Consider the following 57,671-nt stretch of genomic DNA (forward strand, 5'->3'; position numbering starts at 1 on the left):
AGTAATAAAAAAAGTGTATAACAATGCTCACCCTAGAAGCAACAAAAAATGATAAGGTATGAAAGTATTCACGCAATCGGTAAATTTTAATGCAGATAGTCAATTAATAACGTTTGTAGAAACTAAGGTTTTAACATTGTCAAAATTTCATGATAAGATAGTTGATGCAGAAGTGTTTTTAAAAGTTCAAAACACAAGTGATAAAGAAAATAAAATAACAGAAATAAAAATTAATATACCTGGTAGCGAGTTGATTGTGAAAAGAGAAACGAAAACTTTTGAAGAAGGAGTGAATGCCGCAGTTGATAATTTAAAGAGACAATTAAAAAGATCAAAAGAGAAGTTAAGAGATTCTATGATTTCGTAAAACGAAAAAAAAACAAAAAAACTTAAAAAAAGTTTTGGAAATTGAAAAAACTTTATACATTTGCAAACCGTTAGAAATAGCGTGTTGTTTTTAAACAACGAAAGCCGATGTAGCTCAGCTGGCTAGAGCAGCTGATTTGTAATCAGCAGGTCGTGGGTTCGAGTCCCTCCATTGGCTCAGTAAATTAAATTGCATTTGTAATTTAAAAGTTCATTAAAATAGTAAATTATCGGGGAGATACTCAAGCGGCCAACGAGGACGGACTGTAACTCCGTTGACTATGTCTTCGCAGGTTCGAATCCTGCTCTCCCCACAATTTACAATTTGCGAAAGTAGCTCAGTTGGTAGAGCGTCAGCCTTCCAAGCTGAATGTCGCCGGTTCGAACCCGGTCTTTCGCTCTAAAATATCAACAAGCCGGTGTAGCTCAGTTGGTAGAGCGCATCCTTGGTAGGGATGAGGTCGTGGGTTCAAATCCCATCGCTGGCTCATTTTTTATGTATTATTAGACACTAAATATATTTAAACTAAGAATTAAAATTAATAATTATGGCAAAAGGAACTTTTGACCGTTCGAAACCACACTTAAACATTGGTACTATCGGACACGTAGATCACGGTAAAACAACTTTAACTGCGGCTATTACTAAAGTATTAGCTGATGCAGGATTCTCTGAGGCTAGATCTTTTGATCAGATTGATAATGCTCCGGAAGAAAAAGAAAGAGGTATTACAATTAACACTTCTCACGTAGAGTACCAAACTGAAAAGCGTCACTATGCACACGTAGATTGTCCAGGTCACGCCGATTATGTTAAGAACATGGTAACGGGTGCTGCTCAAATGGATGGTGCTATTTTAGTTGTTGCTGCAACAGATGGACCAATGCCACAGACTAGAGAGCATATCTTGTTAGGTCGTCAGGTAGGGATTCCTCGTATCGTTGTTTTCTTAAACAAAGTTGATATGGTTGATGATGAAGAGCTTTTAGAATTAGTTGATATGGAAGTTAGAGAATTATTATCTTTCTATGAATATGATGGAGATAATGGTCCTGTAGTTTCAGGTTCTGCTTTAGGAGCTTTAAATGGTGAGCAAAAATGGGTTGATACTGTTCTTGAATTGATGAGAGAAGTTGATGCTTGGATTGAAGAGCCATTAAGAGAGGTTGATAAAGATTTCTTAATGCCTGTTGAAGATGTATTCTCTATTACAGGTCGTGGTACAGTTGCAACTGGTCGTATTGAGACTGGTATTGCAAACACTGGAGATGTTGTAGATATTATCGGTATGGGAGCTGAAAAAATGACTTCTACTATTACTGGTATTGAAATGTTCCGTCAAATCTTAGATAGAGGTGAGGCTGGAGATAATGCAGGTATCTTATTAAGAGGTATTGCTAAAGAAGATATTAAAAGAGGTATGGTAATCTGTAAGCCAGGTTCTGTAACACCACACGCTAAATTTAAAGCAGAAGTTTATGTTTTAAAGAAGGAAGAAGGTGGTCGTCATACTCCATTCCATAACAATTACCGTCCACAATTCTATGTAAGAACTACGGATGTTACAGGTACAATTAACTTACCTGATGGTGTTGAAATGGTAATGCCAGGAGATAACTTAACAATTACTGTAGATTTAATCCAGCCAATCGCATTAAACGTTGGTTTACGTTTCGCTATCCGTGAAGGTGGTAGAACTGTAGGTGCAGGTCAGGTAACTGAATTATTAGATTAATATTTTATATATTGATTTATTAAGTATAAATTTAAAAGGGTGTCCCGATTTTATCGGGATGCCTTTATAAATGAAATAATAAACGGGTTTAGCTCAGTTGGTAGAGCACTGGTCTCCAAAACCAGGTGTCGGGAGTTCGAGTCTCTCAATCCGTGCAAAAACATACAATTAGAATGAAGTTTATACAATATATTAAAGATTCTTTTGATGAACTAAGTAATCACATGACTTGGATCTCTAAAGAAGATGCGCAAAAGACAACAGTAACAGTAGCAGTGTTCACTATTTTGTTCGCTTTAGCTGTAGCAGGTATAGACTATGTTTTTCAAACAGGTTTGGATAACTTTTTCACAATGTTTAAATCTAATTAGAGATGGCGACTGATTCAGTAATGAAATGGTATGTTGTTAGGGCCATTGGTGGACAAGAGAATAAGGTAAAAGCTTACATAGAGACAGAAATCTCTAGGGTAGGCTTATCTGATTATGTAAGCCAAGTAATAGTACCTACAGAGAAAGTTGTACAAGTACGTAATGGTAAGAAAATAAATAGAGAAAGAGTTTATTTTCCTGGTTACATTATGGTTGAAGCTAATTTATCCGGTGAAGTACCTCACGTTATTAAAGCAATTACAGGTGTAATTGGTTTTTTAGGTGAAACTAAAGGAGGTGAACCTGTACCTATGCGTAAATCTGAAGTGAACAGAATGTTAGGTAAAGTAGATGAATTATCTGTAAGAGATGAGAATGTTGCAATTCCATTTAATATCGGAGAAACAATAAAAGTAGTTGATGGGCCATTTAATGGTTTTGATGGTACTATTGAAAAAGTAAATGAAGAAAAGCGTAAGCTTGAGGTAATGGTTAAAATATTCGGAAGAAAAACACCATTAGAATTAAGTTATATGCAAGTAGAAAAGATATAATTGTTACACAAATATATATCGATTTATTTTTTGGCTTCCAACTTAAAATAAATCATTAAACATTTTTAAAATGGCAAAAGAAGTTAGTAAAGTAGTTAAGTTACAAGTAAGGGGAGGCGCAGCGAATCCATCGCCGCCGGTTGGACCCGCTTTAGGTGCTGCTGGTGTTAACATTATGGAGTTCTGTAAACAGTTTAATGCAAGAACGCAAGACAAACAAGGTAAAGTATTACCTGTTGTTATTACTGTTTTCAAAGACAAATCGTTTGATTTTGTTGTAAAAACTCCTCCTGCAGCAGTTCAGTTACTAGAAGCGGCCAAAATTAAAAAGGGTTCAGGTGAACCAAACAGAAAGAAAGTAGCATCAGTTACTTGGGATCAAATTAAAACAATTGCAGAAGACAAGATGGTAGATTTAAATGCCTTTGAAGTTTCTTCAGCAATGCGTATGATTGCAGGTACAGCACGTTCTATGGGATTAACAGTAAAAGGTGATGCACCAGCATAAACTTTATAAAAAGTAGTAAAATGGCAAAATTAACAAAAAAGCAAAAAGAAGCTTACGCAAAAGTAGATAGCTCTAAATCTTATGATTTAGCAGCAGCTTCAGCTCTAGTCAAAGACATTACTAATGTAAAGTTTGATGCATCAGTAGATTTAGCAATTCGTTTAGGAGTAGATCCACGTAAAGCTAATCAAATGGTTCGTGGTGTTGTAACATTACCTCACGGAACAGGAAAAGATGTTAAAGTTTTAGCATTAGTAACTCCGGATAAAGAAGCAGAAGCTACAGCAGCAGGTGCAGATTATGTAGGGTTAGATGAATATCTTCAAAAGATTAAAGGTGGTTGGACAGACGTTGATGTTATCATCACGATGCCAAGTGTAATGGGGAAATTAGGTCCTTTAGGTAGAGTATTAGGTCCAAGAGGATTAATGCCGAACCCAAAGACTGGTACTGTTACTATGGATGTTGCAAAAGCCGTTCAAGATGTTAAAGCTGGTAAAATAGACTTTAAAGTAGATAAAACTGGTATTGTACATGCTGCAATTGGAAAAGTATCTTTTGATGCTAAGAAGATTGAAGAGAATGCAAACGAGTTAATACAAACAATTATTAAATTGAAACCTACAACAGCAAAAGGAACGTATGTAAAAAGCGTTTTCATGTCTAGTACGATGAGTCCTAGTATAGCTGTTGAAGTTAAAACTGTTTAATACGTTAAAACTTATAATTATGACTAGAGAAGAGAAATCACAAGTAATACAAGATTTAACAGCAGTATTAGCAGATACAAACACTTTATATTTAGCAGATATTTCGGATTAGATGCACAAACAACATCTAATTTAAGAAGAGCTTGTTTTAAAGCAGGAGTTCAGTTATCAGTTGTTAAAAATACATTACTTGCAAAAGCAATGGAAGCTTCAGATAAAGATTTTGGAGACTTACCAACAGTATTAAAAGGAAATACATCAATGATGATTTCTGAGGCTGCAAATGCACCTGCGAAATTAATCAAAGAATTTAGAAAGAAATCTAAAGATAGACCTTTATTAAAAGGTGCATTTGCAGAAGAATCTATTTATATTGGAGATGATCAATTAGATGCTTTAGTAGATATTAAATCTAGAGAAGAATTAATTGGAGAAATCATTGGATTATTACAATCTCCTGCTAAGAATGTTGTTTCAGCATTACAGTCAGGTGGTCAAACACTTTCAGGTATTATTAAGACATTATCTGAAAAATAATTACGCGCACAAATAAACTATAATAAACAAAATTTTTAAAAACAATTAAAATGGCAGAATTAAAAGATTTCGCAGAGCAATTAGTTAACTTAACAGTAAAAGAAGTTAATGAATTAGCTACTATTTTAAAAGATGAGTATGGTATCGAACCAGCTGCAGCAGCAGTAGCAGTAGCAGGACCAGCAGCAGGTGGAGCAGAAGCAGCTGATGAGCAAACTGAATTTGATGTTATTTTAACAGCAGCAGGAGGTTCTAAATTAGCAGTTGTTAAATTAGTTAAAGAATTAACTGGTTTAGGATTAAAAGAAGCTAAAGGTATCGTAGATAGCGCACCAGCAGCAGTAAAAGAAGGTGTATCTAAAGATGAGGCTGAAGGTCTTAAAGCATCTTTAGAAGAAGCTGGAGCTGAGGTAGAGCTTAAGTAAGCTATTACTCCCGACGTGTAAACGTAACGGGAAAACAAATTTAGGTTTAGGTACTAGGGACACTTGTCTCTAGACCTAAACCATTTTGTGTATATATTCGTTCTTTATTTTAATTCAGATTTTAATCAAAAAATATACTCTTTTGGCAACGAAAAACACTACTGAAAGAATCAACTTCGCAACTTCTCAAATGATTAAAGAATATCCAGATTTCTTGGATATTCAGGTAAAATCTTTCCAAGATTTTTTCCAACTTCAAACGAAAGCAGAAGAAAGAGGTGAAGAAGGTTTGTACAAAACCTTCATGGATAACTTTCCAATAACAGATACAAGAAATCAATTCGTATTAGAATTTCTAGACTACTTCGTAGATCCACCAAGATATTCTATTCAAGAATGTATCGAAAGAGGTCTTACGCACAGTGTGCCTTTAAAAGCACGTTTAAAACTTTACTGTACAGATCCAGAACACGAAGATTTCGAAACAATTGTACAAGATGTTTATCTTGGTACAATACCTTATATGACAAACTCTGGTACCTTTGTAATAAATGGAGCAGAGCGTGTGGTAGTTTCTCAGTTACATAGATCACCAGGTGTGTTCTTTGGACAATCTTTCCACGCAAATGGTACAAAATTATATTCTGCAAGAGTTATTCCTTTTAAGGGATCTTGGATAGAATTTGCTACCGATATCAATCAAGTAATGTATGCTTACATTGATAGAAAGAAAAAATTACCAGTAACAACATTATTCAGAGCCATAGGTTTTGAAAGAGATAAAGATATATTAGAAATTTTTGACCTTGCAGAAGAAGTAAAAGTTTCTAAAGCTGGATTAAAAAAAGTATTAGGTCGTAAATTGGCTGCTAGAGTTTTAAAAACTTGGCATGAAGATTTCGTAGATGAAGATACTGGTGAAGTAGTATCTATCGAAAGAAACGAAATTATTTTTGATCGTGATACAATTTTAGATAAAGAACATATAGACGAAATTATAGATGCAGGTGCTAAAACCGTTTTACTTCATAAAGAAGATAACGACATGGCAGATTATGCAATTATACATAATACGTTACAGAAAGATCCTACAAATTCTGAAAAAGAAGCAGTAGAACATATTTATAGACAATTACGTAATGCAGAACCGCCAGATGAGGAGACTGCAAGAGGTATTATAGATAAATTATTCTTTTCTGAACAAAGATATAATTTAGGTGAAGTAGGTCGTTTTAGAATGAACACCAAACTTCAGTTAAATGAGCCTATAGATCAAAAAGTATTAACTAAATTAGATATTATTACTATAATAAAATATTTAATTGAATTAATCAATTCTAAGGCAGAAGTAGATGATATTGATCACTTATCTAACAGACGTGTAAGAACCGTAGGAGAGCAATTAGCTGGTCAATTTGGTGTTGGTTTAGCTCGTATGGCAAGAACAATTCGTGAGCGTATGAATGTGCGTGATAACGAGGTGTTTACACCAATCGATTTAATTAATGCCAAGACTTTATCATCTGTAATTAATTCTTTCTTTGGTACAAACCAGTTATCTCAATTTATGGATCAAACGAATCCGTTAGCAGAGATTACACATAAGCGTAGATTATCTGCACTTGGTCCAGGTGGTTTATCAAGAGAAAGAGCAGGTTTTGAGGTTCGTGATGTTCATTATACACATTATGGACGTCTATGTCCTATTGAAACACCGGAAGGGCCAAATATTGGTTTAATTTCTTCACTTTCTGTATTTGCAAAAGTTAATAATTTAGGTTTTATCGAAACGCCTTATAGAAAAGTAGATAATGGTGTTGTTGCTAAAGAAGAGCCAACATATTTAAGTGCCGAAGAAGAAGAAGGTAAGAAAATTGCTCAATCTAATTTAGAACTTAAAGAAGATGGTAGTATTGTTTTAGATAGAGTTATTGCTCGTGAAGAAGGAGATTTCCCGGTTGTTACACCGGATGTAATTGACTATATGGATGTTGCTCCAAATCAAATTGCGTCAATTTCAGCATCTTTAATACCATTCTTAGAGCATGATGATGCGAACAGAGCCTTGATGGGATCTAACATGATGCGTCAAGCTGTACCATTGTTAAGACCAGAATCTCCAATTGTTGGTACTGGTTTAGAGCGTAGAGTTGCAAAAGATTCTCGTATTTTAATTAATGCAGAAGGAGCAGGTGAAGTAATTTATGTTGATGCTAATAAAATTACAATTAAGTATGATAGAACAGAAGAAGAAAAACTTGTTAGTTTTGATTCTGATGAAGTTTCTTACAACTTAATTAAGTTTAGAAAAACCAATCAAGGAACTAACATTAACCTAAAACCAATTGTAGAAAGAGGTGATAGAGTTGAAGAAGGACAAGTTCTTTGTGAAGGTTATGCAACACAAAAAGGAGAATTAGCTTTAGGTAGAAACATGAAAGTAGCCTTTATGCCTTGGAAAGGGTATAACTTTGAGGATGCAATCGTAATTTCAGAAAAAGTTGTTCGAGAAGATATATTTACATCTATTCATATTGATGAATATTCTTTAGATGTTAGAGATACAAAATTAGGTACCGAAGAGTTAACTAATGATATTCCTAACGTTTCTGAAGAAGCTACAAAAGATTTAGATGAAAACGGAATGATTAGAATAGGTGCAGAAGTTAATCCTGGTGATATCTTAATTGGTAAGATTACACCAAAAGGAGAATCTGACCCTACTCGTGAAGAAAAATTATTACGTGCTATTTTTGGTGATAAAGCAGGTGATGTTAAAGATGCATCATTAAAAGCTTCTCCATCATTAAGAGGTGTAGTAATTGATAAAAAATTATTTAGAAGAGCCTTAAAAGATAAAAATAAGAGAATTAGAGATAAAGAAGCGGTAGCTACTTTAGAGCAATCTTTTGTTTCTAAATTTGAAGGTTTAAAAGACGAATTAATCGAGAAATTATTTACTTTAATTAGTGGTAAAACTTCTCAAGGAGTATTTAATGATTTAGGAGAAGAAGTTTTACCAAAAGGTAAAAAATATACTCTTAAAATGTTAAACTCTGTTGATGATTATGTGCATTTAACTGGTTCTTGGACAACAGATAGCGACTTAAATAAATTAGTAGGTGAACTAGTTCACAACTACAAGATTAAAGTAAATGATTTACAAGGATCATTACGTCGTCAAAAGTTTACAATCTCAGTTGGAGATGAATTACCAGCAGGTATTTTAAAATTAGCTAAGGTTTACATTGCTAAGAAACGTAAGCTTAAAGTTGGTGATAAAATGGCAGGACGTCACGGTAACAAAGGTATTGTTGCACGTATAGTTAGAGCAGAAGATATGCCTTTCTTAGAAGACGGAACTCCAGTAGATATCGTATTAAATCCATTAGGTGTACCATCTCGTATGAATATTGGTCAAATTTATGAAACTGTTCTTGGTTGGGCAGGTCAAAAATTAAACACTAAATATGCAACACCTATTTTTGATGGAGCATCTTTAGAGCAAATTAACGGTATTACTGATGAAGCTGGCGTACCAAGATTTGGGCACACATATTTATATGATGGAGGAACAGGTAAACGTTTTGATCAACCAGCAACGGTTGGTATCATTTATATGATTAAATTAGGTCATATGATTGAAGATAAAATGCATGCTCGTTCTATAGGACCATACTCATTAATTACACAACAGCCATTAGGAGGTAAAGCTCAGTTTGGTGGTCAACGTTTTGGAGAGATGGAAGTTTGGGCCCTTGAAGCATATGGTGCATCAAGTATCTTAAGAGAAATCTTAACAGTAAAATCTGATGATGTTATGGGTAGAGCTAAAACATACGAAAGTATTGTGAAAGGTGAAACTATGCCAGAACCTGGTTTACCGAATCATTTAACGTATTAATGCACGAACTTAAAGGTTTAGGTTTAGACGTTAGATTAGAAGAATAACAAAAATTGATGTAAGAAGTAGGTTTTTTAATCTACTTCTTATAATCATTTATTTATAAGTCTCATTGAGGCCATTTTTACAATTTTAATTCGAATCCATCAACATGGCAAGAAAACAAGAGAAGTACACTGTAAAAAAGTTTAATAAAATCTCAATTGGTTTATCATCACCGAAGCTATTTTAGAAATTTCTAAAGGTGAAGTTTTAAAACCAGAAACAATAAATTACCGTACGCACAAACCAGAAAGAGATGGTTTATTTTGTGAGCGTATTTTTGGTCCTGTAAAGGATTATGAATGTGCTTGTGGAAAGTACAAAAGAATTCGCTACAAAGGTATCGTTTGTGATAGATGTGGTGTAGAAGTAACAGAAAAGAAAGTACGTAGAGATAGAGTAGGACACATTAATTTAGTGGTTCCTGTTGCTCATATTTGGTACTTTAGATCATTACCTAACAAAATGGGGTACCTTTTAGGTTTACCTTCTAAAAAGTTAGATATGATTATTTACTACGAGAGATACGTAGTAATTCAGCCAGGTATTGCTAAAAATGTAGAAGGAGAACCATTACAAAAAATGGATTTCTTAACAGAAGAAGAATACTTAGATATTGCTGATGAATTACCTCAAGATAATCAATATTTAGAAGATTCAGACCCAAACAAGTTTATAGCTAAAATGGGTGCTGAGTGTTTAATTGACTTATTGGCAAGAATCGATTTAGAGCAATTATCTTTCGATTTAAGACATAAAGCAAACACAGAAACTTCTAAACAACGTAAAACAGAAGCATTAAAGCGTTTAAATGTTGTTGAGGCATTTAGAGATTCTCAAAAAAATAGAGAAAATAATCCTGAGTGGATGATTATGAAGGCGGTTCCGGTAATTCCACCAGAATTAAGACCTTTAGTTCCATTAGATGGAGGTCGTTTTGCTACTTCAGATTTAAATGATTTATATAGAAGAGTTATTATTAGAAACAACCGTTTAAAGAGGTTAGTTGAAATTAAAGCTCCTGAAGTTATTTTACGTAATGAAAAACGTATGTTGCAAGAATCTGTAGATTCTCTATTTGATAACACACGTAAATCATCTGCAGTAAAAACAGAATCTAACAGACCTTTAAAATCTTTATCAGATTCATTAAAAGGTAAACAAGGACGTTTCCGTCAGAATTTATTAGGAAAGCGTGTTGATTACTCTGCACGTTCTGTAATTGTTGTTGGACCAGAAATGAAATTATCTGAATGTGGATTGCCAAAAGATATGGCAGCAGAACTTTACAAGCCTTTTGTAATTAGAAAATTAATTGAAAGAGGTATTGTTAAGACTGTAAAATCTGCAAAGAAAATTATAGATAGAAAAGAACCAGTTGTTTGGGATATTTTAGAAAATGTAATTAAAGGGCATCCAGTATTATTAAACAGGGCTCCTACCTTACACAGATTAGGTATTCAAGCTTTTCAACCAAAATTAATTGAAGGAAAAGCAATACAATTACATCCTTTAGCATGTTCTGCATTTAATGCCGATTTTGATGGGGATCAAATGGCTGTTCACTTACCATTAGGACCGAAGCTATTTTAGAAGCACAATTATTAATGTTGGCTTCTCATAATATCTTAAACCCTGCAAATGGTGCACCAGTAACTGTACCTTCTCAGGATATGGTTCTTGGTTTATATTATATGACAAAAGAAAGAGTTTCAACTCCAGAAGTGCCTATTAAAGGTGAAGGATTAACTTTTTATTCTCCGGAAGAAGTAACTATTGCTTTTAACGAAGAAAAAGTTGATTTAAATGCTGGTATTAAAGTAAGAACTCAAGATATAGATGAAAATGGAGAACAAGTAACTAGAATTATTAAAACTACTGTTGGTAGAGTTTTATTTAATGAAGTTGTTCCTCCGGTTGCAGGTTATATTAATGAAGTATTAACTAAGAAAAATTTACGTGGAATTATTGGTGGCATTTTAAAAGCTACTAATATTCCTACTACTGGAGAATTCTTAGATAATATTAAAAATATGGGATATAAATTTGCTTTCCAAGGTGGTTTATCATTCTCATTAGGAGATATCATTATTCCTGCAGAAAAGCAAGGAATGATCGATGCAGCAAACAAAGAAGTAGAAGCAATTGTAGGTAACTATAATATGGGTATGTTAACGCAGAAAGAGCGTTACAACCAGGTAATTGATATTTGGGGAAGAACAAATAACGATTTAACTGAGTTATCTATGAAACGTTTACGTGAAGATCAACAAGGTTTCAACTCGGTATACATGATGCTTGATTCTGGGGCAAGGGGTTCTAAAGAGCAGATTCGTCAGTTAACAGGTATGCGTGGATTAATGGCAAAACCTAAAAAATCTACTGCAGGAGGTGGAGAAATTATTGAAAATCCAATTCTTTCTAACTTTAAGGAAGGTTTATCAATTTTAGAATACTTCATTTCTACTCACGGTGCGCGTAAAGGTCTTGCCGATACAGCATTAAAAACAGCCGATGCGGGTTATTTAACACGTAGATTGGTAGATGTTTCTCAAGATGTTATTATCAACGAAGAAGATTGTGGTACATTAAGAGGTTTAGAAGTTGCTCCATTAAAGAAGAATGATGAGATTGTAGAATCTTTATCAGATAGAATTGAAGGACGTATTTCTTTAAACAACGTTTATCATCCAATAACAGAAGACTTACTTTTAGAAGCTAACCAACCTATTACTTATCAATTAGCAAAAGCAGTTGAAGAGTCTCGGTGTAGATAGTGTAGAAGTTAGATCTCCGTTATCTTGTGAATCTACAAAAGGTATTTGTGCAAAATGTTATGGTCAAAGTTTATCTACTCTTAACAAAGTTCAAATTGGTGAAGCAGTTGGTGTAATTGCAGCGCAATCTATTGGAGAACCAGGTACACAGTTAACGTTACGTACATTCCACGTTGGTGGGGTAGCAGGTAACATTTCTGAAGACAATAAGTTAATAGCTAAATTTGATGGTAATGTAACTATTGAAGATTTAAGAACTGTTGTTGGTAAAGATAGCGAAGGTAACGATGTTGACATTGTAATTTCTAGAACAGCAGAAATTAAAATTATAGATAAGAAAACAGGAATTACTCAAAGTACAAACATTATACCTTATGGATCTATCATCTTTGATAAAGAGAGAAAGACTATTAAGAAAGGTGATGTAATTGTACAATGGGATCCATTTAACGGTGTAATTGTTTCTGAATTTAGTGGACGAGTTAAGTTTGATAACTTAGAACAAGGTATTAATTACTCTGTTGAAGTTGATGAGCAAACTGGTTTCCAAGAAAAGGTAATGATCGATTCTAAGAACAAGAAAATTATCGCTTCATTGATTATTGAAGATGAAGATGGTAATGCTTTACGTTCTTATAGTTTACCAGTAGGTGCACATTTAATGATTGATGATGGACAGATGGTAGAATCTGGACATACGTTAGTTAAAATACCAAGAAAATCTGGTAAAGCAGGTGATATTACAGGAGGTTTACCTCGTGTAACAGAATTATTTGAAGCACGTAATCCTTCTAATCCATCAGTAGTATCAGAGATAGACGGTGTTGTTTCTTTCGGTAAAATTAAGCGTGGTAATAGAGAAATTATTGTTGAATCTAAAACTGGAGATATTAGTAAGTATTTAGTTAAACTTTCTAACCAAATTTTAGTTCAAGAAAATGACTTTATTAAAGCTGGTATGCCATTATCAGACGGAGCTACAACTCCTTCAGATATATTAAGAATTAAAGGACCATCTGCAGTTCAAGAATACTTAGTAAACGAAATTCAAGAAGTATATCGTTTACAAGGTGTAAAAATTAATGATAAGCATTTCGAAGTAGTTGTACGTCAAATGATGCGTAAAGTTAAGATTATTGATTCTGGAGATACTTTATTTTTAGAGAATCAATTAATTCACAAAATTGACTTTATCAAAGATAATGATGCAATTTACGGAATGAAAGTTGTTGAAAATGCTGGAGATTCTGAAAATTTAAGAGCGGGACAGATTATTTCTGCACGTCAATTAAGAGATGAGAATTCTTTATTAAGAAGAAACGATCAGAACTTAGTTGAAGCTAGAGATGCGAGACCAGCAACAGCAGAACAAGTTTTACAAGGTATTACAAGAGCATCTTTACAGACGAAATCATTTATTTCTGCAGCTTCTTTCCAGGAAACTACAAAAGTATTAAATGAAGCAGCTGTAAGCGGTAAAGTAGATACTTTAGAAGGATTGAAAGAAAATGTAATTGTAGGTAAGAGAATACCAGCAGGTACAGGTATGAGAGCTTATGAAAATATTCTAGTTGGTCCTAAAGACGAAATAGAACAAAGTTTCTAATAGTAGCTTTTATTAGTAATATATTTTAAAAGTTGAATTGTTTACTGTAACCTGTTTACATTATTCAATTCAACTTTTTTTATTATAAATTAATTGATATATAAACAAGATTATGGAAGAAAATCAAAATAAAGACGGACAATTAAATATAGAATTAGATCAAGAAATTGCAGAAGGTACATATTCTAATTTAGCTATAATTAATCATTCTGTTTCAGAGTTTATAGTAGATTTTATTAATATTATGCCTGGTGTACCAAAGGCCAAAGTAAAGTCTAGAATTATTTTAACTCCGCAACATGCAAAAAGACTTTCTAAAGCATTGGCAGAAAATGTTAGAAAGTTTGAACAACAAAACGGTGAAATTAAAGATTATGAACAACCACCAATTCCAATGAATTTTGGGCCAACTGGTGAAGCATAAAAAAAGCGAAACTTTTTAAAGTTTCGCTTTTTTATTATATTTTTCTTGTTTTGTTTAATAACCAAAAATCTGCTAATACTAGAGCAGTCATGGCTTCAACAATAGGTACAGCTCTTGGTACAACACAAGGATCATGACGCCCTTTACCAGTTATTTCTGTTACCTCATATTCAGAGTTTATAGTTTGTTGATTTGTCATTATTGTAGCAACAGGTTTAAAAGCTACTCTAAAGTAAATATCCATTCCGTTACTAATACCTCCTTGAATTCCTCCGGAAAGATTAGATTCAGTAGATCCATCAGCATTAAAAATGTCATTATGCTCAGATCCTTTCATTTTTGCACCACAAAAACCACTTCCAAACTCAAAACCTTTAACAGCATTAATAGATAACATTGCTTTGCCTAATTCTGCATGCAATTTATTAAATATAGGTTCACCTAAGCCAACAGGTATATTTTGTGCAACACATGTAATAGTACCGCCAATAGTATCTCCTGCTTTTCTTATTTCTTGAATTTTAGCAATCATTTTATCTGCAGAACTTTCATCCGGACATCTTACAATGTTGTTTTCTGTCTTAGAAAAATCTAAATCTTGATAAGGCTTATCAATAAAAATATCGCCTACAGAGGAAGTAAAAGCATTAATTTTCATTGATGCTATTAATTGTTTTGCTAAAGCGCCAGCAACAACCCAATTGGCAGTTTCTCTAGCAGAACTTCTACCACCACCTCTATAATCTCTACCTCCAAATTTTTTATCATACGTGTAATCTGCATGTGAAGGTCTATAAACATTGGTGTTATGATTGTAGTCTTTAGATTTTTGATTGGTATTTCTTATAATAAAACCAATAGAAGTACCTGTAGTTTTTTCTTCAAATATACCGGATAAAAACTCTACCGTATCTCGGTTCTTTACGTTGTGTTACAATTTTAGATTGACCAGGTTTACGTCTATTCAATTCATTTTGAATAGCTTCTAAATCAATTTTTAACCCAGCAGGAAAACCATCAATGACACCACCAATAGCGGTTCCGTGAGATTCACCGTAAGTGGTTACTTTTAATAATTTTCCAAAAGAATTAAATGCCATTTTTTTTGTATTTATTTACAAATATAATAAAGTGTTCTCGATGATATTATCTTTTGTAATATTTTAAATGATACCTATAATTTTTATTTTTTGGTGATAGTCTGAATATTAGTGTTATAGAGAATTAAAAATATTATTTTCAAATTTTTTTAAAAAAACTTCATTTTTGTTTTTCAGAATTAAAAAACCTTTCTATATTTGCATCCGCATTCAGGGGATACCTGATGAGACACTTGGAGAAATGGCAGAGTGGTCGAATGCGGCAGTCTTGAAAACTGTTGACTGTAACAGGTCCGGGGGTTCGAATCCCTCTTTCTCCGCCTAGAGATTTACAAATCTCACCAAAAGCCCACAAACATTATGTTTGTGGGTTTTGTACTTAATAGAATTTATTTTCTAACCTTACGTTTATTTTTTTTCAGCGGATATATTCTAATCAAATCTATTTATCAAATAAAAATATTCTTTATGACGATTTAATTTATCTAATTATTTTAAAAAATTAGTAGAAGTAATAGTGTTTTTTGTAAAATTGAATTTTAAGTAATGATTTTATTTATATAATTGAAAATTTTTAAAATACTGATATTCTGTTTTTTTATATTTTTTTCTAAAAAAATATTTTTTATGTGACTTTATAAAAGAAATTGTTTCTCAATAATATATATATATAAATAGTAGTTGCTTTCTATCAAATAAATTTGCATTTTACTTTAATTTATTATCATAAGTTATTTTTTTATATATATTTGCGTTCCTCCAATAAAAAAATATGCGCAATTTAATATTTAGCGAAATTAAAATTAGAGGAATTGAAACCGACTATTACCTTATTACTAACTAATAAAAAATCTTGTTGTTTAAAGACAGTTAATAAATATATTGTCTTTTAATCAAAGCAGAATACACCTTGTAATTATACAAGGTGTATTCTGCTTTTTGTTTTAAAATAATTAAATTAAATATGAGGAAAAATTACTTATCTACAAATTACACTTCTTATTCATATAATAAAGTGTCATTAATTTTTGCATTATTTGCTATTATATTATTTAGCAATAGTTCATATTCACAAACCTGTAACCTAAATGCTGGTAATAGTAAAACTATATGTGTTACAGATGGTTTATTTTTAACTAGTTCTTCTTTTGGTATTGCTCCTGGTGATACAGATCCTAAAGTAGTTAATCCAAGATGGACACAAGTTTCAGGACCAAGTGTAATTTTACAAACACCTAATTCAGCTTCTACGATTGTAGACGGATTAGTAGGTGGAGAAGTTTATGAGTTCAAACTAACAGGAGAATGTTTTGATGGTTCCGGTGATAACTCACAAAATGTAACGATTACTGTTAATGAAAATACTTTGGCAGAGGCTGGTGATAATATTAGCGGTTGTCCTGGTGTTTATTCGCTTTCTGCAAATGCACCTAACACAGCTATTGGTGAGGTTGGTGAGTGGACAATTAACGGAAATGACAATGCAGGTGTAACAATAGCAGATGTTAATTCTCCTACAACTACAATTACATTAAGTGATACAGAAGTTGGAGATACTACATTAAGATGGTCTATTACAAATCCAACTCAAACTAAAACTTGTCCTACAGACGACCTTGTAGTAATTACAAATCTAGGAGGTGATCCAGTTGTAGATGCTGGGCCGATTTAGAAGCATTTACAGATGTGCCGAATGTTATACAAATTTTCAAAGTGTAACAATGTCTGCATCTGTTGGTGGTTTAGGTAATGGACAACAAGGAACTTGGTCTTTTGTATCGGGTCCTGCATTACCAAACATCGTTGATTTAAATGACCCCAATACAGTTGTAAGCCAATTAACAGAAGGTTCTTATACTTTAAGATGGACGGTAAACGGTCCTTGTGCTACAGGAACAGATACAGTTACTATAAATGTGCCTGCAGCAACTCAACAAAACACGAGTTCAGATGCTGGTCCAGATCAAGTATATTGTACACCAGTAACATCTACTGTTCTAGAAGGTAATTTGCCTCTTTATGCAGGTGAAACTGGTTTATGGACTCAAATTGATAGTAACCCTCCTGTAACTTTTAGTGATAATACAAGTAATACAACTACAGTTTCGGAATGTCTGGTACAGCAGATTATAGATTTAGATGGACAATTACTGCACCTAATTTAGGAAATCCACTTTACGAATGTGATTCTTTTGATGATGTAAGTGTATTGTTTAGAAATGATCCAACTACAATTGATGTTAACGGAGCAACTAATACTATTGTACTTCCAACTACTCCGAGAGAATCCTATACCTTCTTCACCATATAATAGTGTAGATTTACCTTATGTTTTTTCAGGAGGAACTAGTACAACAGCTGCTTTAGTAAGTGGACCAGGTACAGTAGTGCCAGTTTATACATATTCTTCAGGAAATATAAATGTTTCTGGTTTAGATGACATTGGTACTTATGTAATACGTATTACAAGATTTGCTTCAGGAGAAGGTTTAACAGGTTGTGGTTCTGCATCAGAAGATATTACGATTATAGTTTCAGAAGCACCCGGAGCAAATCAAGATATGGCAGCAAATGCAGGTACAGACTCTGTTTTACCCTGTGGTGATGCTTCTACAAACTTAGCGGGTAACGATCCTACAGCAACACAACCAGGTGTAACAAATGTATACACAGGTTATTGGACTCAAATTGATGGGCCAGGTATTGCAGTGTTTGCGGATGAAACTTTATATAACACATTAGTTACAATGCCAGGTTCTGGAGTTTACAACTTTAGATGGCATATTGTTAGTGGTCCTCCTGGGTCAACACCTTCTACAGACGATACGCAAGTAACTGTGTCTGTTACACCAAATTCTCAAATAATTCCACCGCCAACAACAAGTAATCTTTGTGCTGGTGATTTTATATTAGAGGCTACACCATTAGCTTCGAATGAAGTTGGTGAATGGGTTCAGGTAGATGCTAATCCAGCAGTGGTTTTTTCTGATAAGAATAATATAAGAACATCGGTAAATTTAGCACCAAACACTACTTACCAAATTGAGTGGCAAGTAGCAACTACGGCTGCTACACCATGTACTTATGCTACATCAGTTACATTAGATGTAGATTCAGATGTTGCACCATCGGCTGCATTTGCAGGGGATGATGTATGTTTGGCAAGTGGTACAACAAGTGTAACTTTAAATGCGGACGCATCGAGTTTTAATGATACAAATCAAACAGTAGGTGAGTGGACAATTGTTAGTAAGCCAAATGGTGCACCGGACCCTACTACCACATACGGTATAAAAACTCCTGGGCAAGATGCAGTTGCAGCACAAGATGCTATACCTGCACAAGCTGCTGTTACATCACAAAACCCTGTTACATCACAAAATGCTGTTACGGCGCAAGATGCAGTTAGTGCTCAAGTAGCTATTGTGGCATCTCCTAATCCTCAAGACATTGCATATCAGCCAGCAGTTCCGGCACAGCCAGAAATTTTAGCGCAACCGAAGTTCTAGCACAACCGGCTGTAGCTTATCAAGCAGCAATCCCGTACCAACCTGCGGTAGCCTATCAACCTGCTCAAAACGGACAACCGGAAGTTTTAGCGCAACCAGAGGTTTTGGCACAACCAGAAATTTTAGCGCAACCAGCGGTAGCTTATCAACCAGCGGTAGCTTATCAAGCAGCAATTCCTGCTCAGGCAGAAGTTCCTGCTCAAACAAATGTAATTATTACTGCTGCGGATGCTCAAGATGCAATACCTGCACAAGTTGCTGTAGCGGCACAAGTTGCTGTAGCGGCACAAGATGCAGTAACAGCGCAAAATACGGTAACAGCACAAGATGCAGTAACAGCGCAGGCAGCTATACCAGATTATTATTATTCACAAACAGATGCAGACCCAAATGCAACTTATACAGGTTTACAAGCAGGTCAATATGTTTTTGAATGGAAAACCACAAACCCTTCTGCATGTACAACAGAATTTACAGATACGGTTTCTATTACTGTAGATCCTGGAGTAATTTATGATGCCGGAACAATTACTGATGTATGTGCAACGAGTCAACCAATATCTGTTACAATGAATGCAGATGATCCTGCTGTTCATGGTTTTACAGGTACTTGGGTTTTAAAGCAAGGGGATAATTCTTGGTCTGTAGACGATATAAATTCACCTACAGCAACTTTTTCTAATTTAAAACCAGGATATTCTTATGAATTTGAATGGAATGTAGATAAAGGTCTTTGTACTTATGATAATCCAGATTCAGTAAGTTTTGATGTGTATTTACAAGCAGAAGATGCAGCTTTAACAGGTGCGTCTTCAGATACTACGTGTGGTACTTCTTATGTATCATCTCAAGTAGATAACTCTACTACAGTTTATGGAGGTTTAGGATCGCAAGCTGTAGCAACCCCAGGAAACGGTGGTACTGGAATATGGTCTATAGTTTCAGGACCAAATAATCCTACAATAAACGCCACAAACCCAGATCTTACAGTTTCAGGAATGTCTACAGGTGTTTATGTTTTTAGATGGACAATTTCTTCGGATAATCCATTTTGTCCTCCGAGTGTTCCTTCTGTAGATTTTACGTTAACTGTAAATGAACCAGCAGATGCAGGTGCAGATATAGATTTATGCGATGCAACATCTGTTATCTTACAAGGAAATGAAACGTTATCCAATAACGGTACATGGACTTTTTTAAGCTCTACAGGTTCAGATAGTCCTAATCCTGTTTCAATTGGAAATGGATTAGCCACTGTTGATATTATTCCAGGTAATACATATCAATTTACATATACTACGCCTGGTGTAGCTTGTGGAGATACAGATACTGTAACTGTTACAAACAGTGCACCACCAGAAACACCTAATGCAGGTACAGATCAAGAGGTTTGTTTGGGAGATACGAACATTGCAACAATGAATGCAACTGCGTTAACAAGTCCAAGTGAAGGTGAATGGTCAGTAATAAGTGAACCAGCTCCAGGCGCTGCGAATATACTTGCAGTTAACAATCCAACAACAAATATTGAGCTTTCTACAACAGTAGAAGGTTTGTATATATTTCAATTTAAATCAACCAATCCTGGAAGTAATTGTACTAACGGAATAAGTGATTTTGTTCGAGTTAATTCTTATTTAGAACCAAGTGATGCAGTTATTACGCCAATTCCAGATAATTCTTGTCAGTTTTCAACTGTTTTAGAGGCTGCAACACCAATAAACGGTTTAGGAACTTGGGAATTAATTGATAGTAATAGTTTAGATGGTAGTGGTAATCCTTATAATATTGCTGCATATGATCCGCCAGCATCTTATACACCAGGAGATATTTCAATTGATAGCCCAAACAATCCAACAACAGCTCTTTCTATAGTTAATGAATATACATTAGCTTTAGGTGATTATACTTTTAGATGGAAGGTTGCAAACGGTAGTTGTGCAACTAAAGAAGATATTATAACAATAACTTATAATGGTGTTCCTCCAACAGAACCAGATGCAGGACCTAACCAGTTTTTATGCGCGTCTTCTTCTGTTGTAATGAATGGTAATAACATAACTGTTGGTACCGGAGAGTGGTCTCAGGTAGGTACTACACCATCAATAGTAACTTTTGATAATAAATTTAATGAAGATACAGGAGTTACAGGATTAACAAGTGCAGGAGTTTATACTTTTATGTGGACTTCGTCAAATGGTGGATGTTCTTTCTCTGATACGATGGAGGTAACAATTACAGATGATGTAGCAGCAGCAAATGCGGGCCCAGATCAAAATTTATCTCAGTTTGATGCCGTTGTTTTAGCAGCAAACGACCCTTTACCAGGAGAAGGAGTTTGGACATTCGTATCAGGACCAAATACACCAAATATTTTAGATATAAATGACCCTGCTACAAATGTTGCAGGTACAGTACCAGGTACTTACGAATTTACTTGGACAGTTGATAATAATCCATGTGCAAGAACTACAGATAACGTTGTTATAACAATATTACCTAGTGTAGATTTAGATTTAGAAAAAACATTAGTAACACCTTTACCAATCAGTGTAGGTGATGTTTTAGATTTTCAGATTGAAGTTACAAACAATAATGCCAATTTTGACGGAACAGGAGTAAGTGTGTTAGACGAACTACCAATAGGTTATTCTATTGTAACAGGTTCTGTAAGTAATGGAGGTATTTATAATGCTGGAGGGAGAAGTATTAATTGGGATGGTTTAACAATTTCAAAAGGTAGTTCTGTTATCTTAACATATAAAGTTACAGTAGAAGCTTCGGACCTTATATAAATACTGCACAAATTACAAGCTTAGATCAATCAGATCCAGATTCTACACCTAATAATAATGTCTTATCAGAAGACGATCAAAGTTCTGTAACTACAACACCGGGTCCGGTAGTAGATATTGCTTTAGTTAAAACGGTAAATAACGCAGCTCCAAATGTGGGTTCTAACGTTATATTTACGATAACTGTAAATAATAACGGACCAAGTAATGCTACTGGTATTGCTGTTTCAGATGTGTTACCATCTCGGTTATACATATGTAAGTTCTAATTCTGCAACAGGTGGCGCAAGTATCGATGATTCTACACCAGCCTCCGGAACAGGAATTGTATGGACTGTTGGGAATTTAGCAAATGGAGCATCAGAAAGTTTAGATATTACGGCTACAGTTAATGCGTCAGGTTCATATAACAATACCGCTTCAATATCAGCAACAAATGAAACAGATTCAGATACTTCTAATAACCAAGATTCTGAAGCAACAGTTCCAGTATCTGTTGCAGATTTAAATTTAACAAAAACGGTAAGTGCACCAGCAAATGGTTCAAGTTATTTAGTTGGCGAAAAAGTTAAATTTACAATTACTGTTAATAATGCAGGACCAAGTATTGCTACAGGAGTTAATGTGGTAGAATATTTACCAACAGGATATTCGTATGATGCCGATAATGGTTCTGGAGCTTATACACCAGCAACTGGTTCTTGGGTTATAGGTACTATAGCAGCAGGAGGATCTTCAGTTTTAGAAATTGATGCAATTATTAATGATTCGGGTAATTATAATAATGTAGCAGAAGTAGTTCATTCAGATCAACAAGATCCAGATTCTACACCTGGTAACAACACTATTACAGAAGATGATCAAGCACAAGTAGATATTACACCAACAAAGGTGGCTAATTTATCACTTGTTAAAACAGTAGATGAATCAACTCCTATAGTAGGGGATAATGTTAAGTTTACACTTGCTTTAACAAATTCAGGCCCAAGTGATGCTACATCAGTAGTAGTTAATGATCAATTACCTGTAGGTTATACATTTGTAAGTTATACAGCAACTTCAGGTGCTTATGATTCAGCTACTGGTAATTGGACGCTTTCAGGAAGTGTTTTAAACGGAAAAACAGAATATTTAGATATTGTAGCGATGGTAAACGCTGCAACAGGTGCTGCTAATGAATATAAAAATGATGCTGAAGTTACTGCAACAGATCAATTTGATCCAAACTCTACAGAAAATAATGGAGCTGTAACCGAAGATGATTATTCTACTACAAGCACAACACCAACACCTTTAATAGATTTATCGTTAACAAAATCTGTAGATAACGTGCAAGTTGTGGCAGGTACGGATGTGGTATTTACAGTAATTGTATCTAATGACGGACCAAGTAACGCAACAGGAGTAGTAGTTACAGATCAATTACCATCAGGATATACTTTAGTAAGTCATACTGGTGGCGCAAGTTACGTGCCAGCTACGGGTGTTTGGACTATAGGAAATTTAGCAAACGGAACAACAGCTACTTTAAATGTTACAGCAACTGTATTAGCTACAGGAAATTATACAAATGTTGCAGAAATTACAAGTGCAACAGAAACAGATGTTGATTCTGCACCAAACAATGATGATTTAACAGAAGATGATCAAGATGAGGTAACAGTATCTAGAGATCCTTTAGTTAACTTGAGTTTAACTAAAGGAGTTGATGTTTCTTCACCTAATGTAGGTAGCAATGTTAAATTTACAATTACAGTAACAAATGCAGGACCAAGTAACGCAACAGGAGTTGTGGTTTCAGATGAATTACCAAGTGGTTATAGTTTTGTAGGAGCAACACCATCTGTTGGATCTTATGATTCAGTATCAGGTTCTTGGACCATTGGAAATTTAGGAATTACAAATGCTACTTTAGAGATTGAAGCAACAGTTTTACCAACAGGAGATTATGACAATATTGCCGAAATTACAGGTACTACAGAAGTAGATGAAAACTCTACACCTGGTAATAATGATATTTTAGAAGATGATCAAGAAAAGGTAGTTGTTACACCTGTAGAAAGAGCAGATTTATCTGTATCTAAAGTTGTAGATATATCTTCGCCAAATGTTGGCGATAATGTTACGTTTACTATTGATGTAAGCAATGCAGGACCAAGTGATGCTACAAATGTTGTAATTACAGATCAATTACCAACAGGTTACCAGTTTGTAAGTGCAAGTCCAACAGCAGGAATGTATAATAGTACAACGGGGTTATGGACTGTATCAAGACCAATTATAGCAGGAACAACAGAAACAATTCAAATAGTAGCCACAGTTTTAGAAAGTGGAGTTTATAAAAATGATGCAGAAGTAACAAGTAGTGATCAAGCAGATCCAGATTCTACAGTAAATGATGGAACAGGAGATGATTTTTCAACAGTAACACCATCACCATCACCATTAGTAGACCTTGCTTTAATGAAGAGAATAGACAATGCAACACCAGATGTTGGTTCTAATGTTGTCTTTACCATAGAAATAGCAAATAATGGACCTAGTGATGCAACTAATGTAATTTCTAACGATGTTTTACCTTCGGATATTCTTGGGTAAGTGATGATAGTGCTGGAGCTTATGTTCCTGGTACTGGCGTTTGGACTATTGGTAGTTTAGCTAACGGAACAACAACAAGTTTAAATATTACTGCAACAGTATTAGCAACTGGCGTGTATACAAATACAGCAAATGTTACGAGTACAGAAGCTGATAGTAATTCAGCTAATAATACAAATAGTATTTCTAGTACACCAAGAGATGTAGCTGATATAAGTCTTTTAAAGACAGTAGTAAATGCAACACCAAATGTTGGTGAAAATGCAGTATTTAATTTAACAGTAAATAACGCAGGACCAAGTGTTGCAACAGGAATAATTGTTACAGATCAATTACCATCTCGGTTATTCTTATGTTTCATCAGTACTTTCCGGTACAACCACATATAATAGCGTTTACGGAGCTTGGACTGTTGGTGCTTTAGCAAACGGAGCTTCAGCAACATTGTCTATTACAGCTAAAGTTTTAGGTACAGGAAATTATGATAATGTAGCACAAGTAACAGGTGCAGATCAACATGATTTAGATTCAACACCTAATAATAACAATCCATCAGAAGATGATTATAGTGAAGTACCAGTTACACCTATAAATAGTTCAGATCTAGTAACAACTAAAGAGGTAGATAATCCAACTCCTAATGAAGGAGATACAATTATTTACAAAATTGTAGTTACAAATAACGGAGGAACAACTGCTGCAACAGGAGTAAGTTTAACAGATAATTTACCAGCAGGAGTTACTTATGTAAGTGATGACAGTTCAGGGGCTTATAATTCAGGTTACGGAATTTGGACAATTGGTGACTTAGCGGTTAACGCAAGTGTAACTTTAAATATTACAGCTACAGTTAATGCTAACACTTCGGTAACTCAATTATAAATACTACTTCGAGAGCATCAGGAGATCAAGTAGACCCTACAAATGTTGGTGATGATTTAACAGAAACAATTATTGTTAATAAGCCACCGGTAGCGAATGACAATACAGATGTAACTTTAAATACGACAACACAGCCAAGTGCACCGTTACAGATTTTAACGGATGATTTATTAAGTGATGGCGTAACACCAGCAAGTCCAACGAATACGACTTTAGATTTAGATCCATCTACAGCAGGCGTTCAAGATGTCTTAGTAGTTGCAGGAGAAGGAACTTGGAATTATAATGATAGTACAGGAGAGCTTGTATTTACCCAGAAACGATATCAGGCGGATTTGCATCTAATTTCACAGCAGATCCAACGCCTATAGTTTATACTTTAACGGAGAATCAAACAGGTTTAACAGATACCGCAACAGTAACGATCGATTATCAAGAAGTTGCTCCAATAGTGAATGATGATATTTCATCATCAAATCCAGCAGGCGCAGTAACATTAGATCCATTAACAGGAGCAGGAGCAGATACTGATTCAGATGGTGTAATTGATCCAACTAGGGTAAGTTTGGTAGTTCCATCAGGAGCCACTACAAATGTTGTAGATGGAAACGATGATGTAACAAGTGTTACAGTACCAGGAGAAGGAACATGGAATGTTGATGAAGTTACAGGGTCAATTACTTTTACACCATTAGCAGGTTTTACAGATGATCCAACACCTATAGATTATAACATAGCGGATAATGATGGGAATGTAAGTGCTACGCCAGCTACAGTAACGGTAGATTATGTACCAGTAGCAGTAAATGATGAGAGTTTAGGCAATACGGTAGCATCAGATGTTACACTAAATGTTTTAGGTAATGATACAGAGGGCGATGCAGTTGTAGCGAACACTTTTGTGTTTGGAAGTACAGCAAACCCATTACCAGCAGGAGCAGTTGTGAGTGGTACACCAGGAGCATCGGATTATCAATTAACAGTTGCAGGTGAAGGAGTTTGGTCTTATGATGGATCAGGTAGTTTAACCTTCGATCCAGAAGCAGGCTTTACAACAGATCCAACAGTGATTGGTTATACGGTAAGTGATGCAGAAGGCAATGCAACATCAGCTATAGTAACAGTTACTTATGGAGAGTTACCACCGGTAGCGAATGACAATACAGATGTAACTTTAAATACGACAACACAGCCAAGTGCACCGTTACAGATTTTAACGGATGATTTATTAAGTGATGGCGTAACACCAGCAAGTCCAACGAATACGACTTTAGATTTAGATCCATCTACAGCAGGCGTTCAAGATGTCTTAGTAGTTGCAGGAGAAGGAACTTGGAATTATAATGATCAGCAAATGGAGAGCTTGTATTTACCCTGAAACGATATCAGGCGGATTTGCATCTAATTTCACAGCAGATCCAACGCCTATAGTTTATACTTTAACAGAGAATCAAACAGGTTTAACAGATACCGCAACAGTAACGATCGATTATCAAGAAGTTGCTCCAATAGTGAATGATGATATTTCATCATCAAATCCAGCAGGCGCAGTAACGTTAGATCCATTAACAGGAGCAGGAGCAGATACTGATTCAGATGGTGTAATTGATCCAACAAGGGTAAGTTTGGTAGTTCCATCGGGAGCCACTACAAATGTTGTAGATGGAAACGATGATGTAACAAGTGTTACAGTACCAGGAGAAGGAACATGGAATGTTGATGAAGTTACAGGGTCAATTACTTTTACACCATTAGCAGGTTTTACAGATGATCCAACACCTATAGATTATAACATAGCGGATAATGATGGGAATGTAAGTGCTACGCCAGCTACAGTAACGGTAGATTATGTACCAGTAGCAGTAAATGATGAGAGTTTAGGCAATACGGTAGCATCAGATGTTACACTAAATGTTTTAGGTAATGATACAGAGGGCGATGCAGTTGTAGCGAACACTTTTGTGTTTGGAAGTACAGCAAACCCATTACCAGCAGGAGCAGTTGTGAGTGGTACACCAGGAGCATCGGATTATCAATTAACAGTTGCAGGTGAAGGAGTTTGGTCTTATGATGGATCAGGTAGTTTAACCTTCGATCCGGAAGCAGGCTTTACAACAGATCCAACAGTGATTGGTTATACGGTAAGTGATGCAGAAGGCAATGCAACTTCAGCTATAGTAACAGTTACTTATGGAGAGTTACCACCGGTAGCGAATGACAATACAGATGTAACTTTAAATACGACAACACAGCCAAGTGCACCGTTACAGATTTTAACGGATGATTTATTAAGTGATGGCGTAACACCAGCAAGTCCAACGAATACGACTTTAGATTTAGATCCATCTACAGCAGGCGTTCAAGATGTCTTAGTAGTTGCAGGAGAAGGAACTTGGAATTATAATGATAGTACAGGAGAGCTTGTATTTACCCTGAAACGATATCAGGCGGATTTGCATCTAATTTCACAGCAGATCCAACGCCTATAGTTTATACTTTAACGGAGAATCAAACAGGTTTAACAGATACCGCAACAGTAACGATCGATTATCAAGAAGTTGCTCCAATAGTGAATGATGATATTTCATCATCAAATCCAGCAGGCGCAGTAACGTTAGATCCATTAACAGGAGCAGGAGCAGATACTGATTCAGATGGTGTAATTGATCCAACTAGGGTAAGTTTGGTAGTTCCATCGGGAGCCACTACAAATGTTGTAGATGGAAACGATGATGTAACAAGTGTTACAGTACCAGGAGAAGGAACATGGAATGTTGATGAAGTTACAGGGTCAATTACTTTTACACCATTAGCAGGTTTTACAGATGATCCAACACCTATAGATTATAACATAGCGGATAATGATGGGAATGTAAGTGCTACGCCAGCTACAGTAACGGTAGATTATGTACCAGTAGCAGTAAATGATGAGAGTTTAGGCAATACGGTAGCATCAGATGTTACACTAAATGTTTTAGGTAATGATACAGAGGGCGATGCAGTTGTAGCGAACACTTTTGTGTTTGGAAGTACAGCAAACCCATTACCAGCAGGAGCAGTTGTGAGTGGTACACCAGGAGCATCGGATTATCAATTAACAGTTGCAGGTGAAGGAGTTTGGTCTTATGATGGATCAGGTAGTTTAACCTTCGATCCAGAAGCAGGCTTTACAACAGATCCAACAGTGATTGGTTATACGGTAAGTGATGCAGAAGGCAATGCAACTTCAGCTATAGTAACAGTTACTTATGGAGAGTTACCACCGGTAGCGAATGACAATACAGATGTAACTTTAAATACGACAACACAGCCAAGTGCACCGTTACAGATTTTAACGGATGATTTATTAAGTGATGGCGTAACACCAGCAAGTCCAACGAATACGACTTTAGATTTAGATCCATCTACAGCAGGCGTTCAAGATGTCTTAGTAGTTGCAGGAGAAGGAACTTGGAATTATAATGATAGTACAGGAGAGCTTGTATTTACCCAGAAACGATATCAGGCGGATTTGCATCTAATTTCACAGCAGATCCAACGCCTATAGTTTATACTTTAACGGAGAATCAAACAGGTTTAACAGATACCGCAACAGTAACGATCGATTATCAAGAAGTTGCTCCAATAGTGAATGATGATATTTCATCATCAAATCCAGCAGGCGCAGTAACGTTAGATCCATTAACAGGAGCAGGAGCAGATACTGATTCAGATGGTGTAATTGATCCAACTAGGGTAAGTTTGGTAGTTCCATCGGGAGCCACTACAAATGTTGTAGATGGAAACGATGATGTAACAAGTGTTACAGTACCAGGAGAAGGAACATGGAATGTTGATGAAGTTACAGGGTCAATTACTTTTACACCATTAGCAGGTTTTACAGATGACCCAACACCTATAGATTATAACATAGCGGATAATGATGGGAATGTAAGTGCTACGCCAGCTACAGTAACGGTAGATTATGTACCAGTAGCAGTAAATGATGAGAGTTTAGGCAATACGGTAGCATCAGATGTTACACTAAATGTTTTAGGTAATGATACAGAGGGCGATGCAGTTGTAGCGAACACTTTTGTGTTTGGAAGTACAGCAAACCCATTACCAGCAGGAGCAGTTGTGAGTGGTACACCAGGAGCATCGGATTATCAATTAACAGTTGCAGGTGAAGGAGTTTGGTCTTATGATGGATCAGGTAGTTTAACCTTCGATCCAGAAGCAGGCTTTACAACAGATCCAACAGTGATTGGTTATACGGTAAGTGATGCAGAAGGCAATGCAACTTCAGCTATAGTAACAGTTACTTATGGAGAGTTACCACCGGTAGCGAATGACAATACAGATGTAACTTTAAATACGACAACACAGCCAAGTGCACCGTTACAGATTTTAACGGATGATTTATTAAGTGATGGCGTAACACCAGCAAGTCCAACGAATACGACTTTAGATTTAGATCCATCTACAGCAGGCGTTCAAGATGTCTTAGTAGTTGCAGGAGAAGGAACTTGGAATTATAATGATAGTACAGGAGAGCTTGTATTTACCCTGAAACGATATCAGGCGGATTTGCATCTAATTTCACAGCAGATCCAACGCCTATAGTTTATACTTTAACGGAGAATCAAACAGGTTTAACAGATACCGCAACAGTAACGATCGATTATCAAGAAGTTGCTCCAATAGTGAATGATGATATTTCATCATCAAATCCAGCAGGCGCAGTAACATTAGATCCATTAACAGGAGCAGGAGCAGATACTGATTCAGATGGTGTAATTGATCCAACTAGGGTAAGTTTGGTAGTTCCATCAGGAGCCACTACAAATGTTGTAGATGGAAACGATGATGTAACAAGTGTTACAGTACCAGGAGAAGGAACATGGAATGTTGATGAAGTTACAGGGTCAATTACTTTTACACCATTAGCAGGTTTTACAGATGATCCAACACCTATAGATTATAACATAGCGGATAATGATGGGAATGTAAGTGCTACGCCAGCTACAGTAACGGTAGATTATGTACCAGTAGCAGTAAATGATGAGAGTTTAGGCAATACGGTAGCATCAGATGTTACACTAAATGTTTTAGGTAATGATACAGAGGGCGATGCAGTTGTAGCGAACACTTTTGTGTTTGGAAGTACAGCAAACCCATTACCAGCAGGAGCAGTTGTGAGTGGTACACCAGGAGCATCGGATTATCAATTAACAGTTGCAGGTGAAGGAGTTTGGTCTTATGATGGATCAGGTAGTTTAACCTTCGATCCAGAAGCAGGCTTTACAACAGATCCAACAGTGATTGGTTATACGGTAAGTGATGCAGAAGGCAATGCAACATCAGCTATAGTAACAGTTACTTATGGAGAGTTACCACCGGTAGCGAATGACAATACAGATGTAACTTTAAATACGACAACACAGCCAAGTGCACCGTTACAGATTTTAACGGATGATTTATTAAGTGATGGCGTAACACCAGCAAGTCCAACGAATACGACTTTAGATTTAGATCCATCTACAGCAGGCGTTCAAGATGTCTTGGTAGTTGCAGGAGAAGGAACTTGGAATTATAATTCAGCAAATGGAGAGATTGTATTTACCCTGAAACGATATCAGGCGGATTTGCATCTAATTTCACAGCAGATCCAACGCCTATAGTTTATACTTTAACAGAGAATCAAACAGGTTTAACAGATACCGCAACAGTAACGATCGATTATCAAGAAGTTGCTCCAATAGTGAATGATGATATTTCATCATCAAATCCAGCAGGCGCAGTAACGTTAGATCCATTAACAGGAGCAGGAGCAGATACTGATTCAGATGGTGTAATTGATCCAACAAGGGTAAGTTTGGTAGTTCCATCGGGAGCCACTACAAATGTTGTAGATGGAAACGATGATGTAACAAGTGTTACAGTACCAGGAGAAGGAACATGGAATGTTGATGAAGTTACAGGGTCAATTACTTTTACACCATTAGCAGGTTTTACAGATGATCCAACACCTATAGATTATAACATAGCGGATAATGATGGGAATGTAAGTGCTACGCCAGCTACAGTAACGGTAGATTATGTACCAGTAGCAGTAAATGATGAGAGTTTAGGCAATACGGTAGCATCAGATGTTACACTAAATGTTTTAGGTAATGATACAGAGGGCGATGCAGTTGTAGCGAACACTTTTGTGTTTGGAAGTACAGCAAACCCATTACCAGCAGGAGCAGTTGTGAGTGGTACACCAGGAGCATCGGATTATCAATTAACAGTTGCAGGTGAAGGAGTTTGGTCTTATGATGGATCAGGTAGTTTAACCTTCGATCCAGAAGCAGGCTTTACAACAGATCCAACAGTGATTGGTTATACGGTAAGTGATGCAGAAGGCAATGCAACATCAGCTATAGTAACAGTTACTTATGGAGAGTTACCACCGGTAGCGAATGACAATACAGATGTAACTTTAAATACGACAACACAGCCAAGTGCACCGTTACAGATTTTAACGGATGATTTATTAAGTGATGGCGTAACACCAGCAAGTCCAACGAATACGACTTTAGATTTAGATCCATCTACAGCAGGCGTTCAAGATGTCTTGGTAGTTGCAGGAGAAGGAACTTGGAATTATAATTCAGCAAATGGAGAGCTTGTATTTACCCTGAAACGATATCAGGCGGATTTGCATCTAATTTCACAGCAGATCCAACGCCTATAGTTTATACTTTAACAGAGAATCAAACAGGTTTAACAGATACTGCAACAGTAACGATCGATTATCAAGAAGTTGCTCCAATAGTGAATGATGATATTTCATCATCAAATCCAGCAGGCGCAGTAACGTTAGATCCATTAACAGGAGCAGGAGCAGATACTGATTCAGATGGTGTAATTGATCCAACAAGGGTAAGTTTGGTAGTTCCATCGGGAGCCACTACAAATGTTGTAGATGGAAACGATGATGTAACAAGTGTTACAGTACCAGGAGAAGGAACATGGAATGTTGATGAAGTTACAGGGTCAATTACTTTTACACCATTAGCAGGTTTTACAGATGATCCAACACCTATAGATTATAACATAGCGGATAATGATGGGAATGTAAGTGCTACGCCAGCTACAGTAACGGTAGATTATGTACCAGTAGCAGTAAATGATGAGAGTTTAGGCAATACGGTAGCATCAGATGTTACACTAAATGTTTTAGGTAATGATACAGAGGGCGATGCAGTTGTAGCGAACACTTTTGTGTTTGGAAGTACAGCAAACCCATTACCAGCAGGAGCAGTTGTGAGTGGTACACCAGGAGCATCAGATTATCAATTAACAGTTGCAGGTGAAGGAGTTTGGTCTTATGATGGATCAGGAAGTTTAACCTTTGATCCAGAAGCAGGCTTTACAACAGATCCAACAGTGATTGGTTATACGGTAAGTGATGCAGAAGGCAATGCAACTTCAGCTACAGTAACAGTTACTTATGGAGAGTTACCACCGGTAGCGAATGACAATACAGATGTAACTTTAAATACGACAACACAACCAAGTGCACCGTTACAGATTTTAACGGATGATTTATTAAGTGATGGCGTAACACCAGCAAGTCCAACGAATACGACTTTAGATTTAGATCCATCTACAGCAGGCGTTCAAGATGTCTTGGTAGTTGCAGGAGAAGGAACTTGGAATTATAATTCAGCAAATGGAGAGATTGTATTTACCCTGAAACGATATTAGGAGGATTTGCATCTAATTTCACAGCAGATCCAACGCCTATAGTTTATACTTTAACAGAGAATCAAACAGGTTTAACAGATACTGCAACAGTAACGATCGATTATCAAGAAGTTGCCCCAACAGCGAATGATGATATTTCATCATCAAATCCAGCAGGCGCAGTAACATTAGATCCATTAACAGGAGCAGGAGCAGATACTGATTCAGATGGTGTAATTGATCCAACTAGGGTAAGTTTGGTAGTTCCATCGGGAGCCACTACAAATGTTGTAGATGGAAACAATGATGTAACAAGTGTTACAGTACCAGGAGAAGGAACATGGAATGTTGATGAAGTTACGGGATCAATTACTTTTACACCATTAACAGGTTTTACAGATGACCCAACACCTATAGATTATAACATAGCGGATAATGATGGGAATGTAAGTGCTACGCCAGCTACAGTAACGGTAGATTATGTACCAGTAGCAGTAAATGATGAGAGTTTAGGCAATACGGTAGCATCAGATGTTACACTAAATGTTTTAGGTAATGATACAGAGGGCGATGCAGTTGTAGCGAACACTTTTGTGTTTGGAAGTACAGCAAACCCATTACCAGCAGGAGCAGTTGTGAGTGGTACACCAGGAGCATCGGATTATCAATTAACAGTAGCGGGTGAAGGAGTTTGGTCTTATGACGGATCAGGTAGTTTAACCTTCGATCCAGAAGCAGGCTTTACAACAGATCCAACAGTGATTGGTTATACGGTAAGTGATGCAGAAGGCAATGCAACTTCAGCAACAGTAACAGTTACTTATAATGAAGTATCACCAGTAGCTACAGATGATAGCGTAAGTGGTATTGTAACAGGAGTTGATGCAGTATTGTCAGACATTTCAGTTAATGATACGTTGAGTGATGGAAGTCCAGTAGATACAAATCCATCGACAGGGAATGCTACGATAAGTATTGATCCAAATGATTCAGACGGAGATGGAAATCCATTGACATTAGATGTATCAGGCGAAGGAGTTTGGAGTTATGATCCAACTACAGATGATTTAACATTTAATCCGGACCCAACATTTACAGCAGATCCAACACCAATAGTTTACACATTAACAGAGACAATTACCGGAGAGAGCACAACAGCAATTGCTAGTGCAGGTTATGTAGCACAAGCGCCGGTAGCAACAAGTGATACTGATTTAAATAATGTGCCAGGAAACTTAGTGACTGTGGATGTAACGTCTAATGATGCCGATTCAGATGCATCAGGAAGTATAGATCCAACAACAGTAAGTTTAATTGTACCAGTTGGTACAGCTACAAATGTTAATAAAGATGCTAATGGAGATGTAATAAGTTTTGTGATTCCAGGAGAAGGAACTTGGTTTGTTGATGCTATATCAGGATCAATAACATTTACTCCGGAAGTTGGTTATACACAAGATCCAACACCAATAGCTTATACAGTTGATGATAATGATGGTAATATTTCTAATCAAGCTACAGTAACGATAGGTTATTCTCCATTAAATATTATAGCAACTAATGATGACTTTACAAATAGTCCGGTTAACGGGATAGAAGGAGAATCATTAGTAGGAAATATTTTAACTAGTGATACTGGTGATGGTTTTGATACTTTAGATGGAGATGCAGCAACTAGAAATAATGTTATTATTTCGATAGTTAATCCGGCAACACCAATAGTTGCAGGAGCATTAGTACCAGTAATTGATGTAGTAACAGGTAATATAACTGTACCAGCAGGAACACCTGCAGATACTTATACAATCACATACTCTATATGTGATAAGTTAGAACCAAATCCACCAGGTAATTGCGACACCGCTGTTGTAACAGTAGTTGTAGAAGCAGCTCCAATTGTTGCAGAAGATGACGTGATAGCAGGAGGAAATGGATTAAACGGTAATTCAAATGTAGGTAACTTATTTGATGATAATACTGATGGTAATGATACGCTAAACGGAGTATCAACAGATGTATCTGATGTTGCAATATCAATAATTGCACCGGCAACACCTAAATTGCCAGGAGCACCTGTACCAAGTGTAGATATATCAACAGGAATTATAAGCATTCCTCCTGGAACACCTGCAGGAGATTATGAGATAAATTACTCTATTTGTGAGATATTAAATCCTAATAATTGTGATACGGCAACAATTACCGTAACTGTAGATCCAGCAAAAATAGATGCTATTAATGATGATTTTTCTGCAATGCCTATTAATGGATTAGATGGAGCAAATACTGCAAGTGTATTATTAAATGATACATTAAACGGAGTGTTAGTTTCACCAGCAGATGTTAATTTAACTGCAGGAGTTGCACCAACAACAACTTCGGAGGATTGACTATGAATGCAGATGGTACAATTACAGTTGCACCAAATACACCTGCAGGAACTTATGTGTATCTATATACAATTTGTGAAGTTTTAAATCCTACAAATTGCGATACAGCAGAAGCTACAGTTGTAGTAGAAGAGGCTGGTATAGATGCGATTGTAGATGATTATTCATTAAGTCCAGTAAATGGGTTAGATGGAGAACCTAATGTAGGAAATGCTTTAGATAACGATACTCTAAATGGTATTCCTGTAGTACTTGCAGATGTAACAATTACTATAAAAACACCAGCAACTCCAATTGCAGGAGCACCGGTTCCTGTAATAGATCCTGCTACGGGTATTGTAAGTGTGCCAGTTGGTACACCAGGCGGAACGTATACTATAGAATACACTATTTGTGAAAACTTAAATCCAAATAATTGTGATACAACAACTGTTATAGTTGTAGTTGATTCACCGAGAGATTGTTGCAGTTGATAATATTCCTGTAACGCCTGTAAATGGATTTGAAGGTAAAGTAGCTGTAGTTAATGTTTTTGATAATGATACTTTAAACGGTGTTTTAGTAAATTCTGATGAAGTAACATTAAAGTTAATAACTGCAGACCCAAATAATGCATTAACATTAAACGGAGATGGAACTGTAGATGTTGCTCCAGGAACAGCAGCAGGAACATACGAATTAGAATATCAAATATGTGAAGTTTTAAACCCGACAAATTGTGATATAGCTAAAGTAATTGTAGTTGTTGAAGAGGCTATTATTGTGGCAGAAAATGATGATTTCAGTTCGAAGCCAGTAAATAGTTTAGATGGTAGTGCAAACGTAGGAAATGTGTTGGCAAATAATGGAGATGGAGCAGATACTTTAAATGGAAGTTCTGTTGATATTGATGCTGTAAATTTAACGGTAGTTTCACCAGCAACACCATTAACACCAGGTGCTACTGTACCAGTAATAGACCCATCAACAGGTATTGTTAGCGTTCCATCCGGAACTCCAGCAGGTACATATAAAATTGGTTATAGCATTTGTGAGGAATTAAATCCAACAAATTGTGATGATGCAATAGTAACGGTAGTTGTAGGTACAGGGCCAATTGTAGCTAATGATGATATAATTGGTAATGTTGATGGTTATAATGGAGATGATAACGTAGGAAATGTTTTAACCGACAATGGAAGTGGATCTGATACTTTAAACGGAGTACCAGTTTTAATTGATGAAGTGGTTATTTCTATAGTTACTCCTGCAACACCTTTAGTGTCTCGGTGCGCCAGTTCCAACAATAGATCCATCAACAGGAATTATCAGTGTACCTTCAGGAACACCAGGTGGTTCTTATGAAATAGAATATCAGATATGTGAAGTTTTAAATCCAGTAAATTGTACAACAGCAATTGTAACTGTAGATGTAAAAGAAAGTGCAGATTTAACTTTATTAAAAGAAGTTGATGTAGATACGCCAAATGTGGGTGGTACTGTAAACTTTACAATTACATTAACCAATAATGGTTTAAATAATGCTACCGGAGTAAATGTAGTAGATCAATTACCAACTGGTTATACTTTTGTTAGTGCTGTTGCTTCTGTAGGAACTTATAGTGAAGTTTCGGATCATGGAATGTTGGTGCTGTAACAGCATCAGAAAATGAAACCTTAGTTATTACTGCAATGGTAAATGCCACTGGTAATTATACAAATACAGCAGAAGTAACTTCATCAGATCAAGAAGATCCAACATCAACACCAGGAAATAGTAATCCTACCGAAGATGATTATGATGATGCAACTACAACACCAATAAAAATTACAGATTTAGTAACTAACAAAGTAGTAAGCCAATCTGTAGCAAACGTAGGTGATATAGTTGAGTTTACATTAAACGTTGTAAATAACGGGCCAAGTAATGCTACCGGAGTTAGTTTAATCGAAAACTTACCATCAGGGTTAACTTATATTAGTCATACAGCAACGGGTGGAACTGTAAATTCATTTACTTCGGAATTTGGTCTATTGGTAATTTACCATTAGGCGGTTCTGCAACAATTACTATTAAAGCTTCGGTTAACAAAGGTGAAGCTGGAAATAATATTAATAATGTAGTAACTGCAACTTCGGAAATGAAGTTGACTTAACTACAGTTGGAGACGATTTAGAGGAGTCTATTTATGTAACTAGTGCAGATTTAGCAGTTACTAAAATTGTAGACGATGCTACACCAAATGTTGGTAACACTATTTCTTATGTAATTGAAGTTATTAATAATGGTCCAGATACAGCAACAAATGTAAGTCCGGTTGATAATTTACCTGTAGGTGTAACTTTTGTAAGTTCATCTATAACTAATGGTACTTTTAACAACGGATCTGGAGAATGGTCTATTGGTGATTTAGCTTCGGTGCTTCTGCAAATTTAACTATTGAAGCGACTGTTAATGAAGGTACTATTGGTAAAACAATAACAAACACAACAAGTTCTGTAGTATCAGATCAAGAAGATCCAGATACTACAAATAATATTGGTGCTGTAAGTATTGTACCTGTCGGAGTAATAGATTTAAGGTTAACTAAAACAATTGTAAATAACATTACAACTCCATTGGTTGGCGATAAATTAACTTTCGAAATTAGAGTTTATAATGATGGACCAACAGATGCTACAGGAGTTCAAGTATCAGAATTAGTTCCTTCGGATATAAATATGAAAACTATAGTTCTACAATTGGTACCTATAATCCAACTACAGGTTTATGGAATATTGGTAAAGTAGAGGTTGGTAATACAGCAGTTTTATTAGTAGATGTTACAGTTTTAGAAAGCGGAGTTTACGAAAATTGTGCAGAAATTATAGCAGCTAATGAAGATGACAAAGATTCTACACCTGCAAACGGAGTTGAAGCAGAAGATGATTATGATTGTGCATCTGTAACACCAGTAACAGAATTAGACTTATCAATAGTTAAAACTGTTGTTAATGGTAATACATCTCCTAAAGTAGGAGAAGTAATAACTTTCGAAATTCAGTTAACTAATAACGGACCTATCAATGGTACAGATGTTACGGTAATTGATAACTTATTACCATTATCATACACATTTGTTAATTACAGTTCTACCGTTGGCGCTTATGATGAGAACACAGGAATCTGGAATGTTGGTAAAATTGCCGCAAATGATATCGAAATATTATTAATAGATGTTATCGTAGAGGCAGAAGGTACTACAGCAAGTTACACAAATTGTGCAACTGTAAATAGTGTTCATCAGCCAGATGTAAACGCAACTAACGATACATCATGTATAACTTTAACACCAGTACAAACTGTAGATCTAGAGTTAACTAAAGATGTTAGCGAAAATAAACCAGTTGCAGGTTCTAATGTAGACTTTACAGTGAATTTAACTAACAATGGTTTAAGTACTGCAAACGGTGTAGAAGTTCTAGACTTATTACCATCACGGTTATACATTTGTAAGTGCAACTACCACAGCAGGTTCTTATAATGAATTAACTGGTCTTTGGACAGTTGGTACGGTCTTAAAAGATGAAACTCAAACATTAACTGTAACTGCAACTGTAGAGGCGTTTGGTGATTGGTTAAACATTGCAGAAGTAACTGCAGTTAACGAGTTAGATATTGACTCTACACCAAACAACGGAGATCTTTACGAAGATGATATGGCACAAAGAGCAACAGAGCCGAAGTATTATTAGCAATACCGGAAGGGTTTACACCAGACGGAGATGGTAAAAATGATGTGTTCGAGATAAAACATTTAGAAGTGTTGTATCCTAAGTTTGGAATGGAAATAGTAAATAGATATGGTAATGTGGTTTATACATATAAACACGATGGTAACCCAAGTACATCACCAAAATGGTGGAATGGTTTCTCTACAGGACGTTGGAATTTAAGTTCTGATAGTTTACCTGCAGGTACATACTACTATACTATTTACTTTAATAATGATGATAGAAAACCTCAAACAGGTTGGTTATATTTAAGAAAATAAAAATTGTAAAAACAGAAAATATAGAGAGAAAAGATTCTAAAAACTCTTTTCTCTCTTATAAATCATATTTTAAACTAGGTTTATGAAAAAAATAAAATTACTTTTTAGTATAATATTGCTTACTACAATTAGTACTATTTATGGTCAACAAGATCCGCAGTATACGCAATACATGTACAACATGAATATTTTAAATCCTGCGTACGCCGGTTCTAAAGGAGTAGGTAGTATAGGAATTTTAGGTAGATCACAATGGGTTGGTGTAGAAGGTTCTCCGCAAACATTTACAGTTTCTGCAGATACTCCATTAGGAAACAATCTAGGGTTAGGATTGTCTATTATTCATGATGAAATAGGTCCTGTGAAAGAAGATAATATCTATTTTGATGTTTCTTTTACAATTAGAACATCCGAAGAAGGTAGACTTGCTTTTGGTATAAAAGGTGGAGCCACTTTTTTAAATGTTAGAGAATTAAGATTGGGTGAACCCGCAGATCCATTAAATACTCCTGTAAACCAAGCTTCTCCAAATTTCGGAGCAGGTTTATATTATTATTCAGATAAGTTTTATGTAGGTCTTTCTGTACCAAATTTCTTAGAAACAATTCATTTAGAAAAAGGAAATGGAATTGTAAGTACTGCATCAGAGAAAATGCATTACTTTTTAACTTACAGTTATGTGTTTGATATTTCAAATAATTTAAAACTTAAACCATCAGTAATGTTAAAGGGTGTTGCAGGTGCACCATTATCTGTAGATATATCTGCAAACTTGCTAGTAGATAATAAATTTGAAATTGGTTTGTCTCATAGATTAGATGATTCTATAAGTGGTATTTTAGGTTTTAATGTTAATCAAGATTTTAGAATTGGTTATGCATACGATCATACAATTACCCGTTTTGGTAACTTTAATTACGGTAGTCATGAAATAATGTTGTTATTTAATTTTAATAGAAGAAACATTAAGAGTCCTAGATTCTTTTAAAAAAATAAATATGAAAAAAATTACCTTTATACTTTTAGCTTTATTTGTTGGTGTAACTAATGCACAACAATTTAACTATACAATTAAAAGACTAGATGTTAACACTAAATATTCTGATTTTGGTGTTGCATATTATGGTGATAAAGAAGCTGTATTTGCATCTAGTAGAAGTCCTAAATCTGTAAAAACAGGTTTGTGGGCAAATAATAGACAGCCCTATTTAGAATTATACAAAGGAACTGTTTTAGAAAATGGTGAAATTGAAAATGTAAAACGATTTTCAAAAAAAATAAGTACAAAATATCATGAGTCTAATGTGGCGTTTACAAAAGATTTAAAAACAGTTTATTTTTCAAGAAATAATTATATCAAGAAAAAACTTAGAAATGATTCTGAAGGAATGAACTTGATACAAATGTATAAAGCAACAGTTGGTGAAAATGGTGAATGGACAAATATAGTATCAATGCCTTTTAATGATGATAATTACCAAACTGGACACCCTGTTTTAAATAAAGATGAAACCAAATTATATTTTACTTCAGATATGCCAGGATCTATTGGTAGCACAGATATTTTTGTTGTAGATATTTATAAAGATGGTACTTATGGACAACCAGTTAACTTAGGTGCTAGAGTAAATACTGTCGGTAAAGAAATGTTTCCTTATATAGATAAAAACGACGTCTTGTACTTTTCATCAAACGGTTATAGAGAAGGTAAAGGAGGATTAGATATTTATGCTGTAAAACTATCTGATTCTACCAATAAAATGAGAGCTACTAATTTAGGATATCCTATAAATTCTAGTTACGACGATTTTAGTCTTGTTTTTAGAAACGGAAAAAGAGAAGGTCACTTTTCGTCTAATAGAAAAAGAGGAGCAGGTGATGATGATATTTATTATTTTAAAGAAATAGCACCCGTAAGAGTAGAATGTGATCAAGTAGTAAACGGTGTCGTTAAAGAACGTGTAACAGAGGCTTTATTACCAGGAGCAAAAGTAGATTTGTATAATTCTAAAGGAAAAATTATAGATTCTGTAATCGCAGATAGCAATGCAAGATTTAAATTTAACGTAGACTGTAAAGAATCGTATAAAGTAGTAGGTAGTAAATTTGATTACACAGAAGACTCAGAAGAATTTACAACAAATTTAGATGAAGATTTAAATTTAACTCTAGGTTTAAATTTAATAGAAAGTGAATTTGTTAGAGTAAGAGGATTGTTAATGGTAGACATAAATCCTATTTATTTTGATTTAGATAAATCTTTTATTAGACCGAGACGCAGCAATAGAAATAGAGAAAGTGGTAAGAATTATGAGAAAGTATCCAGAGTTAAAAATTAAATTAGCTTCTCATACAGATAGTAGAGCACCAGATGCTTACAATTTATCATTATCAAAAAGAAGAGCAAAGTCTACTTTAGAGTGGTTAATTGGTCGTGGTATAAAAGCAACAAGAATAGAAGCAAATGGTTACGGAGAAACTCAATTAGTAAATAAATGTGCCAACAATGTAGAGTGTTCAGAGGCGGCTCATCAATTAAATAGAAGAACAGAATTTATTATTTTAAATCCAGAAGCAATTCGTTAAAACTTTAATATACTAATAATTCAAAAAGTCTAGCTGTAAAAAGTTAGACTTTTTTTGTACATCAAAACTAAGACATAATATAAATTGTATTTTTACACTATGGATTTGTTTTCTTCAGAAAAAATAAAAAATATTTTACCTTTTGATGGTATTACAAACTATCATGGGGTAATTTTAAATCTAAACGATTGCAATTTTTATTACAATAAGTTGATGAATTCTATTAACTGGAAAAATGATGAAGCTATTATTTTTGGTAAAAAAATAATAACCAAAAGAAAAGTTGCATGGTATGGCGAATTAGAATTTTCATATAAATATTCGGAGTAACAAAAACAGCAAACATTTTTACAAAAGAGTTACTAGAACTTAAAGCAATTGTAGAAAACGAAACAAAAGAAAGCTACAATTCTTGTTTATTAAATTTATATCATTCAGGAGAAGAAGGTATGGCGTATCATTCCGACGGAGAAAAAATGCTCAAAAAAAACGGAGCAATTGCATCTTTATCTTTAGGAGCAGCAAGAAAATTTTCTTTTAAACATAAAGAAAATAAACAAAGAATAGACATTGTTTTAGAAAACGGAAGCTTATTAGTAATGAAATCAGGTACACAAACAAATTGGTTACATAGATTGCCACCAACAAAAAAAGTAAAAACACCTCGAATTAATTTAACCTTTAGAACAATAGAATTGTAATCTTATCTTTACTTTTGCAAAAAAATATTCATTGGAAACTAACAAGCAACAAACTATAAATCTTAATAAATATATAAGCTCATCTGGTATTTGTTCTAGACGAGAAGCAGAAAGATTTATTAATGAAGGCAGAGTTACAATTAATGGTAAACCAACCCAATTGGGTAACAGAGTTGGTAAAAAAGATGTTGTAAAGTTAGATGGTAGATTAGTTAAACCTAAAAAAACCACACTTTATATTGCTTTAAATAAACCTGTAGGTATTGTTTCTACAACAGATGGTAGAGAAAAAGCAAATATTGTAAAACATATAAATCATCCGAGAAAGATTATTTCCTATTGGTCGTTTAGATAAACCATCCGAAGGATTAATTTTTTTAACAAATGATGGTGATATCGTAAATAAAATTTTACGAGCAGGTAACAATCACGAAAAAGAATATTTTGTAACCGTAAATAAATCGATTACATCAGAATTTATAAATAAAATGGGTAACGGAATACCAATTTTAGGTACAGTTACAAAAAAATGTAAAGTAGAAAAAGTAAGCGAAAAAGTCTTTAAAATAATACTTACACAAGGTCTAAATAGGCAAATTCGTAGAATGTGCGAGTATTTAGATTACGAAGTAACCAAGTTAAAAAGAACCCGAATTATGAATGTAGAATTGGGTTTTTTACAAACAGGAGATTGGCGAGAACTTACCCAAGAAGAAATGCAACAAATAAATAAAATGATTGCAACATCTTCTAAAACAGAAGAAGCATCTATTGTAAAAGAAGCACCAAAAGCTAAAAAAGCAAAAAAGAAAGAAGCACCAACTAAAAATAATTTTAATAAAAAAAGTGCATCATTTAGAAAATCATCACCAAAAAATAAAAGAAACAATACCAGTTTTTCATCTAAAAGAAAAAGGAGATAATTTTTTGGGCGTTACTTTGTTCTAAAAGCATTTAGAACCAAAGTCAGGCTTTACACTACAATCTTTTTTCGTGCCTCAAAAAAGGATTTCCACTTCAATCCTTAACGCATATTTTTGCGAACTAATAGCAAATTAGAATATAAATTATAATTAAGAAACTTACAATTCTTAAATAATAGTATCTTTGCCGATAATGAAATTTGACTTAAAAATTACCGACCCAAAAAGCAAGGCAAGAGCAGGAGTAATAACTACTGATCACGGAGAAATAGAAACTCCTATTTTTATGCCAGTGGGAACTGTTGGAACCGTAAAAGGAGTTCACCAAACAGAATTAAAAAACGAAATTAATCCTGATATTATATTAGGTAACACATACCATTTATATTTAAGACCTGGTTTAGACATTTTAGAAAAAGCAGGTGGTTTACACAAATTTATGAACTGGGATAGAAATATCTTAACAGATTCCGGTGGTTACCAAGTATATTCTTTGTCCGGTAGAAGAAAAATTAACGAAGAAGGTGTGAAGTTTAAGAGTCATATAGATGGTTCTATGCATCATTTTACACCGAGAAAACGTTATGGAAACACAGCGCACAATTGGCGCAGATATTATAATGGCTTTTGATGAGTGTACACCGTATCCTTGCGATTACAATTATGCAAAAAGATCTATGCACATGACGCATAGGTGGTTAAACAGATGTATAAATCACCTAGAAAAGTTACCGTTTAAATATGGTTTCGAACAAACTTTTATGCCAATTGTACAAGGTAGTACGTATAAAGATTTAAGAAAACAATCTGCAGAGTATATTGCAAATGCAGGTCAGCAAGCAAATGCAATTGGTGGTTTATCTGTAGGTGAACCTGCCGAAGAAATGTATGCGATGACAGAAGTTGTAACAGAAATTTTACCAGAAGACAAGCCACGTTATTTAATGGGTGTTGGTACGCCAATTAATATTTTAGAAAATATAGCTTTAGGTATCGATATGTTCGATTGTGTTATGCCTACTAGAAATGCTAGAAATGGTATGCTATTTACTGCTTATGGTTCTATAAATATTAAGAATAAAAAGTGGGAAGACGATTTTTCTCCGATAGATGAAATGGGAATTACTTGGGTAGATACAATGTACTCTAAAGCATATTTACGTCATTTATTTGCTGCAAAAGAAATGTTAGGTAAACAAATTGCTTCTATACATAATTTAGGATTTTATGTTTGGTTAACTAGAGAGGCAAGAAAACATATTTTAGCAGGAGATTTTAGAGAGTGGAAAGATAAAATGGGAAAACAAATGGACAATAGATTGTAAAATTACAAGTTCTTATTAAGAACTTAAATCTAAAAAATTAATTATTTATTCTTTTGAAAATAATAGATTGGTACATATTAAAAAGGTTTTTAGTAACATTTTTGTTTACATTATTAATCTTAATTCCGATAGCAATAGCTATTGATGTTTCTGAGAAAATAGACAATTTTTTAGAACATCCAGATTTAGGATTCAATGAGATTTTAAATGATTATTACTTAAATTTTACAATATATTATACCAATACTTTTATGCCTCGGCATTGTTTATTGCTGTAATTTTATTTACATCAAAATTATCTAATAACACAGAAATTATAGCAATTACAAATGCTAAAGTTTCTTTTACTCGTTTTTTATATCCATATTTTATAGGAGCCACTTTAATTACTATTTTATCATTGGCTATGAATCATTATGTGGTGCCAACAAGTAGTAAAACAAGAAAAGCTTTCGAAAAGAAATATATCAATAACTCAAAACAAATTAACGAGTTAAAATATGTGTCAGATTTTAGTTTACAATTAACAGATAGCACGTATATATTTATAAGAACTTTTAATACAGAAAATAATATAGGTTACGATTTTAACTCAGAAACTTATGATGGGTTAAAATTAAAGTCAAAATTATCTGCAAACAGATTAAAATATAATGTAAAAGATTCAACCTTTACAATTAGTACCTGGAAAAAAAGATTGATTTATAAAGATAGAGATAGCATTTTTTCGGTAATAAGATAGATACAGTTTTTAGTTTTACACCAAGAGATTTAATCTATAAATCTGCTTTTGCACAAGAAATGCCATCTAACGAATTGATGAAATTTATAGATATTTCTAAAAAAGAGGTGTTAAAAACCTTAATGCCTATTTAGTAGAACTTTATAAGAGAACTAGTTTACCTGTTGCCTCCTATATTTTAACCATCATAGCAGTTGCTTTGGCTTTTAGAAAAAGAAGAGGTGGTACAGGCGTTAACCTAGCAATAGGAGTTGGTATTATGTTTTTGTATGTGTTTTTTATGAAAGTTGGTGAAGTATTAGGCTCTGTTGCCGGAGTAAATTCTATTACTTATGTATGGATTCCTAATATACTATTTGGTGCAGTTGCTGTTTATTTATACTTAAATGCAAGAAAGTAAATTTAAAAACTATTTATTACTACACCTCATTGTCTTTATTTGGGGGTTTACCGCAATTTTAGGTGCGCTAATAACTATTGATGCAATTCCTTTGGTTTGGTATAGAATGTTATTGGCGGTAATTTTTATTGCAATTTATTTTCTTTGGAAGAAAAAATCATTTAGAGTCAATAAAAAAGGGCTTTTAAAATTTTTATTTACAGGAATTGTAATTGCCTTACACTGGGTGTTTTTTTCAAAGCCATAAAGGTTTCTAATGTATCTGTTGCACTGGTAACCATGAGTACAGGTGCATTTTTTGCATCATTAATAGAACCTATATTTTTTAGGAGAAAAATAAATACTTTAGAGATTTTTTTAGGATTATTAGTCATAGGTGGGTTGTATATTATATTCAATTTCGAAAGTCAATATAAATTAGGTATTATTTACGCGTTAATTGCCTCTTTTTTAAGTGCACTATTTGCTGTTTTAAACGGTTTGTACATTAAAAAATACACTGCGGATGTTATTTCGTTCTACCAATTATTTTTTGGCGTTGCTTTTATTACTGTATACTTATTAATAACTAACGGATTTTCTATTGCCTTTTTTCAAATTGAAACTTCAGACTGGTTGTACCTTTTAATTTTAAGTAGTATTTGCACTGCTTATGCTTTTATTGCTTCTGTTGAAGTAATGAAATATCTCTCTCCTTATACCGTAATGCTTACAATAAATTTAGAACCTATTTATGCAATTATTTTAGCTTTAATAATTTTTGGTGATAAAGAGCAAATGAGTAACACCTTTTATTTAGGAGCTTTTATAGTCTTGTTTGTAGTATTATTAAATGGTATTTTAAAAAATAGAAAGACATTAAAAGATAAGATTCAGCAAAAACTGAAAAAGAAAAAAGTAATTTAATTTAGCCTTAAAAAGTAAATTTTATAGTATGTTTGTTCTTACAAATAACTAAAATCAAATCACTAGAAATGGAATATTTAGAATTTGAAATGCCAATAAAAGAACTTCAAGATCAACTGCAAAAATGTCAGATTATTGGTGAAGAAAGTGAGGTAGATGTAACTGCTACTTGTAAAAAAATTGAAAAGAAACTAGCAGATGCTAGAAAAAATATATACAAAAACTTAACGCCTTGGCAGCGAGTACAATTATCTAGACACCCAAACAGACCTTATACTTTAGATTATATTAAGGCTATTTGTGGTGATACTTTTATGGAACTTCATGGAGATAGAAGTGTAGGTGATGATAAAGCGATGATTGGAGGATTGGGTAAAATAGGAGATCAATCTTTTATGTTTATTGGTCAGCAAAAAGGTTTTAACACAAAAACACGTCAGTATAGAAATTTTGGAATGGCTAATCCAGAAGGGTATAGAAAAGCTTTACGTTTAATGAGAATGGCAGAGAAATTTGGTATTCCTGTAGTAACACTTTTAGATACTCCTGGTGCATACCCTGGTTTAGAAGCGGAAGAACGCGGACAAGGGGAAGCTATTGCTAGAAACATTTTTGAAATGACAATTCTTAAAACACCAATTATTACAGTTGTTATTGGTGAAGGAGCTTCGGTGGGGCTTTAGGAATTGGTGTTGGAGATAAAGTTTATATGATGGAAAACACTTGGTATACGGTAATTTCTCCGGAATCTTGTTCTTCTATCTTATGGAGAAGTTGGGAGTTTAAAGAACAAGCTGCAGAAGCTTTAAAACTTACCGGTAACGACATGAAGAAAATGAAATTGATAGACGGAATTATCAAAGAGCCAATTGGTGGTGCACATTCTGATAGAGAAGGGGCTTTTGCTGCTGTACAAAGTCAAATACTAGCTGCTTTTGATGAATTGAAAGATTTATCTGATGAAGATTTAGTCGAAAAAAGAATGGATAAATATGCAAACATGGGTGTTTACAAAGAGTAAATATCTATTCAAATAAAATAAAAAAAGCGAAATTCAAAATTTGAATTTCGCTTTTTTTATTTTTTAATATTTTTTAAATACCTAAAGAAGTAAATAATTCTTTTAATCTTGGTTCTGATGGTCTAGGTGCATCAGAATTTACAATTTTACCTTGAGGATCTATTAATATAAATCGGGAATCGAGTTTATCTGATATTCTTGCTGAAAAGATATGTCTTTTCCTGCCCAAAGTTGCACGCCGGATAACTGTTTTGCTTTTACAAAATGTTTCCATTTCTTTTCTGCTGCTTCCCAAGATCCGCCACTTCTTCTGTATTCATCTGTAGAAATACTTATAAATTCTATATTTTTACCGTGATATTCTTTTTCTAAAGATTTTAGATAAGGAATTTGTTGAATACAAGGTCCGCACCAAGTAGCCCAAACATCTATATAAACAAATTTCCCTTTAAAAGAGTCTAAAGATTTTTTACCGCCTTTGTAATCTGCATAATCAACAAATTTTGGTGAAATAGTTCCTTTAGCCATAGCTTTGTTTTTTTCATAAGCTTGGTTAAAATAAGTAATCATTTGATTGGTTTGACTATCTACCATTTTTACCAATGTAGTATCTATGTCTTTATAAGAGTTTAAAATACTATCGTAATTAGATTTAATAGAAGCTATTTTGTTTTTAAAATCATTTTCATTTAATTCTAATAGTAACGTAGGATTTCCAATTTTTTGACTTTCTGTAATCTGAGCTAAAATAAAATTACTATTATCAGCACCTTGTCCAGAGAACTTAAAACTAGACATAAAATTTTCAGAGTCTCCATTTAACTTAATATCAAATCCGTTTTTTAAATAAATAGGAGCTCTTTTTGCAGGACTAGTACTAAGAGTGTACACTGCAGCGTTTTCTATATTTAAAGTATCTTTAAAAGTACCATCGTTATTAATTGTAATGCTTTTTACGGGACCTTGTTGACCTGTAATTGTTAAAATAGAATCTTTATTATTTTCTAACTTTCCGAGAAAGCGTTAAATAATCTTTAGAATGTTCTTTAGTACAAGAAGCAAGTGCAAAAACAGCGATGATTATGATGCTAATTTTTTTCATTTATTATAAATATTTATTTGAAACAAATATATAAATTTAATCAGAGGATAGTGTCTTTCGATATTTAACTTTTCTGTTAAAAATATAGAAATCAACTGTGTTTTTGTAGTTTAATGTAAAAAAATCTCAAACGTTAGTTTGAGATTTTTTAATTTATGATTCTGTTTCAGATTCTTGTTCTGGTTCTATTTTTCCTTTTTGTATCTTGATATTTAATTTATTTTCTTTTTCATCAAGATCCATAGAAATTGTATCTCCTTCATTTAGTTTAGAATTTACAATTTCTTCAGCTAGAGCATCTTCAATGTATTTCTGAATTGCTCTTTTAAGTGGTCTAGCACCATACTTCTTATCAAAACCTTTGTCAGCAATATAATCTTTTGCTTTTTCGCTTAATTGTAATGTATAACCTAAATCTGATATTCTACGTAATAGTTTATCTAATTCGATATCTATAATCGAGTGTATATCTTCTCTTTCTAGAGCGTTAAATACAATTACATCATCTATTCTATTTAAAAATTCTGGTGCAAAAGATTTCTTTAAAGCGCCCTCAATTACAGATTTTGCATGTGCATCTGCTTGTTCTTTTTTAGAAGAGGTACCAAAACCTACTCCGCCACCAAAATCTTTTAATTGTCTAGCACCAATGTTAGAAGTCATAATGATGATTGTATTTCTAAAATCAATTTTTCTTCCTAAACTATCAGTAATATAACCGTCATCTAAAATTTGAAGCAACATGTTAAACACATCTGGATGCGCTTTTTCAATTTCATCTAAAAGAACAACAGAATAAGGTTTTCTTCTAACTTTTTCTGTTAATTGACCACCCTCTTCATAACCAACATATCCCGGAGGTGCACCAATTAAACGAGAAATAGCAAATTTTTCCATGTACTCACTCATGTCAATTCTAATTAAAGAATCATCAGAATCGAATAATTCTTTTGCTAAAACTTTTGCTAATTGTGTTTTACCAACACCAGTTTGTCCTAAGAAAATAAAAGAGCCAATTGGTTTGTTAGGATCTTTTAATCCAACTCTATTTCTTTGAATTGCTTTAACAACTTTAGATACAGCAATATCTTGACCAATTACCTTGCCTTTTATAAGCTGAGGTAATTCGTTTAATTTATGTGTTTCTGCTTCTGCAACTCTATTTACAGGTATGCCTGTCATCATAGAAACAACTTCTGCAACATTATCTTCGGTTACAATTTCTCTGTTTAATTTAGAGTCATCTTCCCATTGTTTTTGAGCAGAATCTAAAGCAGCCTCTATATTCTTTTCATCATCTCTTAATTTTGCAGCCTCTTCATATTTTTGCCCGTTTACAGCTTTAGTTTTCCTTTCTCTAATAAGCTCTAACTTGGTTTCTAGCTCTAAAATTTGTTGCGGAACAACAATGTTTGTGATATGAATTCTAGATCCAGCTTCATCTAAAGCATCAATAGCTTTGTCTGGCAAATATCTATCAGTCATATATCTGTTAGTTAATTTTACACAAGCCTCTAAAGCTTCATCTGTATAATTTACATGATGATGTTCTTCGTACTTCGTTTTTATATTGTGTAAAATCTGTATAGTTTCTTCTACGGATGTTGGGTCTACAATTACCTTTTGAAAACGACGCTCTAATGCGCCATCTTTTTCGATATTTGTTCTATACTCATCTAAAGTAGTAGCACCAATACATTGTATTTCTCCACGAGCCAAGGCTGGCTTTAACATATTAGAAGCGTCTAACGAGCCTGTAGCGCCACCTGCGCCAACTATTGTATGAATTTCGTCTATAAAAAGAATAATGTCATCATTCTTTTCTAGTTCGTTCATTAGAGCTTTCATACGTTCTTCAAACTGACCACGGTATTTTGTGCCCGCAACCAAACTTGCTAAATCTAAAGAAACCAAACGCTTGTCAAATAAAATTCTAGAAACTTTTCTTTCTACAATTCTTAAAGCTAAACCTTCTGCAATGGCAGATTTACCAACACCAGGTTCTCCAATAAGCATTGGGTTGTTTTTCTTTCTTCTACTTAGTATTTGAGAAACTCTTTCAATTTCTTTTTGTCTACCAACAACAGGGTCTAATTTTCCTTTTTCTGCTAAATCTGTTAAATCTCTACCAAAATTATCTAAAACTGGTGTTTTTGATTTTTTAACATTTTTTCCTTTTTGAGGTTGATCAAAAGGATTTTGTTTTTCAGAAGCAAATTCATCATCAGATGGTGTTTCTGCTATCGGATTGTTAGGTAGATCTTCATCATCTACATGCAGTTGTTTATATAAAGCTTTCGCTTCATCGTAATTAACGTGGTATTTCTGAATCAACTTAGTAGTTGGGTCATTTTCGTTTCTTAAAATACATAAAAGTAAATGTGCAGTATCTATAGATTCGCTTTGATATAGCTTTGCTTCTAAAAATGTTGTTTTTAGAGCTTTTTCTGCTTGTCTCGTTAAATGTAAACTTTGTTTCTCAGAAGTTTCTGCAAAAGTAGGATCAACTGGGTTTAGTTGTTCTAACTTTTTACGCAATAAAATAGTATCTACATCAAATGCAGTTAAAATTTCCATTGCTTTTCCTTCTCCTTTTCTTATTAAACCTAATAACAAATGTTCTGTTCCAATAAATTCATGCCCTAATCTTAGCGCTTCTTGTTTACTGAATGCTATTACATCTCTTACCTTCGGTGAAAAATTATCGTCCATATATTATTGTCTATTGATGTAAATTTAGTCCTTTTTTTCTTAAAAATTACAAAAAATATGCCAACTCTTAAAAACTGACAGTTTGACTTTAAAAATAAAGTAGAAAATAGTTGAAAATCAAGTAAGTAAAAAGCACTAATAAATTATTAATAAATGTTGATAACTCTGTCGAATTCATAAGTCTTAAACCTTTGTAAATAGTAATAGAAATAGTATCTTGCCTTGTTTTAAAAAAAGGAATAATTATTAATAGAAAATATATATGGCAGACGGAGAAAAGTTAATTCCGATTAACATTGAAGAGCAGATGAAATCTGCATACATCGATTACTCGATGTCAGTTATTGTTTCAAGAGCATTACCGGACGTAAGAGATGGTTTAAAACCAGTGCATAGAAGGGTTTTGTATGGTATGCATGAACTAGGAATTAAAGCAACAGGAGCTTATAAGAAATCAGCAAGAATTGTTGGAGAAGTATTAGGTAAATATCACCCACACGGTGATACATCTGTATATGATTCTATGGTGAGAATGGCGCAAGATTGGAGTGTGCGTTATATGATGGTAGATGGGCAAGGTAACTTTGGTTCTGTTGATGGAGATTCTCCGGCAGCAATGCGTTATACAGAGGTTAGAATGCAAAAAATATCAGAAGAAATGTTAGCTGATATTGAAAAAGACACTGTAGATCATCAATTAAATTTTGATGATACTTTACAAGAACCTACTGTTTTACCAACGCGTATTCCTAATTTATTGGTAAACGGTGCATCCGGTATTGCTGTAGGTATGGCAACAAATATGGCGCCACACAACTTAACAGAAGTAATTAATGGTACTGTAGCTTATATTGATAATAGAGATATCGAGATAGACGAGTTAATGCAGCATATTACTGCGCCAGATTTTCCTACAGGTGGTATTATTTATGGTTATGATGGTGTAAGAGATGCTTTTCATACAGGTAGAGGTCGTATAGTAATGCGTGCTAAAGCTGTTATAGAAGAAGTAAAAGGACGTGAATGTATTATTGTTACCGAGATTCCTTATCAGGTTAACAAAGCAGACATGATCAAGAAAACTGCTGATTTAGTAAACGAAAAGAAATTAGAAGGTATTGCTAATATTCGTGACGAATCAGATAGAAATGGTATGCGAATTGTTTATGTTTTAAAACGTGATGCCATTCCTAACATCGTCTTAAATAAATTATTTAAATACACACAGCTTCAAACTTCTTTTAGTGTAAACAATATTGCATTGGTAAAAGGAAGACCGAGAGCAACTAAATTTAAAGCAATTAATACATTATTTTGTAGAGCACAGGCATGAAGTAATTGTACGTAGAACAGAGTTTTTACTTAAAAAAGCAGAGGCTAGAGCACATATTTTAGAAGGATTAATAATTGCTTCGGATAATATTGACGAAGTAATAAAAATTATTAGAGCTTCTAGTAATGCAGATCAAGCTAGAGAAAGTTTAATTGAAAGATTTGAATTGACAGAGATTCAAGCCAAGGCAATTGTAGAAATGCGATTACGTCAATTAACAGGTCTAGAACAAGATAAGTTACGTGCAGAGTACGATGAAATCATGTTAACTATTACAGATTTAAAAGATATTCTTGCAAACGAACCAAGACGTTATCAGATAATTAAAGACGAGCTTCTTTTAATAAAAGATAAATATGGTGATGAGCGTAGATCTATCATCGAATATGCTGGTGGAGATATGAAAATTGAAGACATGATACCTAATACAAAGGTTGTTGTTACAATTTCTAATGCTGGTTATTTAAAAAGAACAAACTTAGAAGAATATAAAGTTCAGAATAGAGGAGGTAGAGGTCAAAAAGGAGCAACTACAAGAAATGAAGATTTCTTAGAACATTTATTTGTAGGTACAAACCACCAATATATGATGTTCTTTACTCAAAAAGGTAAAGTCTTTTGGATGCGTGTTTATGAGATTCCAGAAGGTGGTAAAAACACAAAAGGTAGAGCGATGCAAAACCTTATTAATATCGAACAAGACGATAAGGTTAAAGCGTTCTTAGTTACTCAAGATTTAAAAGACGAAGAGTATATTAATAGTCATTATGTCATAATGGCAACGAAAAAAGGTCAGGTTAAGAAAACTTCATTAGAACAATATTCTAGACCAAGAACTAATGGTATTAATGCAATTACTATTAAAGAAGGTGATGAGCTATTAGAAGCTAAATTAACTACGGGAGATAGCCAAGTTATGTTAGCCTTAAAATCTGGAAAGTCAATCCGTTTTGAAGAAGCTAAAACTCGTCCGATGGGAAGAACAGCTTCGGTGTAAGAGGTATTACACTTCAACATGAAAATGATGAAGTAGTAGGTATGGTTGCTGTAAACGATATGGAAAGTAATATACTAGTTGTTTCTGAAAAAGGATACGGAAAGCGTTCTAAATTAGATGACTATAGAGTTACAAATAGAGGAGGTAAAGGTGTTAAAACTTTAAATATTTCAGAAAAAACAGGAGATTTAGTTGCAATCAAAAACGTAGACGATTCTAACGATTTAATGATTATTAATAAATCTGGTTTAACCATAAGAATGGCTGTAGAAGATTTAAGAGTTATGGGACGTGCAACGCAAGGTGTTCGTTTAATTAATATTAAAGATTCTGATAGCATTGCAGCAGTTGCTAAAGTTGCTCATGATGAAGAAGTAGACGAAGAAGAAAATGCCGAAGAAATAAAAAATGGCACGGAAATTGAAAATGATTCAAGTGAAAATCAAGAATAATTATAAATTTAATATCAGTAAAATGAAAAAACAAATATTAGCGTTAACTGTAGGTTTCTTATCAATGGCTTCTTTTGCGCAAAAAAGCGAATTGAAAACAGCTGAAAAAGCAATTAAGAAACAAGATTATACTACAGCTTTGTCAGCTATAGCTCCTTTAGCATCTATGGAAGCAACAATGGAAGCTAAATATAAAGCAAAATATTACTATTTAAATGGTCAAGCATTGGCTGGTAAAAATGATTATAAAGGTGCCGCAGATGCATTTAATGCTTTATTTAAATATGAGAAAGAAATTGGTAAGCAGAGATATACAAAAGAAGCGCAACCAATGTTAAATGAATTAATTCAAAAAGCATCTAATTTAGCTATTAAACAATATAATAGTAAAGATTATAAGCAAGCAACAGGTAACTTCTATTTAACATATCTTTTAAGTCCTAAAGACACAAGTTTTTTATATAATGCAGCAATTAGTGCTTCATTATCAAAAGACTATGATGTTTCTTTAAAGCATTACAGAGAGTTAAAAGAAATAGGTTATACAGGTATCACAACTCAATACTTAGCAACAAACAAAAAGACAGGTGCTGTAGAAAACTTAGGAACTAAAACTAATAGAGATACTATGGTTAAGTTAGGTCAATATTCTAACCCTACAGTAAAAGTTTCTGATTCTAAGCAAGCTGAGATTGTTAAAAATATTGGATATATTTTAGTGAATCAAGGTAAGACTGATGAAGCTATTGTAGCTTTACAAGAAGCTAGAAAAGCAAATCCGAAAGATGTTAATTTAATTCTAAACGAAGCGCAATTATATATTAAATTAGAAAAAATGGATAAGTTTGGAGCTTTAATGGAAGAAGCTGTAAAGTTAGACCCAACAAATCCAACGTTATTTTTTAATTTAGGTGTTGTTAATGCTAATCAAAATAAAAGTGAAGAAGCAATTAAATATTATGAAAAAGCAATCGAGTTAAAACCAGATTACGGAGATGCTTACATGAATTTAGCTGTAGCAATATTAAGTGGAGAAAAAGCAATTGTTGATGAAATGAATGAAAATTTATCTAACTTTAAGAAGTACGATGAATTACAAGAAAAGCAAAAAGAATTGTATAGAAAAGCATTACCTTATTTAGTAAAAGCAGATAATATTGAAAGATCTGAAGGTACTGTTAAAACTTTATTGAATATCTACGATACTTTAGAAATGACTACTGAAGCAGATGCTTTAAGACCAATTTATAAAGAAATGAGAGGTCAGTAATAGATTTTAAGATTGATATAAAAAAATCCGAAACTTTAAAGTTTCGGATTTTTTTATATCATTTTTTTAATAACTCTTAGCTTGTGTGTATGCTTTTGTAAATCAGCATTAAAAATACCACTATGATCTAAAGTATCTATTCGAACCTTACCATGAGCATGAATAATGTTATAGTCATTTAAAACAATTCCAACATGAATAATTTCGCCTTCTTCATTATCAAAAAAGCTAAATCACCAGGTTCGCTTTCTTCTATAAAACTTAATACTTCACCTTGTTTAGCTTGTTCTTTAGCATCTCTAGGTAATTTATATCCGGAAAGTTTATAAACCATTTGTGTAAAACCGAACAATCTATCCCAAACGGAGTTTTTCCTCCCCACAAATAAGGACTATTTAGATAGGTAAAAGCAATCTTTAAGATTTCTGGCTTAGATAGTTTTTTATCAAAAACAGTGTTCTCATATTTATAATTATAAGAACCTAATCTTAAGTTTCCAATACTAAATTTAGGTAATTGAGAACCTATTGCAATTGTTGTTAAATCGTTGTTTTCTGATGTAACAAAATCTAAAATTTCTCCGAAAAAGTTAAGGTAGAATTCTCTATAGAATTATAAAAGTCTTCTGTAATTTCTAGGTATTGTTTATTATCAATGTAACCTTCAAAATTATCGAAACTAATACGAATTTTACTCCAGTTTTTAGTCTTTTCAATAATTTGAAAATGTTCACCAAAAAGAATCTGACTAATCATTTCAGATTTGTCAGATTCTTCTGCCCTAACGGGTACAATACTTAAATTACAGATGCCATATAGCATAAATTGCTTATTATTTATTTAAGATTATAATCTTTCAATTACCATAGCACTGGCACCACCACCACCATTACAAATAGTTGCAGCACCAATTTTTGCATCATTTTGCTTTAAAATAGAAGTTAATGCAATTACAATTCTTGCACCGTAAACACCTAACGGATGTCCTAATGAAACTGCACCACCGTTAACATTTACATTTTTATCAGAAATATTTAAAATTTTCATGTTAGCTAAACCAACAATAGAAAAAGCTTCGTTTAATTCAAAATAATCCACATCATCAATAGAAATGTTTGCTTTAGCTAATGCTTTTGGTAGCGCTTTTGCAGGTGCAGTTGTAAACCATTTTGGCTCATGTGCAGCGTCTGCATAACTTTTTATTTTTGCAAGCGGTGTAATGTTTAGTTCTTTTGCTTTTTCAGCAGACATTAAAACCAATGCAGCTCCACCGTCATTAATAGTAGAAGCATTTGCGGCAGTTACAGTTCCTTCTTTTGTAAAAGCAGGTCTTAAAGCAGGAATTTTTTCCATTTTAACGTTCTTGTATTCTTCGTCTTCAGAAAAGATTACAGGTTCTCCGCGTCTTTGAGGAATTTCAACAGGCACAATTTCATCAGAAAATTTACCTTCGCTCCATGCTTTTGCAGAACGCTCGTAAGATTGTATTGCAAATGTATCTTGATCTTCTCTAGAGAAATCATATTCAGTTGCACATTCATCAGCACAAACTCCCATGGCTACTTTGCCATAAGCATCTACCAAACCATCTTTTTGCATTCCGTCTTCCATAGTTATTGGCCCGAATTTAGAACCTTTTCTCGCGTGTTGGTAATGCGGAATAGAACTCATGTTTTCCATACCACCAGCAACAACAACATCTGCATCTCCTAAAGCAATTGTTTGAGCTGCTAACATAATAGATTTCATACCGAAGCACAAACTTTATTAACAGTTGTACAAGGTACAGATTCTGTATACCAGCGTAAATGGCTGCTTGTCTTGCAGGAGCTTGTCCTAAGCCTGCAGAAACAACATTACCCATAAAAACTTCTTCTACCAATTCGGCGATAAGTTTATTTTATTTAAAGCGCCTTTAATTGCAACAGCACCTAATTTTGTTGCAGGTACAGAAGATAAACTTCCCATAAAGCTACCAATTGGTGTTACGCTACAGATACAATTACTACTTCTTTCATATGATAATTTGAGTTTATTTTAATATAAGATTGTCTGCTAAATTAATCTTTTTTAATCAATTTGTAAAGGTTTGTTTCTCTTGAATTTCTAACCTTAATTTTTTTACTGTAAGTTTGTATTTATAAGAAAATAAGCATGAGCAATTTTGTAAATAAACTTTATCAAAACAACACCATAATTTTTAAGGTAATATTGTTTTTAATAACCACGATAGCTATTG

Annotated in this window: 41 protein-coding genes, 6 tRNA genes and 17 pseudogenes (2 of these 64 running past the window's edge); 58 read left to right on the forward strand and 6 right to left on the reverse strand. The window is 34.0% G+C overall.

The features are described from left to right. The 17 genes and pseudogenes from ACZ1HD_RS05165 to ACZ1HD_RS05245 form a co-directional block, all read left to right on the forward strand. Nucleotides 1-52, forward strand: the end of a protein-coding gene (locus ACZ1HD_RS05165; protein ID WP_472689287.1) for a tyrosine-type recombinase/integrase. Its footprint begins 773 nt before the window's first position; the window shows 52 of its 825 coding nt (coding positions 774-825); its start codon lies off the left edge, out of view; the stop codon is at nt 50-52. A 6-nt stretch (nt 53-58) separates the two neighbouring features. Continuing rightward, complete coding sequence (hpf, locus tag ACZ1HD_RS05170) at nt 59-367, forward strand: ribosome hibernation-promoting factor, HPF/YfiA family (protein ID WP_077808822.1); 309 nt, start codon at nt 59-61, stop codon at nt 365-367. 103 nt (nt 368-470) lie between these two features. Further along, nucleotides 471-544, forward strand: a tRNA-Thr gene (locus tag ACZ1HD_RS05175). A 54-nt stretch (nt 545-598) separates the two neighbouring features. Further along, a tRNA-Tyr gene (locus ACZ1HD_RS05180) sits at nt 599-680 on the forward strand. Nucleotides 681-693: 13 nt separating this feature from the next. Then, nucleotides 694-766: transfer RNA gene (locus ACZ1HD_RS05185), tRNA-Gly, on the forward strand. 15 nt (nt 767-781) lie between these two features. Then, nucleotides 782-854 (forward strand) — tRNA-Thr (locus tag ACZ1HD_RS05190). 60 nt (nt 855-914) lie between these two features. After that, entirely contained in the window at nt 915-2,102 is a 1,188-nt protein-coding gene (gene tuf, locus ACZ1HD_RS05195; protein ID WP_340934429.1) for an elongation factor Tu, read from the forward strand. A gap of 82 nt (nt 2,103-2,184) precedes the next feature. Next, nucleotides 2,185-2,257: transfer RNA gene (locus ACZ1HD_RS05200), tRNA-Trp, on the forward strand. A gap of 18 nt (nt 2,258-2,275) precedes the next feature. Then, entirely contained in the window at nt 2,276-2,473 is a 198-nt protein-coding gene (gene secE, locus ACZ1HD_RS05205; protein ID WP_077808824.1) for a preprotein translocase subunit SecE, read from the forward strand. A 2-nt stretch (nt 2,474-2,475) separates the two neighbouring features. Beyond that, nucleotides 2,476-3,027 (forward strand): transcription termination/antitermination protein NusG, encoded by a 552-nt coding sequence (gene nusG / locus ACZ1HD_RS05210; RefSeq protein ID WP_077808825.1) that lies wholly within the window; start codon nt 2,476-2,478, stop codon nt 3,025-3,027. 70 nt (nt 3,028-3,097) lie between these two features. After that, nucleotides 3,098-3,535, forward strand: coding sequence for a 50S ribosomal protein L11 (gene rplK, locus ACZ1HD_RS05215; protein WP_077808826.1), 438 nt, complete (start codon nt 3,098-3,100; stop codon nt 3,533-3,535). A gap of 20 nt (nt 3,536-3,555) precedes the next feature. Continuing rightward, complete coding sequence (gene rplA / locus ACZ1HD_RS05220) at nt 3,556-4,245, forward strand: 50S ribosomal protein L1 (protein ID WP_077808827.1); 690 nt, start codon at nt 3,556-3,558, stop codon at nt 4,243-4,245. Nucleotides 4,246-4,264: 19 nt separating this feature from the next. Then, nucleotides 4,265-4,782: pseudogene (rplJ, locus tag ACZ1HD_RS05225) on the forward strand (50S ribosomal protein L10). A gap of 50 nt (nt 4,783-4,832) precedes the next feature. Beyond that, nucleotides 4,833-5,207 carry a 50S ribosomal protein L7/L12 gene (rplL, locus tag ACZ1HD_RS05230; protein ID WP_079738432.1) on the forward strand — a complete coding sequence of 125 codons (375 nt, stop codon included), beginning with the start codon at nt 4,833-4,835 and terminating at the stop codon, nt 5,205-5,207. A gap of 190 nt (nt 5,208-5,397) precedes the next feature. Beyond that, nucleotides 5,398-9,158: pseudogene (rpoB, locus tag ACZ1HD_RS05235) on the forward strand (DNA-directed RNA polymerase subunit beta). A gap of 104 nt (nt 9,159-9,262) precedes the next feature. Next, nucleotides 9,263-13,536 (forward strand): annotated as a pseudogene (rpoC, locus tag ACZ1HD_RS05240) (DNA-directed RNA polymerase subunit beta'). A gap of 112 nt (nt 13,537-13,648) precedes the next feature. After that, nucleotides 13,649-13,960, forward strand: coding sequence for a DUF3467 domain-containing protein (locus ACZ1HD_RS05245; RefSeq protein ID WP_077808831.1), 312 nt, complete (start codon nt 13,649-13,651; stop codon nt 13,958-13,960). A gap of 34 nt (nt 13,961-13,994) precedes the next feature. Here the strand turns inward: ACZ1HD_RS05245 and aroC are convergent. Then, nucleotides 13,995-15,060: pseudogene (aroC, locus tag ACZ1HD_RS05250) on the reverse strand (chorismate synthase). A 235-nt stretch (nt 15,061-15,295) separates the two neighbouring features. On the opposite strand from aroC, the gene ACZ1HD_RS05255 reads away from it, so the two are divergent. The 17 genes and pseudogenes from ACZ1HD_RS05255 to ACZ1HD_RS05335 all read left to right on the forward strand — a co-directional run bounded on the left by ACZ1HD_RS05255 (nt 15,296) and on the right by ACZ1HD_RS05335 (nt 32,581). Continuing rightward, nucleotides 15,296-15,380: transfer RNA gene (locus tag ACZ1HD_RS05255), tRNA-Ser, on the forward strand. A 644-nt stretch (nt 15,381-16,024) separates the two neighbouring features. Further along, the gene (locus ACZ1HD_RS05260; RefSeq protein ID WP_472688819.1) at nt 16,025-16,732 is read left to right on the forward strand and encodes a PKD domain-containing protein; all 708 of its coding nucleotides are present in this window, start codon (nt 16,025-16,027) and stop codon (nt 16,730-16,732) included. 49 nt (nt 16,733-16,781) lie between these two features. Beyond that, nucleotides 16,782-17,225 carry a hypothetical protein gene (locus ACZ1HD_RS05265; RefSeq protein WP_472688820.1) on the forward strand — a complete coding sequence of 148 codons (444 nt, stop codon included), beginning with the start codon at nt 16,782-16,784 and terminating at the stop codon, nt 17,223-17,225. After that, nucleotides 17,171-17,371: a hypothetical protein gene (locus tag ACZ1HD_RS05270; RefSeq protein ID WP_472688821.1), complete on the forward strand. Its 201-nt coding sequence runs from the start codon at nt 17,171-17,173 to the stop codon at nt 17,369-17,371. Before ACZ1HD_RS05265 ends, ACZ1HD_RS05270 begins: the two co-directional genes overlap by 55 nt. Next, nucleotides 17,322-18,569: a hypothetical protein gene (locus tag ACZ1HD_RS05275; protein WP_472688822.1), complete on the forward strand. Its 1,248-nt coding sequence runs from the start codon at nt 17,322-17,324 to the stop codon at nt 18,567-18,569. The genes ACZ1HD_RS05270 and ACZ1HD_RS05275 overlap by 50 nt, the downstream gene beginning before the upstream one ends. Before the next feature lie 104 nt (nt 18,570-18,673). Beyond that, entirely contained in the window at nt 18,674-21,364 is a 2,691-nt protein-coding gene (locus tag ACZ1HD_RS05280) for a hypothetical protein (RefSeq protein WP_472688823.1), read from the forward strand. Nucleotides 21,365-21,519: 155 nt separating this feature from the next. Next, complete coding sequence (locus ACZ1HD_RS05285; protein ID WP_472688824.1) at nt 21,520-21,633, forward strand: hypothetical protein; 114 nt, start codon at nt 21,520-21,522, stop codon at nt 21,631-21,633. Then, nucleotides 21,596-24,087 (forward strand): annotated as a pseudogene (locus ACZ1HD_RS05290) (hypothetical protein); the annotation flags it as partial. The gene ACZ1HD_RS05285 and the pseudogene ACZ1HD_RS05290, both read left to right, overlap by 38 nt. Then, complete coding sequence (locus ACZ1HD_RS05295; protein WP_472689288.1) at nt 24,076-24,351, forward strand: hypothetical protein; 276 nt, start codon at nt 24,076-24,078, stop codon at nt 24,349-24,351. The pseudogene ACZ1HD_RS05290 and the gene ACZ1HD_RS05295, both read left to right, overlap by 12 nt. Then, on the forward strand, nt 24,281-24,844 hold the full coding sequence (locus tag ACZ1HD_RS05300; RefSeq protein ID WP_472688825.1) for a hypothetical protein: 564 nt from the start codon (nt 24,281-24,283) through the stop codon (nt 24,842-24,844). Before ACZ1HD_RS05295 ends, ACZ1HD_RS05300 begins: the two co-directional genes overlap by 71 nt. Nucleotides 24,845-25,295: 451 nt before the next feature. Then, on the forward strand, nt 25,296-26,222 hold the full coding sequence (locus ACZ1HD_RS05305) for a hypothetical protein (protein WP_472688826.1): 927 nt from the start codon (nt 25,296-25,298) through the stop codon (nt 26,220-26,222). Further along, on the forward strand, nt 26,188-27,333 hold the full coding sequence (locus tag ACZ1HD_RS05310; RefSeq protein ID WP_472688827.1) for a hypothetical protein: 1,146 nt from the start codon (nt 26,188-26,190) through the stop codon (nt 27,331-27,333). Before ACZ1HD_RS05305 ends, ACZ1HD_RS05310 begins: the two co-directional genes overlap by 35 nt. Nucleotides 27,334-27,413: 80 nt before the next feature. Continuing rightward, nucleotides 27,414-28,391: a hypothetical protein gene (locus ACZ1HD_RS05315; protein ID WP_472688828.1), complete on the forward strand. Its 978-nt coding sequence runs from the start codon at nt 27,414-27,416 to the stop codon at nt 28,389-28,391. 80 nt (nt 28,392-28,471) lie between these two features. Beyond that, complete coding sequence (locus tag ACZ1HD_RS05320) at nt 28,472-29,449, forward strand: hypothetical protein (protein WP_472688829.1); 978 nt, start codon at nt 28,472-28,474, stop codon at nt 29,447-29,449. Nucleotides 29,450-29,529: 80 nt separating this feature from the next. Beyond that, a complete protein-coding gene (locus ACZ1HD_RS05325; RefSeq protein WP_472688830.1) occupies nt 29,530-30,507 on the forward strand; it encodes a hypothetical protein in 978 nt (325 codons plus the stop codon). Between the two features lie 80 nt (nt 30,508-30,587). Beyond that, complete coding sequence (locus ACZ1HD_RS05330) at nt 30,588-31,565, forward strand: hypothetical protein (RefSeq protein WP_472688831.1); 978 nt, start codon at nt 30,588-30,590, stop codon at nt 31,563-31,565. 80 nt (nt 31,566-31,645) lie between these two features. Continuing rightward, the gene (locus tag ACZ1HD_RS05335) at nt 31,646-32,581 is read left to right on the forward strand and encodes an Ig-like domain-containing protein (RefSeq protein ID WP_472688832.1); all 936 of its coding nucleotides are present in this window, start codon (nt 31,646-31,648) and stop codon (nt 32,579-32,581) included. Nucleotides 32,582-32,684: 103 nt separating this feature from the next. On the opposite strand, the gene ACZ1HD_RS05340 is transcribed toward ACZ1HD_RS05335, so the two are convergent. Beyond that, complete coding sequence (locus tag ACZ1HD_RS05340; protein WP_472688833.1) at nt 32,685-32,840, reverse strand: hypothetical protein; 156 nt, start codon at nt 32,838-32,840, stop codon at nt 32,685-32,687. Here ACZ1HD_RS05340 and ACZ1HD_RS05345 point away from each other — a divergent pair. The 21 genes and pseudogenes from ACZ1HD_RS05345 to ACZ1HD_RS05445 all read left to right on the forward strand — a co-directional run bounded on the left by ACZ1HD_RS05345 (nt 32,818) and on the right by ACZ1HD_RS05445 (nt 47,567). Further along, a complete protein-coding gene (locus ACZ1HD_RS05345; protein WP_472688834.1) occupies nt 32,818-34,950 on the forward strand; it encodes an Ig-like domain-containing protein in 2,133 nt (710 codons plus the stop codon). The two genes, ACZ1HD_RS05340 and ACZ1HD_RS05345, sit on opposite strands and share 23 nt — an antisense overlap. A gap of 2 nt (nt 34,951-34,952) precedes the next feature. Then, nucleotides 34,953-35,423, forward strand: a complete 471-nt coding sequence (locus tag ACZ1HD_RS05350) for a hypothetical protein (protein WP_472688835.1) — start codon at nt 34,953-34,955, stop codon at nt 35,421-35,423. Continuing rightward, a complete protein-coding gene (locus ACZ1HD_RS05355) occupies nt 35,395-36,294 on the forward strand; it encodes a hypothetical protein (RefSeq protein WP_472688836.1) in 900 nt (299 codons plus the stop codon). Before ACZ1HD_RS05350 ends, ACZ1HD_RS05355 begins: the two co-directional genes overlap by 29 nt. Nucleotides 36,295-36,418: 124 nt before the next feature. Then, nucleotides 36,419-36,586, forward strand: coding sequence for a hypothetical protein (locus ACZ1HD_RS05360; protein WP_472688837.1), 168 nt, complete (start codon nt 36,419-36,421; stop codon nt 36,584-36,586). 35 nt (nt 36,587-36,621) lie between these two features. Beyond that, nucleotides 36,622-36,981, forward strand: a complete 360-nt coding sequence (locus ACZ1HD_RS05365) for a DUF11 domain-containing protein (RefSeq protein ID WP_472688838.1) — start codon at nt 36,622-36,624, stop codon at nt 36,979-36,981. Between the two features lie 20 nt (nt 36,982-37,001). After that, nucleotides 37,002-37,085 carry a hypothetical protein gene (locus ACZ1HD_RS05370; RefSeq protein ID WP_472689289.1) on the forward strand — a complete coding sequence of 28 codons (84 nt, stop codon included), beginning with the start codon at nt 37,002-37,004 and terminating at the stop codon, nt 37,083-37,085. Nucleotides 37,086-37,186: 101 nt separating this feature from the next. Beyond that, on the forward strand, nt 37,187-37,366 hold the full coding sequence (locus ACZ1HD_RS05375; protein ID WP_472689290.1) for a DUF11 domain-containing protein: 180 nt from the start codon (nt 37,187-37,189) through the stop codon (nt 37,364-37,366). Nucleotides 37,367-37,548: 182 nt separating this feature from the next. Continuing rightward, nucleotides 37,549-38,345: pseudogene (locus ACZ1HD_RS05380) on the forward strand (DUF11 domain-containing protein); the annotation flags it as partial. Then, entirely contained in the window at nt 38,343-38,453 is a 111-nt protein-coding gene (locus tag ACZ1HD_RS05385) for a hypothetical protein (RefSeq protein ID WP_472689291.1), read from the forward strand. The pseudogene ACZ1HD_RS05380 and the gene ACZ1HD_RS05385, both read left to right, overlap by 3 nt. Before the next feature lie 13 nt (nt 38,454-38,466). Next, nucleotides 38,467-38,664: pseudogene (locus tag ACZ1HD_RS05390) on the forward strand (hypothetical protein); the annotation flags it as partial. Between the two features lie 2 nt (nt 38,665-38,666). Next, entirely contained in the window at nt 38,667-38,963 is a 297-nt protein-coding gene (locus ACZ1HD_RS05395; RefSeq protein ID WP_472689292.1) for a gliding motility-associated C-terminal domain-containing protein, read from the forward strand. A gap of 82 nt (nt 38,964-39,045) precedes the next feature. After that, nucleotides 39,046-39,951, forward strand: coding sequence for a PorP/SprF family type IX secretion system membrane protein (locus tag ACZ1HD_RS05400; RefSeq protein WP_472688839.1), 906 nt, complete (start codon nt 39,046-39,048; stop codon nt 39,949-39,951). Between the two features lie 10 nt (nt 39,952-39,961). Beyond that, the gene (locus ACZ1HD_RS05405) at nt 39,962-41,302 is read left to right on the forward strand and encodes a TolB-like translocation protein (RefSeq protein WP_472688840.1); all 1,341 of its coding nucleotides are present in this window, start codon (nt 39,962-39,964) and stop codon (nt 41,300-41,302) included. After that, nucleotides 41,274-41,549, forward strand: a complete 276-nt coding sequence (locus tag ACZ1HD_RS05410; RefSeq protein WP_472688841.1) for an OmpA family protein — start codon at nt 41,274-41,276, stop codon at nt 41,547-41,549. The genes ACZ1HD_RS05405 and ACZ1HD_RS05410 overlap by 29 nt, the downstream gene beginning before the upstream one ends. A gap of 99 nt (nt 41,550-41,648) precedes the next feature. After that, nucleotides 41,649-42,250 (forward strand): annotated as a pseudogene (locus ACZ1HD_RS05415) (alpha-ketoglutarate-dependent dioxygenase AlkB family protein). A gap of 31 nt (nt 42,251-42,281) precedes the next feature. Further along, a pseudogene (gene rluF, locus ACZ1HD_RS05420) lies at nt 42,282-43,173 on the forward strand (23S rRNA pseudouridine(2604) synthase RluF). A 193-nt stretch (nt 43,174-43,366) separates the two neighbouring features. After that, nucleotides 43,367-44,498, forward strand: a pseudogene (gene tgt / locus ACZ1HD_RS05425) (tRNA guanosine(34) transglycosylase Tgt). Nucleotides 44,499-44,599: 101 nt separating this feature from the next. Next, a pseudogene (locus ACZ1HD_RS05430) lies at nt 44,600-45,240 on the forward strand (LptF/LptG family permease). Nucleotides 45,241-45,415: 175 nt separating this feature from the next. Continuing rightward, nucleotides 45,416-45,640 (forward strand): LptF/LptG family permease, encoded by a 225-nt coding sequence (locus ACZ1HD_RS05435; protein WP_472689293.1) that lies wholly within the window; start codon nt 45,416-45,418, stop codon nt 45,638-45,640. Next, nucleotides 45,627-46,546: pseudogene (locus tag ACZ1HD_RS05440) on the forward strand (DMT family transporter). Before ACZ1HD_RS05435 ends, ACZ1HD_RS05440 begins: the two are co-directional and overlap by 14 nt. Nucleotides 46,547-46,614: 68 nt before the next feature. Further along, nucleotides 46,615-47,567 (forward strand): annotated as a pseudogene (locus tag ACZ1HD_RS05445) (acetyl-CoA carboxylase carboxyltransferase subunit alpha). A 162-nt stretch (nt 47,568-47,729) separates the two neighbouring features. Here the strand turns inward: ACZ1HD_RS05445 and ACZ1HD_RS05450 are convergent. Together ACZ1HD_RS05450 and ACZ1HD_RS05455 are read right to left on the reverse strand one after the other, a co-directional pair. Continuing rightward, nucleotides 47,730-48,458, reverse strand: a complete 729-nt coding sequence (locus ACZ1HD_RS05450) for a TlpA family protein disulfide reductase (RefSeq protein ID WP_472688842.1) — start codon at nt 48,456-48,458, stop codon at nt 47,730-47,732. Between the two features lie 364 nt (nt 48,459-48,822). Then, complete coding sequence (locus ACZ1HD_RS05455; RefSeq protein ID WP_079738458.1) at nt 48,823-51,381, reverse strand: ATP-dependent Clp protease ATP-binding subunit; 2,559 nt, start codon at nt 51,379-51,381, stop codon at nt 48,823-48,825. Nucleotides 51,382-51,643: 262 nt separating this feature from the next. On the opposite strand from ACZ1HD_RS05455, the pseudogene gyrA reads away from it, so the two are divergent. Together gyrA and ACZ1HD_RS05465 are read left to right on the forward strand one after the other, a co-directional pair. Then, a pseudogene (gyrA, locus tag ACZ1HD_RS05460) lies at nt 51,644-54,163 on the forward strand (DNA gyrase subunit A). A gap of 22 nt (nt 54,164-54,185) precedes the next feature. After that, on the forward strand, nt 54,186-55,433 hold the full coding sequence (locus tag ACZ1HD_RS05465) for a tetratricopeptide repeat protein (protein WP_472688843.1): 1,248 nt from the start codon (nt 54,186-54,188) through the stop codon (nt 55,431-55,433). Between the two features lie 53 nt (nt 55,434-55,486). Here ACZ1HD_RS05465 and ACZ1HD_RS05470 read toward each other — a convergent pair. Both ACZ1HD_RS05470 and ACZ1HD_RS05475 read right to left on the reverse strand, forming a co-directional pair. Beyond that, nucleotides 55,487-56,254, reverse strand: a pseudogene (locus tag ACZ1HD_RS05470) (C40 family peptidase). Between the two features lie 24 nt (nt 56,255-56,278). Then, nucleotides 56,279-57,450, reverse strand: a pseudogene (locus ACZ1HD_RS05475) (acetyl-CoA C-acyltransferase). A 136-nt stretch (nt 57,451-57,586) separates the two neighbouring features. Here ACZ1HD_RS05475 and ACZ1HD_RS05480 point away from each other — a divergent pair. Next, a pseudogene (locus tag ACZ1HD_RS05480) lies at nt 57,587-57,671 on the forward strand (HD family phosphohydrolase); it runs 1,978 nt beyond the window's last position.

This window comes from Polaribacter sp. HA6-7 (assembly GCF_055693625.1).

Coding starts and splice junctions, on each gene's coding strand:
- ACZ1HD_RS05405 (WP_472688840.1), top strand. CDS start 39,962: ATGAAAAAAATTACCTTTATACTTTTAGCTTTATTTGTTGGTGTAACT.
- ACZ1HD_RS05400 (WP_472688839.1), top strand. CDS start 39,046: ATGAAAAAAATAAAATTACTTTTTAGTATAATATTGCTTACTACAATT.
- tuf (WP_340934429.1), top strand. CDS start 915: ATGGCAAAAGGAACTTTTGACCGTTCGAAACCACACTTAAACATTGGT.
- ACZ1HD_RS05270 (WP_472688821.1), top strand. CDS start 17,171: ATGTCTGGTACAGCAGATTATAGATTTAGATGGACAATTACTGCACCT.
- ACZ1HD_RS05410 (WP_472688841.1), top strand. CDS start 41,274: ATGAGAAAGTATCCAGAGTTAAAAATTAAATTAGCTTCTCATACAGAT.
- rplK (WP_077808826.1), top strand. CDS start 3,098: ATGGCAAAAGAAGTTAGTAAAGTAGTTAAGTTACAAGTAAGGGGAGGC.
- ACZ1HD_RS05260 (WP_472688819.1), top strand. CDS start 16,025: ATGAGGAAAAATTACTTATCTACAAATTACACTTCTTATTCATATAAT.
- ACZ1HD_RS05265 (WP_472688820.1), top strand. CDS start 16,782: ATGTCTGCATCTGTTGGTGGTTTAGGTAATGGACAACAAGGAACTTGG.
- nusG (WP_077808825.1), top strand. CDS start 2,476: ATGGCGACTGATTCAGTAATGAAATGGTATGTTGTTAGGGCCATTGGT.
- ACZ1HD_RS05455 (WP_079738458.1), bottom strand. CDS start 51,381: ATGGACGATAATTTTTCACCGAAGGTAAGAGATGTAATAGCATTCAGT.
- ACZ1HD_RS05245 (WP_077808831.1), top strand. CDS start 13,649: ATGGAAGAAAATCAAAATAAAGACGGACAATTAAATATAGAATTAGAT.
- secE (WP_077808824.1), top strand. CDS start 2,276: ATGAAGTTTATACAATATATTAAAGATTCTTTTGATGAACTAAGTAAT.
- ACZ1HD_RS05465 (WP_472688843.1), top strand. CDS start 54,186: ATGAAAAAACAAATATTAGCGTTAACTGTAGGTTTCTTATCAATGGCT.
- ACZ1HD_RS05365 (WP_472688838.1), top strand. CDS start 36,622: ATGGTAAATGCCACTGGTAATTATACAAATACAGCAGAAGTAACTTCA.
- hpf (WP_077808822.1), top strand. CDS start 59: ATGAAAGTATTCACGCAATCGGTAAATTTTAATGCAGATAGTCAATTA.
- rplL (WP_079738432.1), top strand. CDS start 4,833: ATGGCAGAATTAAAAGATTTCGCAGAGCAATTAGTTAACTTAACAGTA.
- ACZ1HD_RS05350 (WP_472688835.1), top strand. CDS start 34,953: ATGAATGCAGATGGTACAATTACAGTTGCACCAAATACACCTGCAGGA.
- ACZ1HD_RS05310 (WP_472688827.1), top strand. CDS start 26,188: ATGATCAGCAAATGGAGAGCTTGTATTTACCCTGAAACGATATCAGGC.
- rplA (WP_077808827.1), top strand. CDS start 3,556: ATGGCAAAATTAACAAAAAAGCAAAAAGAAGCTTACGCAAAAGTAGAT.